Annotated in this window: 43 protein-coding genes, 1 tRNA gene, 3 pseudogenes and 2 riboswitches; of the genes and pseudogenes, 12 read left to right on the top strand and 35 right to left on the bottom strand. The window is 43.9% G+C overall.

What is annotated here, in order from left to right; translation table 11 throughout:
- Positions 1-462: 462 nt before the first annotated feature.
- Positions 463-564, top strand: a riboswitch (TPP riboswitch).
- A 99-nt stretch (positions 565-663) separates the two neighbouring features.
- Positions 664-1,242, top strand: coding sequence for an energy-coupled thiamine transporter ThiT (gene thiT / locus BSI_RS00325; RefSeq protein WP_003242272.1), 579 nt, complete (start codon positions 664-666; stop codon positions 1,240-1,242).
- Between the two features lie 40 nt (positions 1,243-1,282).
- Here thiT and BSI_RS00330 read toward each other — a convergent pair whose 3' ends face one another.
- Genes BSI_RS00330 through BSI_RS00340 form a run of 3 tightly spaced genes read right to left on the bottom strand, consistent with a single transcriptional unit; the run spans position 1,283 to position 3,901 of the window.
- Positions 1,283-1,804 (bottom strand): GNAT family N-acetyltransferase, encoded by a 522-nt coding sequence (locus BSI_RS00330; protein WP_003242270.1) that lies wholly within the window; start codon positions 1,802-1,804, stop codon positions 1,283-1,285.
- 24 nt (positions 1,805-1,828) lie between these two features.
- Complete coding sequence (gene floT, locus BSI_RS00335) at positions 1,829-3,358, bottom strand: flotillin lipid rafts scaffold protein FloT (protein WP_003242269.1); 1,530 nt, start codon at positions 3,356-3,358, stop codon at positions 1,829-1,831.
- Between the two features lie 18 nt (positions 3,359-3,376).
- Complete coding sequence (locus tag BSI_RS00340; RefSeq protein ID WP_032732388.1) at positions 3,377-3,901, bottom strand: NfeD family protein; 525 nt, start codon at positions 3,899-3,901, stop codon at positions 3,377-3,379.
- Positions 3,902-4,068: 167 nt separating this feature from the next.
- Between BSI_RS00340 and BSI_RS00345 the strand changes: the two genes are divergently transcribed.
- Positions 4,069-4,557, top strand: coding sequence for a DinB family protein (locus BSI_RS00345; protein ID WP_032732387.1), 489 nt, complete (start codon positions 4,069-4,071; stop codon positions 4,555-4,557).
- 5 nt (positions 4,558-4,562) lie between these two features.
- Here the strand turns inward: BSI_RS00345 and BSI_RS00350 are convergent, their stop codons facing one another.
- The 3 genes from BSI_RS00350 to betB all read right to left on the bottom strand — a co-directional run bounded on the left by BSI_RS00350 (position 4,563) and on the right by betB (position 7,926).
- Positions 4,563-5,141, bottom strand: a complete 579-nt coding sequence (locus BSI_RS00350) for an MOSC domain-containing protein (protein WP_003242263.1) — start codon at positions 5,139-5,141, stop codon at positions 4,563-4,565.
- 87 nt (positions 5,142-5,228) lie between these two features.
- Positions 5,229-6,437 carry a choline dehydrogenase gene (gbsB, locus tag BSI_RS00355; RefSeq protein WP_032732389.1) on the bottom strand — a complete coding sequence of 403 codons (1,209 nt, stop codon included), beginning with the start codon at positions 6,435-6,437 and terminating at the stop codon, positions 5,229-5,231.
- A gap of 16 nt (positions 6,438-6,453) precedes the next feature.
- Positions 6,454-7,926: a betaine-aldehyde dehydrogenase gene (gene betB, locus BSI_RS00360; protein ID WP_003242259.1), complete on the bottom strand. Its 1,473-nt coding sequence runs from the start codon at positions 7,924-7,926 to the stop codon at positions 6,454-6,456.
- A 198-nt stretch (positions 7,927-8,124) separates the two neighbouring features.
- Between betB and gbsR the strand changes: the two genes are divergently transcribed.
- From gbsR to ktrB, 4 genes are all read left to right on the top strand, one after another.
- Positions 8,125-8,667 (top strand): transcriptional regulator GbsR, encoded by a 543-nt coding sequence (gene gbsR / locus BSI_RS00365; protein ID WP_003242257.1) that lies wholly within the window; start codon positions 8,125-8,127, stop codon positions 8,665-8,667.
- Positions 8,668-8,875: 208 nt separating this feature from the next.
- Complete coding sequence (gene bslA, locus BSI_RS00370; protein ID WP_003242255.1) at positions 8,876-9,421, top strand: biofilm surface layer hydrophobin BslA; 546 nt, start codon at positions 8,876-8,878, stop codon at positions 9,419-9,421.
- A 145-nt stretch (positions 9,422-9,566) separates the two neighbouring features.
- Positions 9,567-9,715, top strand: a riboswitch (cyclic di-AMP (ydaO/yuaA leader).
- A gap of 72 nt (positions 9,716-9,787) precedes the next feature.
- Entirely contained in the window at positions 9,788-10,456 is a 669-nt protein-coding gene (gene ktrA, locus BSI_RS00375) for a potassium uptake protein KtrA (protein WP_003242252.1), read from the top strand.
- Positions 10,457-10,462: 6 nt separating this feature from the next.
- Positions 10,463-11,800 (top strand): Ktr system potassium transporter KtrB, encoded by a 1,338-nt coding sequence (gene ktrB / locus BSI_RS00380; RefSeq protein ID WP_003242250.1) that lies wholly within the window; start codon positions 10,463-10,465, stop codon positions 11,798-11,800.
- Between the two features lie 36 nt (positions 11,801-11,836).
- Here the strand turns inward: ktrB and BSI_RS00385 are convergent, their stop codons facing one another.
- The 3 genes from BSI_RS00385 to BSI_RS00395 all read right to left on the bottom strand — a co-directional run bounded on the left by BSI_RS00385 (position 11,837) and on the right by BSI_RS00395 (position 14,742).
- Positions 11,837-12,100 (bottom strand): YiaA/YiaB family inner membrane protein, encoded by a 264-nt coding sequence (locus BSI_RS00385; RefSeq protein WP_003242249.1) that lies wholly within the window; start codon positions 12,098-12,100, stop codon positions 11,837-11,839.
- Between the two features lie 108 nt (positions 12,101-12,208).
- Positions 12,209-13,057, bottom strand: coding sequence for an exo-glucosaminidase LytG (gene lytG, locus BSI_RS00390; protein ID WP_003242246.1), 849 nt, complete (start codon positions 13,055-13,057; stop codon positions 12,209-12,211).
- Positions 13,058-13,209: 152 nt separating this feature from the next.
- Positions 13,210-14,742, bottom strand: coding sequence for an MFS transporter (locus BSI_RS00395; RefSeq protein WP_003242244.1), 1,533 nt, complete (start codon positions 14,740-14,742; stop codon positions 13,210-13,212).
- A gap of 528 nt (positions 14,743-15,270) precedes the next feature.
- On the opposite strand from BSI_RS00395, the gene cdoA reads away from it, so the two are divergent.
- Positions 15,271-15,756, top strand: coding sequence for a cysteine dioxygenase (cdoA, locus tag BSI_RS0121780; RefSeq protein WP_032732386.1), 486 nt, complete (start codon positions 15,271-15,273; stop codon positions 15,754-15,756).
- Between the two features lie 108 nt (positions 15,757-15,864).
- Here the strand turns inward: cdoA and BSI_RS00400 are convergent.
- The 3 genes from BSI_RS00400 to BSI_RS00410 form a co-directional block, all read right to left on the bottom strand.
- Positions 15,865-15,937: transfer RNA gene (locus BSI_RS00400), tRNA-Ala, on the bottom strand.
- A gap of 106 nt (positions 15,938-16,043) precedes the next feature.
- Positions 16,044-16,874, bottom strand: coding sequence for an undecaprenyl-diphosphate phosphatase (locus BSI_RS00405; RefSeq protein WP_003242240.1), 831 nt, complete (start codon positions 16,872-16,874; stop codon positions 16,044-16,046).
- Positions 16,875-16,966: 92 nt separating this feature from the next.
- Positions 16,967-18,133: an AI-2E family transporter gene (locus tag BSI_RS00410; RefSeq protein WP_003242238.1), complete on the bottom strand. Its 1,167-nt coding sequence runs from the start codon at positions 18,131-18,133 to the stop codon at positions 16,967-16,969.
- A 180-nt stretch (positions 18,134-18,313) separates the two neighbouring features.
- Here BSI_RS00410 and iolU point away from each other — a divergent pair, with 180 nt between their 5' ends.
- Entirely contained in the window at positions 18,314-19,300 is a 987-nt protein-coding gene (gene iolU, locus BSI_RS00415) for a scyllo-inositol 2-dehydrogenase (protein WP_003242236.1), read from the top strand.
- Between the two features lie 39 nt (positions 19,301-19,339).
- On the opposite strand, the gene rhaA is transcribed toward iolU, so the two are convergent.
- The 10 genes and pseudogenes from rhaA to mcpB all read right to left on the bottom strand — a co-directional run bounded on the left by rhaA (position 19,340) and on the right by mcpB (position 32,176).
- Positions 19,340-20,614, bottom strand: a complete 1,275-nt coding sequence (gene rhaA / locus BSI_RS00420) for an L-rhamnose isomerase (protein WP_003242235.1) — start codon at positions 20,612-20,614, stop codon at positions 19,340-19,342.
- A 25-nt stretch (positions 20,615-20,639) separates the two neighbouring features.
- Complete coding sequence (gene rhaM, locus BSI_RS00425; protein WP_003242233.1) at positions 20,640-20,954, bottom strand: L-rhamnose mutarotase; 315 nt, start codon at positions 20,952-20,954, stop codon at positions 20,640-20,642.
- Positions 20,955-20,968: 14 nt separating this feature from the next.
- The gene (gene rhaB / locus BSI_RS00430) at positions 20,969-22,429 is read right to left on the bottom strand and encodes a rhamnulokinase (RefSeq protein WP_003242230.1); all 1,461 of its coding nucleotides are present in this window, start codon (positions 22,427-22,429) and stop codon (positions 20,969-20,971) included.
- 4 nt (positions 22,430-22,433) lie between these two features.
- Entirely contained in the window at positions 22,434-23,210 is a 777-nt protein-coding gene (gene rhaR / locus BSI_RS00435; RefSeq protein WP_003242228.1) for a rhamnose catabolism operon transcriptional regulator RhaR, read from the bottom strand.
- 57 nt (positions 23,211-23,267) lie between these two features.
- Positions 23,268-25,337 carry a bifunctional rhamnulose-1-phosphate aldolase/short-chain dehydrogenase gene (locus BSI_RS00440; RefSeq protein WP_003242226.1) on the bottom strand — a complete coding sequence of 690 codons (2,070 nt, stop codon included), beginning with the start codon at positions 25,335-25,337 and terminating at the stop codon, positions 23,268-23,270.
- 137 nt (positions 25,338-25,474) lie between these two features.
- Positions 25,475-27,463: a methyl-accepting chemotaxis protein gene (locus BSI_RS00445; protein WP_003242224.1), complete on the bottom strand. Its 1,989-nt coding sequence runs from the start codon at positions 27,461-27,463 to the stop codon at positions 25,475-25,477.
- 112 nt (positions 27,464-27,575) lie between these two features.
- A complete protein-coding gene (locus BSI_RS23400; RefSeq protein ID WP_373695041.1) occupies positions 27,576-28,526 on the bottom strand; it encodes a methyl-accepting chemotaxis protein in 951 nt (316 codons plus the stop codon).
- A pseudogene (mcpA, locus tag BSI_RS23395) lies at positions 28,521-29,561 on the bottom strand (methyl-accepting chemotaxis protein); the annotation flags it as partial. The gene BSI_RS23400 and the pseudogene mcpA, both read right to left, overlap by 6 nt.
- A gap of 125 nt (positions 29,562-29,686) precedes the next feature.
- Positions 29,687-30,019, bottom strand: a pseudogene (locus BSI_RS00455) (methyl-accepting chemotaxis protein); the annotation flags it as partial.
- A gap of 168 nt (positions 30,020-30,187) precedes the next feature.
- The gene (mcpB, locus tag BSI_RS00460; protein WP_003242215.1) at positions 30,188-32,176 is read right to left on the bottom strand and encodes a methyl-accepting chemotaxis protein McpB; all 1,989 of its coding nucleotides are present in this window, start codon (positions 32,174-32,176) and stop codon (positions 30,188-30,190) included.
- 160 nt (positions 32,177-32,336) lie between these two features.
- On the opposite strand from mcpB, the gene BSI_RS00465 reads away from it, so the two are divergent.
- Positions 32,337-33,074 carry a protein-glutamine gamma-glutamyltransferase gene (locus tag BSI_RS00465; RefSeq protein WP_003242213.1) on the top strand — a complete coding sequence of 246 codons (738 nt, stop codon included), beginning with the start codon at positions 32,337-32,339 and terminating at the stop codon, positions 33,072-33,074.
- Between the two features lie 12 nt (positions 33,075-33,086).
- Here the strand turns inward: BSI_RS00465 and BSI_RS00470 are convergent, their stop codons facing one another.
- From BSI_RS00470 to BSI_RS00500, 8 genes and pseudogenes are all read right to left on the bottom strand, one after another.
- Positions 33,087-33,341, bottom strand: a complete 255-nt coding sequence (locus tag BSI_RS00470; RefSeq protein ID WP_003242211.1) for a protein YuzH — start codon at positions 33,339-33,341, stop codon at positions 33,087-33,089.
- 24 nt (positions 33,342-33,365) lie between these two features.
- A complete protein-coding gene (locus BSI_RS00475; protein WP_003242209.1) occupies positions 33,366-34,397 on the bottom strand; it encodes a nitronate monooxygenase in 1,032 nt (343 codons plus the stop codon).
- 13 nt (positions 34,398-34,410) lie between these two features.
- Entirely contained in the window at positions 34,411-34,809 is a 399-nt protein-coding gene (locus BSI_RS00480; RefSeq protein WP_003242206.1) for a secondary thiamine-phosphate synthase enzyme YjbQ, read from the bottom strand.
- Positions 34,769-34,883: pseudogene (locus tag BSI_RS23350) on the bottom strand (hypothetical protein). The gene BSI_RS00480 and the pseudogene BSI_RS23350 overlap by 41 nt, the downstream one beginning before the upstream one ends.
- 43 nt (positions 34,884-34,926) lie before the next feature.
- The gene (locus BSI_RS00485; RefSeq protein ID WP_003242202.1) at positions 34,927-36,591 is read right to left on the bottom strand and encodes a glycoside hydrolase family 13 protein; all 1,665 of its coding nucleotides are present in this window, start codon (positions 36,589-36,591) and stop codon (positions 34,927-34,929) included.
- A gap of 124 nt (positions 36,592-36,715) precedes the next feature.
- The gene (locus BSI_RS00490) at positions 36,716-38,008 is read right to left on the bottom strand and encodes a hemolysin family protein (RefSeq protein WP_003242200.1); all 1,293 of its coding nucleotides are present in this window, start codon (positions 38,006-38,008) and stop codon (positions 36,716-36,718) included.
- Positions 38,009-38,051: 43 nt separating this feature from the next.
- Positions 38,052-38,729, bottom strand: coding sequence for a zinc metallopeptidase (locus BSI_RS00495; RefSeq protein WP_003242198.1), 678 nt, complete (start codon positions 38,727-38,729; stop codon positions 38,052-38,054).
- Between the two features lie 40 nt (positions 38,730-38,769).
- Positions 38,770-39,033: a YuzI family membrane protein gene (locus tag BSI_RS00500; protein ID WP_003242196.1), complete on the bottom strand. Its 264-nt coding sequence runs from the start codon at positions 39,031-39,033 to the stop codon at positions 38,770-38,772.
- Between the two features lie 46 nt (positions 39,034-39,079).
- Between BSI_RS00500 and mstX the strand changes: the two genes are divergently transcribed.
- On the top strand, positions 39,080-39,412 hold the full coding sequence (mstX, locus tag BSI_RS00505; RefSeq protein WP_003242195.1) for a biofilm formation protein MstX: 333 nt from the start codon (positions 39,080-39,082) through the stop codon (positions 39,410-39,412).
- Positions 39,409-40,392, top strand: a complete 984-nt coding sequence (gene kbfO / locus BSI_RS00510) for a potassium channel protein KbfO (protein WP_003242193.1) — start codon at positions 39,409-39,411, stop codon at positions 40,390-40,392. Before mstX ends, kbfO begins: the two co-directional genes overlap by 4 nt.
- On the opposite strand, the gene BSI_RS00515 is transcribed toward kbfO, so the two are convergent.
- The 5 genes from BSI_RS00515 to BSI_RS00535 form a co-directional block, all read right to left on the bottom strand.
- On the bottom strand, positions 40,389-40,793 hold the full coding sequence (locus BSI_RS00515) for a YugN-like family protein (protein ID WP_003242191.1): 405 nt from the start codon (positions 40,791-40,793) through the stop codon (positions 40,389-40,391). The two genes, kbfO and BSI_RS00515, sit on opposite strands and share 4 nt — an antisense overlap.
- A 59-nt stretch (positions 40,794-40,852) precedes the next feature.
- Complete coding sequence (locus BSI_RS00520; RefSeq protein ID WP_080030921.1) at positions 40,853-41,224, bottom strand: hypothetical protein; 372 nt, start codon at positions 41,222-41,224, stop codon at positions 40,853-40,855.
- Between the two features lie 58 nt (positions 41,225-41,282).
- Positions 41,283-42,635, bottom strand: a complete 1,353-nt coding sequence (locus BSI_RS00525) for a glucose-6-phosphate isomerase (protein WP_003242188.1) — start codon at positions 42,633-42,635, stop codon at positions 41,283-41,285.
- Between the two features lie 111 nt (positions 42,636-42,746).
- Entirely contained in the window at positions 42,747-43,919 is a 1,173-nt protein-coding gene (locus BSI_RS00530; protein ID WP_003242187.1) for an iron-containing alcohol dehydrogenase, read from the bottom strand.
- A 104-nt stretch (positions 43,920-44,023) separates the two neighbouring features.
- Positions 44,024-45,187, bottom strand: a complete 1,164-nt coding sequence (locus BSI_RS00535; RefSeq protein ID WP_003242185.1) for an iron-containing alcohol dehydrogenase — start codon at positions 45,185-45,187, stop codon at positions 44,024-44,026.
- Between the two features lie 230 nt (positions 45,188-45,417).
- Here BSI_RS00535 and BSI_RS00540 point away from each other — a divergent pair, with 230 nt between their 5' ends.
- Positions 45,418-45,654, top strand: a complete 237-nt coding sequence (locus BSI_RS00540) for a DUF378 domain-containing protein (protein ID WP_003220771.1) — start codon at positions 45,418-45,420, stop codon at positions 45,652-45,654.
- The last annotated feature ends 43 nt before the right edge of the window (positions 45,655-45,697 follow it).

Genomic DNA, 45,697 nt, shown 5'->3' with positions numbered 1-45,697 from the left:
GCATGTTAGGCACGCCGCATCCTGCGTCGTCAGCCTGGGTCACCTGCATCGTGCATGAAGTAGTTTGACTGACTACGCACATTGCTGTGCGATTTATTTAGAATGAATTAACAGGTACGTTTTGTCTTGTTTAGTTTTCAAAGATCATTCTGTTACTCACTTCTCAATGAAGCAGCTTTACTAATATAACATTTGGCTTCTTTTTTGTCAACAACTTTTTTCAAATTGTTTTGAAGCTTCTTGTTTTGTCTGCTGTTCATCAGCGACGTTTAATAATATAACACCTGTATTCATTTATAGCAATAGTTTTTTTAAAAAAATCTATAAAACAAATAAACTATAATCTTTGTCATGGTATCTGTCGCGTATTTATCATATAACTATTTTAAAAGAACATCTATTCAGTAATGCAATCTTGTTGTTTTTTTCTTTTTCTTGTATAGTAGAAACGAACTAAATACTGATGACCACAAGGGGAGCATTAAAGCTGAGAGTGAGCGGTTACGTTCTGACCCTTTGAACCTGTTAGTTAACGCTGGCGTAGGGATGTGGCAAAGTCAAATGAATTGCAGATTGTAAAGCAGTGCGTGGAACTTTTCTCATCCTTCCGCGTGCTGCTTTTTTGTTGTCCTTTTGGTTTGTCTATTGATGGAAGGGGATTTTATGAATCAATCTAAGCAACTGGTTCGCCTTATTGAAATTGCAATTATGACTGCGGCTGCTGTTATTTTAGACATCGTCTCAGGAATGTTTCTCCGTATGCCTCAAGGAGGCTCGGTCTCCATCATGATGATTCCGATCTTTTTGATTTCGTTTCGGTGGGGTGTCAAAGCAGGCCTTACTACCGGTCTGCTGACAGGCCTTGTTCAAATAGCGATCGGAAACTTATTCGCACAACATCCTGTTCAGCTATTGCTAGATTACCTTATCGCGTTTGCAGCTATCGGATTAAGCGGATTTTTCGCTTCTTCTGTCCGTAAAGCCTCTGTATCAAAAACAAAAGGGAAACTGCTTGTTTCAGTAGTCAGCGCAGTTTTTATCGGCAGTTTCCTGCGCTATGCCGCACATGTCATTTCAGGGGCTGTGTTTTTCGGCAGCTTCGCTCCAAAAGGAACGCCTGTATGGATTTATTCTTTAACTTATAATGCTACCTATATGGTTCCTTCATTCATCATCTGTGCAATTGTCCTTTGTTTATTATTTATGACAGCACCGCGTTTGCTCAAAACTGACAGAGCTTAACGAGAAACCCCCAGCGCAATCCGCTGGGGGTTGTTTTTTGCTATCTATTAAGGACTGTTTTCAAAGCAGGAAGATCCGGCCAGCCAAACCCTATTTCTTTCAGCCTTTCTCCTGCAATTTCAAAGCTGTCCTCCGCTTCTCTTTCAGGGGAATAGGACTGATAAAATGTAATTGAGGGGTTCTTCTCCATCACCCAAACAAACATGCTCGAAAAGCCATGATGAAGCAAAAACTCTGCTCCTTTTGCTAAGAGCGCTCTCCCTGCCCCTTGCCGCTGATGTTCTTCTAAAAGGTAAATAGCGTATAGCTCGCCGTCATAGCCTTTTTGTTCAGAGCGGATAGGTCCAAATGAAGCAAAGCCGAATATCGAACCTTTTTCATCCTGAGCGACAAATACACCCTTTAACGAGCGGCTTTTCCATTTATCTTCAAATTCCTTATAATTCAGACTGTTTAAATAATCAGCCGGGACAATTCCGCGATATGTTGTCCCCCAGCTGTCCACATGCACCTTTGCAATGTCCTTTATATCTTCTACCTTTGCTTCTCGTAAGATTACCATCTGCCGCTATCCTTTCCGCAGTCATTATTCTGGTTTTTGGACCGTTTTTGCTTCTTTTATTTCATTTGTTAATTCGTTAATGCTTTGTTTTACGTTTCCTTTTCCTGAAAAGTTCTCAATCATTTCTTTTACGTCAATTCCCGACGATGCTTTCAAGCTTTCTTGCAGGCTTGACATTAAGTTTGTCGCATAGCTGGTTACTTTGTTGGCGCCGCTTGATTCACCGCTTCCACCTGTATCAACAACGGTGATTTTATCAATATTTGAAAGAGGTGCCGCTGCTTGTTTCGCGTATTCCGGAAGCATTTTTACGATCATGTCGAAGATCGCAGCCTGCCCGTACTGCTCGAAGGCAGCCGCAATTTTCTCTTTTGCTTCCGCTTCTGCCAGACCTTTTAGGCGGATAACCTCAGCTTCTGTTTCCCCTTTCGCTTTTTCAGCTTCTGCTTTTGCAAGCCCGTCAATTCTGACTTTTTCCGCCTCAGCCTTCGCCATTGCTTCTATACTGTACTTCTTGGCATCGGCTTCCGCGAGCTGTTTGGCTTTCTCGGCTGCTGCGGACTGCTCGACTGAATAACGGTCTGCATCGGCTTTTTTCTTTACCTCTGAGTCGTATTGGCGTTCACGGCGAAGAATTTCTTTTTCTTCCAGTTCTATTTGTTTTTGGCGTTCGATAATTTTAACCTGCATTTCCTGCTCTGTGACTTGCTGGCGCGCCCTGGCAGTCTCTAAATCATATGCCTGGTCGGCATTCGCTTTTGCCGTATCTTGTTCTCTGCGGTATTCAGCCATTTTGAGCTGATTGATTTTTTCAGCTTCAGCGATTTCTGTCGCCCGTTCAAGTTCTGATTTTTTTGCATCTTTGTCCGCTTCTGCCCGCTTAATCCGGGTTTCTTTATCAGCCTCTGCTGTTGCGATATCAGCATCACGCTTTACCTGGGCAATTCTCGGTTTCCCTAATGATTCAAGATAACCGTTTTTATCACGTACATCTTTAATGGTAAAGGAGACGATCACAAGCCCCATTTTCGCGAGGTCCTGTGAAGCGACACGCTGCACCTCTTGAGAAAATTTCTCCCTGTTTTTATAGATTTCTTCAACTGTCATTGAGCCGAGAATGGAACGAAGATGGCCTTCTAAAACCTCCCGCGCTTCCTGCTCACGGTCTTCTTTTGATTTCCCTAAAAATTGTTCGGCCGCTGTAGCGATTTCTCCTATAGAACCGCCGATTTTAATAATCGCAGTTCCATCGGCCATTACAGGCACTCCTTGTTCTGTATAGACTTCAGGTGTCGAAACATCCAGTTTGCTTGATAAAAGACTTAGCGGCTCTGCCTGCTGGAAGACGGGAAGAACAAAGGTTCCTCCGCCGCGGACGATTTTAATACGGTTGCCGCCTTCATCGACATGAACGTTTTTATTGCCGAGATAGCTCCCCGTTACGATTAACGCTTCATCAGGCCCTGCCGTACGATACTTTGTGATAAACACGGCTATTAGTGCAATTAATAAAAAGAATACAACTCCGATGACAATTATAATCGGCATTGTCATATCACATTCCTCCTTGTTTTATATAGGTTCATGCGGAGTAACCGAAAGAACTCCGTTGTTGACATCTACAACTAAAACCGTTGTTCCGTAACTGATCTGCTGATTCTCAAAGCTGACCGCTGACTTCGAGATGGTGCCGCCTATCCCTTCAATGACCACTTCACCAAACCCGTCAACAGGAACAGCTGTAATCACTTTACCGACTCTTCCTTTTAGATCAGCTTCTTTATAAGCCAATGATTCTTCAGCGGATGATAATGGTACGAGTACAAAGATGTGAAGCAATGTCACCAGAATGATCGAAAGGATGCACGATAAAAACGCGAGCAACAGGCTGGACAGGGGCAATGTGAGCTCGCCTATATATCCGCCTGCTGAAAAACATGTGAAAAATGCGAGCACCAATGTCGGATTAAGAAGCGGAATGCCTTCTGACAGCCCTGCAAATACATCTCCGAAAAATAGAAATAACAGCGTAAGACTGCCCGCAATAATAAGCGTATAAAGATAAATTGTTTGTATAGGAACGCCCAATAACTCCAAATGCCTCATCCTTTCCTCATCAATGCATTGATGAACGGCTGCCGTTACCATTTATACGAGACACAATGGAAAAGGTTTCAAAATTTTTAGATAAATGCTCCCTGTTAAGTGCTTTATAAATGATAATTGCTTATATATATGGTAATGTCATTTTAGGAGGAGATATGATGAGTATCTTTAATGAAGCCAGATTAGAAACGTGGAACGAAGTGAAAGGACTTTCTGACGAAAAGCTGAATCAAAAGCCTTCTGCTGAAGAATGGAGCATACGTGAAGTTCTTGACCATTTGAAAAAAATCGATATGGCCGCACAAAAAATGCTGAAGGAACGTGTAAAGGAAGCTCCTGTTAAAGAAGTTGAAGAAAAACCGCTTGAGACTGCACAGGACAGAAACAATAAACGGAAAGCTCCGAGTCACCTTGAGCCTGAGCATGATTTTATTTCAGGCAGTCAAATGAAACGCGAGCTTGATGTAGTGAGAGAGCAGCTGACAGCTGCAATTGCCTCTCTGAAAGAAGAAGATCTTAAGAGAGTGCTTCCGCATCCTGTCTTTCAAGAGCTGACTGTCAGACAGTGGATCGATTTTATCGGCCACCATGAAAAACGGCACCTCAGCCAGATTAAAGAAATTAAAGAAAAGGTAGAAAGGGTCTGATTTGATCAGACCCTTTCTGCTTTTCGTTTGACTTTCCGCTGATAGGAATGAACTTCTATTTCATCACCTGCATAAACAGCACCGGGTCTCTCAACAATGCAGACAATCCCTCTTATGCCCAGTGCGTGTCGGACGAAAGCAGGCGCCAGCTTCGGCTTGTCCGGATAATAAGATTGAATGACTTCGCCCGGCTGGATACACGGATCATTTTCTCCCTCACACAGCAAAGCGGCTCCGCTTGGGAAAATGAGCCGGCTTCCTTCTTTTAATGATGTGAAATCATGTATGCCGCTGACTGCCACATTCGCCCCAAGCCATTCCGGCAAAATGCTCGGCACTCCCATTTTTAAAGCAATTTGATCACATTCCTCTATTGATACAATAGAAATTTGTCTGCGGTTGAAAATTTCTGTCCCTTTTGAAAACATCGGTTCTCTGGCTCCCGCTTTTTTGGTCAGGCCAAAATGCAAGTCGCCGGGGATGCCGCCATAATCAAAATCAAGCTTGTCCATTTGCTTTGTTACGAAACTTTCTGTATCTGCGATATATAAGCCTTCCGTTCTTGCAGTCATACGCTTCCACATCAGCCGGTACCTTCCTTCTTCTCTAAAATTTCCATCTATGCTTCATTATCCAAAAAAATCCCGCTCTGTAAATGAGCGGGACATCGATTATACTGTTTTAGGTGTAAGGTTAAAGCAGCGCTTGTAGATCCAATTGTATGCTTTTTCATTTAAATCTCTAGGATTTCCGAAGGTTTGCGGATCTTTCATTGCTTCTTTTGACAAGCGTTCGATCATATCGGGTGATACTCCCTGCTCTTCTAAAGTCGGTACTTCTAAATCTTCAACAAGGTCATACATCCAATTAACAGATGCTTTCGCAGCTTCTTCTGTTGTCATATTGCTTGTATCAATACCGAACGCTTTCGCAATACGTGCAAACTTCTCAGGATAGCCCTTCCAGTTGTACTCCATGACAGGGCCCATCATCGCAGCCACACATTGACCGTGAGCGACTGGGATAATACCGCCAAGCGTTTGGCTCATCGCATGAGCCGCGCCCGCTGATTCACTGCCGTAAGAAAGACCTGCAAGCATCGCAGCCTGCGCCATTCCGTATCTTGCTTCCAGATCCTCTCCGTCAGCAAATGCTCTTCTAATGTAATGAGCGGCATATTCAATCGCCATCAAGGCAACTGCATCCGTAATTGGCTGCGCAAATTTCATAGTATAGCACTCAATGGCATGAGCAAGCGCATCAATTCCCGTCATGGCTGTTACATGCGGAGGCATTGAAATATGAAGCTCAGGATCAATGATGGTCAGGTGCGCTGCGATCAGCGGACCGCCCGTGTTGAATTTGAATTCTCTTTCTTCATCTGTGATAACCGCCCACTGGGTTACTTCTGATCCTGTTCCGGCCGTTGTCGGAATTGTCGTCAGCGGAGGAATGCGGTTTTCCAGCGGTTTTTTTCCATCTGCCGCTTCATAATCAAGCACGCTTCCTTCGTGAGTTGCTTCTACTCCGATTGCTTTCGCTGTATCCATGGAGCTTCCGCCTCCAACTGCCACTAAACCATTACAGTTCTCTTTTTTGTATAGCTCAGATCCTTCATTCACCAGACGGACAGGCGGGTTTGGCTCTACTTTATTAAAGAGCACCACTTCAATGCCTGCTTCTTTAAGTGATTCGATAACAGGATCAGCGACGCCGGCTTTATAAATCCCAGGGTCTGTGACAAGAAGTGCTTTTGAAACACCCAGCGCAGCTACTTCTTCACCCGTATGCTTGACGGCTCCGATTCCGTGCTTAATCACAGTCGGAATTTCAAATGTGTGGAATTTTTGCATGCTTTCTACTTTCATATTTAATGTCATCATCAATCTCCCCCTCTTATGAATTGAACCAATTAACCGCTGCTGGTTTTGTATTGCGATACACATGTTTGACTTCTGTGTATTCTTCAAGGCCCATTTTTCCAAGCTCGCGTCCGAACCCGGATTGCTTATAGCCGCCCCATGGCGCCTGCGCAAAATACGGATGGAAATCGTTAATCCAAACGGTTCCCATTCTCAAGCGGGCTGCTACGCGTTCACACTTTTCAATATCTTTTGACCATACCGCTCCGGCCAAGCCATAGATGGTATCATTTGCAAGCGCGATTACCTCTTCTTCCGAGCTGAAGGTTTCGACTGTCAATACAGGACCGAAAACCTCTTCCTGAACGATTCTCATGCCAGACTTGCAGTTAGAGAAAATAGTAGGTTCATAGAAAAACCCGTTTTGCAGCGCAGGATCTTCCGGGCGTTTGCCGCCTGTCTCCAGCTTTGCGCCTTCTTGTATTCCGATCTCTACATATTTTTCTACCTTTGCCCTGTGCTCTGCAGAAATAAGCGGGCCGCTTTCTGTCTCTGCGTGAAAACCGTTTCCGAGTTTTATGCGCTTTGCCCGTTTGACAAGCTCTGCTAAAAACTGATCGTGAATGGCATCTTCAACAAGCAAGCGGGAACCGGCAGAGCACACTTGGCCGGCGTGGAAAAATACAGCGTTTAACGCCTGATCAACCGCAACCTCTAAATCTGCGTCCTTGAAAACGATATTGGGATTTTTCCCGCCCAATTCAAGCGCGATTTTTTTGACATTTCCGCTTGCCGCCTGCATGATTTTTTTGCCTGTTTCGATTCCACCCGTAAACGAAATCAAATCGACGTCTTTGTTTGCGGCAAGCTCGTCGCCCACTGTGGCTCCCGGTCCAAGGACAAGATTCGCGACCCCTTCTGGGACACCGGCTTCTTCCATCAGCTTAAAGACTTTGATTGTGGTCAGCGGCGTGATCTCACTCGGCTTCATGACGATCGTATTTCCTGCAGCCAGTGCAGGCGCGATTTTCCAGCTCGCTTGCAGGAGCGGATAATTCCACGGAGTGATCTGGCCGCAAACCCCGATTGGCTCTCTAATGATTTTGCTTTCCGAATCAGGGATCGGAGATGAAATGATCTCTCCGCCATCTTTGTCCGCCAATCCGGCGTAGTATTGAAAAACATTGGCGATATCGTCCATATCGGCCTTACTTTCTTCGAGTGTTTTTCCCGTATCAAGAGATTCAAGCTCAGCCAGCTCATCAAGATCGCGTCTGATTAATTCCGCAATTTTCAGAACAATATTCCCGCGTTCAAGTCCAGATAGAGATGGCCATTCTCCTTTGTCAAATGCTCTTCGCGCGGCTGCGATTGCCTTGATGGCGTCCTCTCGCCCTCCCTCGCTTACGGTTGCAATTTCTTCTTGATTAAATGGATTGATAATGCTTCGGATCTGCTCTTTTTCGGCACTGATCCATTCTCCGTCAATGTATAATGTTTGACTCATATAAGCCTCCTTGACGTAAATAAAGTTTGTTAAATAAAAATTTAACGTTTTTAACAACCTTAATCTAACACATGGTTTTTAAACTGTCAAAGCCCCATCTTGATTTTTCATTTTGACTTTTCTTTATGTTTCGTTAAGATAAAGAACATAAAGAAATAACTTAACGAATTTAATTTTCTAAAGGAAAAGAGGGTCAGTATGGATGAAAATCCAGAGTTTGCAACTATAGAACAGGCACGGGATCTTGTTATCGACTCCATTGCTGAAACGATGGATCTTTACGGAATTACCCGCAGTGTCGGGATCTTATATGGGACGATGTATATGAGGGATGAGATGACGCTTGACGAAATGCGTGAGGAATTGCAAATGAGCAAGCCAAGCATGAGCACAGGCGTCAAAAAGCTTCAGGACTTAAATGTAGTGAAAAAAACATTTCACCGGGGCATCCGTAAGCATACATTTGTGGCTGAAAAAGATTTCTTTAAATTTTTCACTAATTTCTTTCCGCCTAAATGGGAGCGGGAAGTTCAAGTAAATGTAGCAGCGATTGAGGAAGCTCAGGCTGATTTACAAGAGGTTTTAAGCAAGGAAGGTCTCAGTGAGGACATAAAAAATGAAGCGCTCCAGTTATACGAGCAGTTGGAAAGCTCTAAAGCCTACTATGACTGGCTGAAACGTCTTGCTGAATCGGTGCAGAGCGGGGAAATTTTTAAGTTTATACCGATCGAAACAAAGTAAAACATTAAAAACGCCTGGGAAACCGGGCGTTTTTTTGTTCGTTTATATGTAATTACTACAAATTTGAAAAATACGGGAAAAACACCCCATTTACTTCCAAAATATTTGATGGTAATTTTATGTAGGTAAAATTTGTATTTGGCCATTCAGAGGAGGTGAAAAGCGGGCAGGCCTGTATATTTTATAACTTTTTAGGGGGAATTTTATTATGAAACGCAAATTATTATCTTCTTTGGCAATCAGTGCATTAAGTCTCGGCTTACTCGTTTCTGCACCTACAGCTTCTTTCGCGGCTGAATCTAAATCAACTTCCGCTCATACCGAGTCTACTATGAGAACACAGTCATCAGCTTCATTGTTTGCAACAATCACAGGGGCCAGCAAAACTGAATGGTCTTTCTCTGATATCGAATTGACGTATCGTCCAAACACGCTTCTCAGCCTTGGCGTTATGGAATTTACATTGCCAAGCGGATTTACTGCAAATACGAAAGACACGATGAACGGAAATGCTTTGCGTACAACACAGATCCTCAACAACGGGAAAACAGTAAGAATTCCTCTGGCACTTGATTTGTTAGGAGCTGGCGAATTTAAATTAAAACTGAATAACAAAACACTTCCTGCCGCTGGTACATATACTTTCCGTGCGGAGAATAAATCGTTGAGCATCGGAAATAAATTTTACGCAGAAGCCAGCATTGACGTGGCTAAGCGCAGCACTCCTCCGACTCAGCCATGCGGCTGCAACTAATCTAAAAGACCGGTTCACGCCGGTCTTTTTTGCGTTTTCATCTCCCCTTTTTTCTCTATTTCCAGTTATCTTTTTTCTTGTTTAAAATTTAAATTGACAAACACTAGAAACAGGAGTAAATTCTTGAGTGTTCAATTTCATACAAACTCTTTTACCGCTTAATCAAACACGAACGGGGGAACCAACGATTGGCTGTTTTATTAACAGCCTTGGGGTGAATCTTACTAAGTAAGAGGGGGTACTCTGAATCCCTAATCCGACAGCTAACCTCGTAGGCGTATACAGAGAGGAGGTCTATTTTCGGCCATTCTTTGCAATGGCCTTTTTTGCTTCAAAAACGTTAATTTACTAAGGGAGATATGAACATTGGGAAGAATTAAAAATAAGCAATTTGCCGTGATCGGGCTGGGCCGTTTTGGCGGCAGCATTTGCAAAGAGCTGCATAGAATGGGCCACGAGGTCCTTGCGATTGATATCAACGAAGAAAAGGTAAATGCATACGCTTCTTACGCAACTCATGCAGTGATTGCCAACGCCACCGAAGAGAACGAATTGCTTTCATTGGGAATACGTAATTTTGAATATGTGATTGTTGCCATCGGAGCGAATATTCAAGCGAGTACGCTGACTACCTTATTATTAAAGGAGTTTGACATCCCGAACATTTGGGTAAAGGCGCAAAACTATTATCATCATAAGGTGCTTGAAAAAATCGGCGCTGACCGCATTATTCATCCTGAAAAGGATATGGGCGTCAAAATCGCACAAAGCCTTTCTGATGAAAACGTTTTGAATTACATTGATTTATCTGATGATTACAGTATTGTCGAGCTGCTGGCAACACGCAAGCTTGATTCAAAATCGATTATTGATCTGAATGTAAGAGCGAAGTACGGCTGCACGATCCTGGCTATTAAACATCATGGAGATATTCGTCTTTCTCCCGCACCTGAAGACATCATTCACGAACAGGATTGCCTGGTAATCATGGGGCACAAAAAGGATATTAAACGTTTTGAAAACGAAGGGATGTAGACAAAGGTGACAATTCAAAAGGATAAAGTGATCAAATGGGTTCGGTTTACACCGCCTCAAGTGCTTGCAATCGGTTTTTTCCTTATCATTATCATCGGTTCTGGGCTGTTAATGCTTCCGATTTCTACAACGAAGCCATTGTCATGGATAGACGCCCTTTTTACTGCGGCTTCCGCTACAACCGTTACAGGGCTTGCAGTTGTCGACACCGGCACTCAATTTACACTTTTCGGGCAAACGGTCATCATGGGGCTGATTCAGATCGGCGGGCTTGGATTTATGACATTTGCCGTTTTGATCGTCATGATATTAGGAAAAAAAATCGGATTAAAAGAACGAATGCTTGTCCAGGAAGCCTTAAACCAGCCGACAATCGGCGGCGTCATAGGCCTTGTCAAAGTCCTGTTTCTGTTTTCGATTAGTATTGAATTGATAGCAGCACTCATTTTATCCATCCGGCTTGTGCCTCAGTATGGCTTGGCATCCGGCTTGTTTGCCAGTCTGTTTCACTCGATATCTGCTTTTAACAATGCCGGGTTTTCGTTGTGGCCGGATAATTTGATGAGCTACGTTGGCGATCCTACAGTGAACCTTGTGATTACTTTCTTATTTATTACAGGAGGGATCGGATTTACAGTTCTGTTTGACGTTATGAAACATCGGCGCTTTAAAGCCTTTTCTTTACATACGAAGCTCATGCTGACAGGAACGCTGATTCTGAATGCGATTGCTATGCTTGTGATCTTTATTTTAGAGTACAGCAACCCTGGCACGCTTGGCCACCTGCATGTAGGGGATAAACTGTGGGCTTCCTATTTTCAGGCAGTGACGCCGAGAACCGCAGGCTTCAATTCCCTCGATTTCGGAAGCATGAGAGAAGGAACAATTGTATTTACTTTATTATTGATGTTTATCGGAGCAGGAAGCGCCTCAACGGCGAGCGGCATTAAGCTGACTACGTTCATCGTGATTTTAACGTCTGTTATCGCTTATTTGCGAGGTAAAAAAGAAACGGTTATTTTCAGCCGTTCCATCAAATATCCAATTATCATTAAGGCTTTAGCTGTGAGCGTCACCAGTCTGTTCATCGTGTTTTTAGGAATTTTCGCCCTGACGATCACAGAACAAGCGCCCTTTATTCAAATTGTATTTGAAACCTTTTCCGCATTCGGAACTGTCGGTCTATCAATGGGATTGACTCCTGAACTCACAGTAGCAGGAAAATGTATTATTATTGTCATCATGTTCATCGGAAGAATTGGTCCTTTGACGTTCGTCTTTTCATTCGCGAGAACAGAGAAATCAAATATTCGTTACCCTGACGGCGAGGTATTTACGGGATGATAACAAAAAATCCGGCGATTTAGGCGCCGGATTTTTTTATGATTCGATATGAGATTGATTTTGTCTTTTTTCCTGCTCCGCAATGATTTCGTTATCTTCTGCGTTATCACGGGTCACTTTTTGTGTAAGAATCGCACCGACCGCTACAAGTATCATAACAGCAATGTAGTAGCCTTTTTCATTGAGTTCCAGGTTATCAGCATTATAGAGTCCGACACTAAACAAAAATACTCCCGCAAAAAAAGTGAAATAAGCTAATACTGTAAAAGCAACCGTGTTTCTCCGTCTATATTTCTGCACCTTTGTTCCCTCCTGAAAGCATAGTCAATAAGTGATAACTTCCGTGGAATATTATACCTCAAATTCCCCAGAATGGAACAAAGAATTAAAAATACCAGTAAAAAGGTCTCAGGTTGCTTCCTTTATTTCAACAGCTGAATCATCAATCCAGCCGATGAGTTTATCATTGATTTGAAATTGGTACCATACGGACTGGCCTTTCTGCTTTTTAGATACAACCTTTATGTCCTTGCCGACGTAAGATTGGGCAGATGTCAGTTTAATGGACCGATCATCAGTAGAAGGCTTGGACCATACGTCTTGAACGGCACTGTCTTTGATAGAACCGTATAAATCCACTGATTTCAGGGATGGATTTACCTCATCGTACTCATCTAAATCGTATTTTTCTACAATAGCGCTGATTTTGTCAGCGTAGTCAGGGTCTGTAGCATATCCTGCTGTTTGCAAGGCAGTTGCCGCTTCCTTATAATCCTCAGCCTCAAGCACCGGTTTATACTTCTTTTTATTCCACGATGTGCCGCGGACAAACAATTGGGCGTGGTCATTCATAGATTCAAAAAACGTGCTGTATTTTCGAAACTTCGCGCGAATGGTTTTTCTTTTCCCTTTTTCAAATTCGTCCGTTTCCATCGTGACGTGATGGCCTTTATAATTTCCTTTTACGCCAAAAAGGTTGTTGGCCTGAGCAGCAAGCTCGCTGTTCCCCCAGTCAGATTCGAGAATGGCCTGAGCGATCGTGATGCTGGGGAGGACATGATATTTCTCATACAAAATTTGTGCATGTCCGGACAGGCTGTCAATAAATACTTGCTGTTCATCAATTTCTTCAGGTTCTTTGGATGTTTCAATCGGTTTTGATAAAGTTGTCGCTAATACAAACAGGGCTAGCGGAATCGATACAATGAAAAATAGTGAAATGAAGAGTCTACGTTTTTTCAGTTTTTTACGGGCCATGAAAACCTTCCTTCAAGTTAAAAGATTACGAATGTAAAAGAATCTACCTTTTAGAATTTTACTTGCACTTCTAATATTTTTCAATTCTTTAGGGATAAAGTTGTGAAAGGATTGCAAACAAAAAACCTTTTCCCTCAAGGAAAAGGTTTTGATCATATATCAAATTTCTGTTTAAACTTTCTGAGTGCATTACGATATTCTCTATCATGTATCACTTTATGTGATTTGACAGCAGCCTTTGACAGTCCATGTGCTGAAACGGCCGGTTTCGCTTTATCATGCGGTTTATGAGCCAGCTTGTGCCCCATACCTGTGGCGTTCATACAGAATGATAAGCAAACGAGCAGCACGCTCAGGACAAAAGAAATGAAAAAGAGATCATGATAAGCAGTCATCATAGAATCCTGCATCGAACCGCTTTGTCTGGCAGCATCTTTTTTCGTAAAGATGCCGATGAGGATTGGAACTCCCATATAGACAAACAATCTTAAAAACTGAACAGCTGTCATTCTCTTGACCAAATCAGGCAGCGGGCCGCCCATAGCAGCTCCCATCAGCCCAGCGGCAACTGTCAGCCCTGTTCCAGCCGCAAGCATAATAAACAGCACTGCGAATATAGAGAGTGACGATTGATCCTGCATATGCAGCCATTGAAAATTCACAAACACGAGAATGAGGCCGCCGATAATACCGAGCATCCCTGGCCCGACTCTATCATAAAACAGTGCGCTCAAAATGGCCGCGATCGCCACTCCGATTAAAAGAGTCAAGTTTAAAAGAATGAGATGCTCCTGAGAAATATCATACATTTGACGGAGCAAGCCTTGAAAAGCAGCAAGGCTGACAGCTACCGTTATCGTCCCTGCAGCTATGATAAATAAGCCAAGCACCGGTTTTGGCAGCAGCATCAGTTTAATAGAAATAAAGGGGTTCTTCACTTTATATTCCACAATCAAAAGAGCTAGGAGCAAACATAACGTAATCCCGAAACCAGTCCATACATAACCTGATGAAAGCCCCCATTTTTGCAGAAAAATGAAAGTAACCGCTGAGGCTGCAGCAAGGCAAACAGATAAAAGGATTCCCGCACCATCTAGCGGCTGTTCTTGTTCTGCCGCCCCATGATGCTCATCATGAAGAAAGAAATAGCTCACCGCGACACCGATCAGTGACAGTGCGCCAAAGATGAAAAACAGCCATCTCCAGTGGCCGCAGCTTGTTGCAATTGTTCCTAGGATCGTACCGATGATAACAGAGCCATAAAATCCCCCGATCAGCACCAGCAGTGCATAATTCCTGCGGTCAATCGGAAATGACAGAACAAGCATAGGAATCATAATCATCAGCATGACGCCTGTAGCCGCTCCCTGTAAAAAGCGCCCTGCCGCCATCCATGCAACATCGCTCGAAAATGCGAAGAGCAGTGAGCCAAGTATAAAAACGGGTAATGAAGCCAAATAGATCGGACGGGCACCGAATTTTTTCCTCAGCAGCGGTCCTGCCGGCACTAATAAAGCAAAGGCCATATTGCCGATCAATATTGGATTTACTGAGGTGAAGTCACTTGTTCCAACCGTCTTCTGAACAAGGCCTTGAACTGACGACAACGCCGTGTTAGACATCAATCCCGGCCCGACCGCTAAAACGGCAAGCAAAGAAATCACCCAATAGTGTTTTGTCTTCATGTTGTCATTCCTTCCTATATGAATACATACGAAACACATCTTTTTTTGAAAACAAAAGAAGCTAATAGATTTTGCATGCCATTAGCTTTCATTCTAATTCTCTCCCCATCAGGGGACATGATATTATTTTATGATAATATGTGAATAAATGAGCATATACTCAAACATTATTCCAAACCGATGGTGTTTTGTCAATGGCGCAAATTTCAAGCACAAAACACGAACAGCTTTGCCCGGAGCCATAGGGCTCGAACTCCACTTCGTGAGCTTCCATAAGCGAGTCAATCAAAGTAAGCCATTTTAAAAGTGCATCGGAAAAACTTTCGCCTTCTTCTTAGGTAACGACGGCGCTTTTCCGTTCACTTTTTTATTAAAATTCGAATTAATAAACATGAATAAGTTGTTGGCCGCACATTTTTTTGTGTTCACTAGGCGTTTGCCGCCTCTAAATTGTATATAGGTAAATATCATGAATTAATCTGCGAAATACCTATGCTAGTCAATAAATGACCCGGGAGGCAAAAACGTATGGAACTGTATGAGTGTATCCAAAACATTTTTAGCGGCTTGAAAAATCCATCGGTTAAAGATTTGGAAACTTCTTTAAAACAAATTCCACACGCATCAACATTGAGTCAACCGTATATTAAGGAACCAGACCAGTACGCTTACGGCCGAAATGCAATCTTTAGAAACAACGAATTGGAAGTTATCGTTATTAACATTCCGCCACACAAGGAGACAGCAGTACATGATCATGGTCAATCCATTGGTTGCGCAATGGTGTTAGAAGGAAAACTTCTCAATTCTATTTATCGCTCAACCGGCGATCACGCAGAACTCTCCAATTCATACTTTGTCCACAAAGGAGAATGTCTTATTTCAACCAAAGGTTTAATTCACAAAATGTCCAATCCTGCTTCCGAACGAATGGTGTCTCTTCATGTTTACTCCCCCCCTTTGGAAGACATGACGGTCTTTGAGGAACAAAGTGGTGTATTGGAAAGTTCATGATTTACAGGTGAACCGCTCTACTTTGACTTAGGATCAACAGAAGGGGGCAGCGAATGATCCTTTTATTAAAAACAAAAAAACCCTTATAGAAATAAGGGTTTACAGGTATGGAGCCAAGGGGGCTCGAACCCCTGACCTCTACGCTGCCAGCGTAGCGCTCTCCCAGCTGAGCTATGGCCCCGTATGTAACGTCATGTTTATTATAGATGATTTTTTTTTGAAAAACAAGCTGTTTCCTCTTGAATGAACAGAAAAAATAAGGCTCCAAAAGAGCCTTATTTTTCGGTTTACATCATGATTAAAAGTAATATCACACCGAGGATGATTCGGTAGATTGCAAATGGGACGAGTTTGATTTTGTTGATCAGTTTTAAGAAGAAACGGACGACAAACAGCGCGACAACAAAGGCGCAGATAAAGCCGACGATGAAAAACGGCATCAGGTCCGAGCTTAAGCTGTCCCAATGCTTCACAAGGCTTAAAAAGCTCGCTCCCATCATGATCGGCATCGCCATAATAAACGTAAAGTCGGCTGCCGCGCGGTGGTTTAATCCGAGAATAACGCCCCCGGAGATGGTTGAACCTGAACGCGAGAAACCCGGCCAAAGGGCAAGACATTGGAATAAGCCGACCCCTATTGCCTGCTTATATGAAATGCGGTCGAGAGTGTCTGTCGCTGTTTTCCGTTTATTTACCCAATCAGCAAAAAGCATCAGGACTGCCCCGGCGATTAAACCGATGGCAACAGTTTTAACGGAAAATAAATATTCATCAATGTAATCCTCAAACAAAAAGCCGAGGACAGCTGCAGGCACGAGCCCGACGGCAATTTGCGCAATGCTTAATTTATGTCCCTGCTCCTGGTCGCTTGTAATATTCTTTTTTAAGCCAAGCAAATTCAAAATCCGGTCTTTAAACACGATCGCTACCGCTAAAATGGAGCCTAGCTGAATAACCACTTTGAATGAGTTGGCAGCTTCTTCTGACATCAGATCGCTTGATTTAAGCCAGATATCGTCTACTATGATCATATGTCCTGTCGAAGAAACCGGCGCGTACTCTGTTAATCCTTCTACGATTCCTAAAATGGCAGCTACAAACAATTCCCATAGAGTCATGATTTTGATTCTCCCCATTAGACATTTATTTTTTTACATAACGGGAGCTTTCCATAAATGGAAAGCCCGTCTTACATAACTATAAACGAAAATCACACTTTATGACCCGACGTATTTTCTTTTTTTTCTTCATCGTATAAGTGTGACTGCATTTTAAACCAGTCAAATAAATGTGTTGTAATGACTTTGGCAACTGCATAACCCGGAATTGCCAGAATGATTCCAACAACGCCAAACAGCTTGCCGGCTGTTAATAGCAGAAAAATAATCGTAATCGGGTGGATGTGAAGGTTTTTCCCCATAATTTGCGGAGAGATCAATTTCCCTTCAATCAGCTGAACAATGGTCCATACGATGACCAGCTTAAGCAGCATGAGCGGAGATGTCACTATGGCGATGATAATCGCTGGCGTAATGGCAATCGTCGGTCCTAAATATGGAACGATGCTTGTACAAGCCGCAATGACGGCTAGCAATGAAGCATAATCCAGCCCGATAATCAAATAACCGATAAACAGCAAAAACCCGATACAGAAGCTGACAATGATCTGGCCTCTGATATAAGAGCTTAGCCGATGATTCATTTCGCTTAAGACTGTATATGTCTGTTCTTTCAATCGAGTCGGCACAAACTTCAGTATATAGACCGGCAATTTTCTTCCGTCTTTTAATAAATAGAAAAGAATAAACGGAACCGTGACGATCGAAATGATGATCTCAGTCAGTGCGCCGATAAAATTCCCAACGCCGGTAAAGGTGCTATTCACAATCGTCGCCGCCTGATCTGAAATCTTTGTTGCGAGATCAGATATATTGATGTTCATCGTTTGCTGGGCCTGGTTGACGAAATTGCTGCCGATAAGCTGTTTCGTCTGACTTTCTACGATATCCACATATCTCGGGATGTTGTCAATCAAGCTCATAATTTGTTCTTTTAAAAAGGGGATGATGGACACGATCGTGATCGTGATCAGCCCGATAATCAATAGATATAACAGCAAAATAGAATAGATTCTTCTTATTCTTCTTCTCTCAAGGAAATCGACGACTGGGTTTAACAGATAAAACACAATACCCGTTAAAATAATCGGCAGTGAAATCGTTTTGAGAAGAACAATAATCGGGGTGAAAATGTATGATGTTTTTGTAAAAACAAGAATATTTAAACCAATCAGCAGCAGCACAAGCAAAAATAAAACAAACTTATTGTCCAAGAAGAATCGCTTGAATCTGCCGCTCCATGTTTGCAACGTCTCCACTATCGTTCCTCCGTCATACTTAGTTTAATTAAATTGTACACTATCGTCCCTATAATGAAAAATAATAACGGCTAATTGTTGGAAAAACTTCCTTGCTTTAAAAATGCGATTTGATCTATCATGTGCTTTTCTCCTTTTTAAGCTATAATTTAGCTATATCATACAAAAGGAGCGATAAGAGTGATACGTTTTGCAATAGTAGGAACCAACTGGATTACAGACCGCTTTCTTGAGTCAGCAGCGGAGATAGAAGATTTTCAGCTGACAGCCGTTTATTCAAGATCGGCTGAACGCGCTGCCGAGTTTGCCGCTAAACACGGTGCTGAGCACACCTTCTCAGATCTTCAGGAAATGGCGGCAAGCGATTGCTTTGATGCCGTATACATAGCCAGTCCGAATGCCCTTCACAAGGAACAAGCCGTTCTCTTTATGGACCATGGCAAGCATGTGCTTTGTGAGAAGCCGTTTGCTTCGAATACAAAAGAAACGGAAGAGATGATCTCAGCGGCTAAGGCAAACGGCGTTGTCCTCATGGAAGCGATGAAGACCACTTTCCTGCCGAATTTCAAAGAGCTGAAAAACCACTTACATAAAATCGGCACTGTCCGCAGATTTACCGCAAGCTACTGCCAGTACTCCTCACGGTATGACGCGTTCAGAAACGGAACCGTCTTGAATGCGTTTCAGCCTGAGCTTTCCAACGGATCATTAATGGATATCGGTGTCTATTGTATTTATCCTGCAGTCGTGCTGTTTGGTGAGCCGCAGAATGTGAAGGCGAACGGATATGCTTTGTCTTCCGGAGTGGATGGAGAAGGAACCGTCATTCTGTCTTACGACGGGTTCGAAGCCGTTTTGATGCATTCTAAAATCTCTACTTCTTATGCCCCGGCGGAAATCCAGGGTGAAGACGGAACGATTGTGATCGATACGATTCACCGGCCTGAACGAGTGGAAATCCGCTATCGCGACGGCCGCCTGGAAAACATCTCGATTCCTGATCCTAAACCGGCGATGTTCTACGAAGCAGAAGAATTTGTCACGCTCATAAAAGAGAAAAAGCAGGAATCGGAAGAAAATACATTTGAACGGTCTTTGATCACCGCCAAAATCATGGAAGAAGCAAGAAAGCAAATGGGGATTGTGTACCCTGCCGATCAAGCCTAAAAAATCCGCCCGCGTGCAAAGGCCGCGGCGGATTTTTTATTAGACAATCGGAGTAGATGCATTCCTTTTTAAAAGCACCTTTTGTTCATACTCTTTTATGTCATGGAGCCATGCCTCTTTTACCGGCACGCCCATTTGCTCACAGTAGGAATCCCAGATGGCCCCGAAAGGATATGTTTTGAATTCCTCCATCAGCGCCAGCCTTTCTGTAAAGCGGCCCTCTTCCTGCAATTGTTTTAAATAGCCGTTCGGGAGAAGTAAGGCATACAATATAGCTTTGACCATATTTCTCGTTCCGATGGTCCAGGCGGCAACACGGTTAATGCTGGCATCGAAAAAATCGAGGCCGATAGCGACCTTCTCAAGTGCCTGATTGCGTACAATTTCAAGCGCGATTTCTCTCAATTCATCATCTAAAACCACAACATGGTCGCTATCCCAGCGAACGGGACGGGACACGTGCAAGGCGAGTTTATCTGTGTAAAGCAGCATGGACGAGATCTTATTTGATACCGTTTCAGTCGGGTGGTAATGGCCTGTATCAAGTAAACAAAGCTTATGATTCGTCAAAGCATAAGCTAAATAAAACTCATGAGATCCGACAACATATGATTCGGAACCAAGTCCGAACAGCTTGCTCTCTAGTGAATCAAGATTGTGTTGTTCACTGATCTCCTCTGCGAAGATCCGATCCAGTGATTCTTTTAATCTTTTACGCGGTGTCAGCCTGTCACTCGGGATATCTTTATAGCCGTCGGGAATCCAAATATTCGTCAAGCAGGGTGTGCCTAATTCTTTCCCGAAGTATTCCCCGATACGGCGGCACGCGATGCAATGCCTGATCCAATATTCCCTGATGGTCGGATCGGGGTGTGAAAGGGTGAGTCCGTCTGCCGCTTTCTCATGCGAAAACAAGGTAGGATTAAAATCTAAACCAAGACCGAGATCTTTTGCCCATTTCACCCAGTTTTCAAAATGCTGCGGCTTCAATTCGTCCCGTTCAGTCGCTTCCCCGTTTGTTTCTGCATATATCGCATGCAGGTTCACGCGGTGCTTTCCAGGAATGAGAGAAAGAGCCTTCTCCAAATCTCTTCTTAATTCTTCAGGGGTTTGCGCTTTTCCGGGATAATTGCCTGTCACATCAATTCCGCCTGAAAGCTCTCCCTTATTTACTTCAAAGCCTTCAATGTCGTCACCCTGCCAGCAGTGGATTGAAATGGACACTTGCTCTAATTGCCGAAGCGCCTCTTCAACATCGATTCCCCATTTTTCATACGCCTGTTTTGCACTGTCATAATTGGCTTTTATGGTCATGCGTCTCTCTCCCTTTTTCAGTTTCTTAATCCAAATAAAAAACTTCCTTAAGATCTATCGAAACAGGACTGAAATCCGGATTGGTTTTCATTAATGGCGACATCGATTTCCACCATCTCTGGCAAACTTCAGTGTCCGCCATCTTTCTCCACTTCTCTTCATCCTCTATTTCTAAATAAGCAAAAAGCCTGCCTGTTTCTTCGTCTAAAAAAATGGAATAATGGTGGGCTCCATGAGCTTTGAGTGCTTCTGCCATTTCAGGCCAAATGTCAGCATGCCGCTGTTTGTATTCCTCGTACTTGTCTTGATGGACAAACATGATACTGGCTTTTCTTTTCACACCTAATCACCTCTTCACCCTTTAGATAGCGCTTTCAAAACAGTTTGCCGAAATGACTGAATGATCGTGCTTCTGTCAATGTCTTTAGGTGTAAACACTTTGATCGGAAAGGAATTTCTGACGGCTTGCCGGGCTTCTTTTATGTCTTTGACTTCTTTGGCAGCAATCATTTGCATTAGTATATTTCCGATGGCGGTTGCCTCTATGGGCCCTGCGTATACCGCTTTTCCGCTCATGTCTGCCGTTAATTGATTTAAGAAGTCATTCCGGGCTCCGCCGCCAATGATATGAAGCTGCTGAATCGAATTTCCTGTGATCGTTTCCAGCTCTTTGATGGCTATCGCATAGATGATGGCTAAATTGCTGTAGATGCAGCAGGCAAGTTCGCCTGCAGTGCGGGGAATCTTCTGGCGGGTTTCTCTGCAATAATGTTGTATTTCCTCTATCATGCTGTCTGGATTCAGGAAACGTTCATCATTTAAGTTTATAAACTGCAGGAATGGTTTTGTTTTTCGGGCTTCTTCTGCAAGCTGCTGGAAAGAGTAATCTGCTTGTAATTGCTGTCTTACTTCTTGTATCACCCACATGCCGATGATGTTTTTGAGAAAGCGAATGGTGTTGTTTGCGCCCCGTTCATTCGTATAGTTGTTTTTTAAAGCCAGATCAGTTAATATCGGCGTTTTGTTTTCAACCCCGATTAACGACCATGTTCCGCTGCTGATATACGCCCAGCTATCGTTTACACCTGGAGCCGCGATGACGGCCGAGGCAGTATCATGCGTTGCGACGGTTATCACCTTGCAAGCCGGCAGATCATAATCCGGGAACCAATCATTTCTCAGCATGCCGAGCTCACACCCCGGTTCAGTCAGCGGCGCAAATTGATGTTCCTGAACAGACACGGCTTCAAGCAATTCAGGGTCAAGCTTTCCAGTTGAGACGTTTAAAAGCTGTGTTGTGGATGCGTTTGTGATTTCCGTTACGGCTTTTCCGGTTAAACAATAGCCTAAATAATCAGGAACCATAATAATTTTGTCTGTTGTTTTCAGCAGCTCACGGTCTTCTTCATACAATTGATAAATCGTGTTAAAAGGCTGAAATTGTATTCCTGTTTTTTGATAGATTGTGTCTTTTGACAGGGTGTGTTCCAGTTTATCTATTGTGTGTTCTGTTCTTTTATCCCGGTAGGACATCACTTCCTGCAAACGATTGCCTTTGTCGTCCAGTAAGACATAATCAACTGCCCATGTATCAATACCGACGGTGCAGCGTTCATACCCAAGCGCTTTCACCTTTTGCAGTCCTTGCAGGATTTGTTTTAGCAAATGATCGATATCCCAAAAACAATGTCCGTCTCTTTGAATGAAGCCGTTAGCGAATCTGTGAATCTCTTGTACTTCAAGCTTTCCTTCCTTCAGTTCACCTACCATGACTCTCCCGCTTGATGCGCCTATATCAATGGCAGTATATATCATTCTTTCACCCTCTCTTCGGAAGGGGAACAGCTGTCACGTTCACCTTTTTGTCTTCAAGAGCTTTTACCGATACCGGATCAAGTCCGGAATCAGTTATAAGGAGGCTGATATCTTGCAGCGAGGCGATATGTGAAAACTCGCGGTTCCCCCATTTGCTTGAATCGGCCATCAAAATGGTCTGATCAGACCTTTCGATCATCCGTTTTTTGAGCAGTGCCTGCCACTCGTTTGAGTCGCTCATCCCGTTGTTTAAGTCAAATCCTTTACATGACAGAAAGGTTTTGTTGACATGGTAGGTATCAAGTGAACGCTCTGCTAACGGGCCGGCAAACGATAATGATTTTGCCAGCAAAATGCCGCCTGTTGAAATGACTGATATGTTTTCTTTATTGCTGAGTTCAATGGCTGCCTTCATTGAGTTTGTAATGACAGTGAGCTCAATATTAGGGAGTATTTTCGCCATGTACCAGGCGGTGGTGCTTGCATCGAGAATGATTCGGTCTCCGCTCTTTACATATTTGGCTGCTTCGTGAGCGATGGCTTTTTTTTCTATGACATTTGTGATTTCCCGTTCAGAAAAATGAACTTCTGATTCCTGCTGCTGAATACTGACCGCTCCTCCGTGGCTTCGGCTCAGTTTATGTTCTTTCTCAAGCTTCTCAAGATCGCGCCGAATGGTTTCTTCTGTGACAGAAAATATGTCACTTAATTCGGATACGCGGATGCTTGAACGCATATTCACTATTTCGACTATTTTTTGCTGCCGTTCTGCTACTAGCATCGGTAACGCCCTTCCTCATATCGTAATCCGTCTTGTTATTTTTATCATAGCATACTTCTAACGCGTGAAAGCAGCAGGGACGCCGCCGTCTACCGTGATCATGCAGCCCGTTGTTTTTTCGGCTTTAGAAGAAGCGAAAAATGCGATGGCTTCGGCAATATCCTGCGGGTAAATATTGACGAGCAACGCCGTGCGTTTCCGGTAATGTTCCTCAAGCTGATCTGGTTCAATCCCGTATGCTGCGGCCCGTTCCTCCCGCCAGCTTGATCCCCAGATAGCCGATCCTTGAAGAACCGCATCCGGCAAAACGGAGTTTACCCGAATGCCATATTCTCCTCCTTCAGCTGCGATGCACCTTGCCAAATGGGTTTCAAGCGCTTTTACAGAGCTGTAGGCAGATGCGTTTTTACCTGCATAAACTGAATTTTTTGATCCGACAAATACCATGCTTCCGCCTCTGTTTTGCTGTTTCATTTGTTTAAACGCTTCACGGGCCACAAGGAAATAGCCTGTTCCTAATACATTCATATTAAGATTCCATTCTTTTAGACTTGTTTCGTCAAATGGGCTTGATGTGGCCAGCCCGGCATTATTGACGACGATATCAATGCCGCCGTAAGCAAGCGCCGCTTGTTCAAAGGCTGACTGTACTTCTTCTTCCTTTGTCACATCCATTTTGACAGCCATTGCCCGTCCTTCTCCGTATGCATCGTTTATTTCCCCGGCAATTTTCTGTGCACCTTCTATATTTAGATCAGCTGCGATCACGTGCCCTCCTTCAGCTGCAAAGCGGCGGCATGCTGCACTGCCTATTCCGCCGGCTCCTCCTGTTATCAACGCTACTTTACGGGAAAATTCTGCTTCCGGCGGGGCCAGCGTGAGCTTGTATAATTCTAGCGGCCAATATTCGACATGGTAGGATTCATTTTCATTTAAAGAAACAAAGTGCCCAAGAGCTGTTGACCCTTTCATAACAGCGATGGCCCTCCGATATAAAGCGCCGCTTACTTTAGACATGGCGTAACTTTTTCCCGTATTCACCATTCCGATGCCAGGAATCAATATTACCCGCGGAGCTGATTCAAAGATTTGGTCCCCCTCCTGCTGATTGCGTGTAAAGTAAGCCTGATATTCTGATGTAAAACGTTCGACTCCTGACTTGATCAGATCCGCCAGCTTATGCACATCTTGAGTTTTCGGATTCCACTCAATGTACAGCGGAACCCGCTTTGTGTGAACAAGATGATCCGGACATGCCGCACCGATTTGCGAAAGCGCTGGCGCTTGGACACTGTTGACAAATTCTAAGACGTCATCATGATCATCATAGGAAAGGATCATTTTCTTTTCTTCACTGACAGCTCCTCTGATCACAGGCATGATGGCTGCTAAGATTTGTTTTCTTTGATCTTCCGGCAGCGGCTGATATCTTTTGCCTCCGAATATCTCATGTTGATTGATACGATCGTTAATATACTGCTCAGCTTCTTGAATGATGGATATCGTTTTTTCATAACATGTTTCAGACGTCTCACCCCAAGTGACTAATCCGTGTTTCTCCATTAACACAAGCTCTGCGTTGGGATTGTTCGCTACGCCTTCAGCGATCATTTTAGATAAAGTAAATCCAGGGCGTACGTATGGCACCCATACAAACCGGTTTCCGTAAATGTCTTCAGCGATTTGTTTTCCATTATCAGCGCAGCAAATGCTGATAATCGCATCGGGGTGGGTATGGTCAACGTGATTGTATGGCAGAAAAGCGTGGAGCAGCGTTTCAATTGAAGGGCGAGGATGCTTGCTGTCAATCATACAATGAGACAAGTAGTCTACCATTTCTTCATCTGACATGTGGTCCCTTTCGATCAACGGGCGGATGTCATCTAATCTCAAACCGGTAAAGTTATGCGCTCTCATTGTTGCCAGATCAGAACCGCTTCCTTTCACCCACATGACTTCTGTTTCACGGCCTCTGAAATCCTTTTCCGTTGTTTTCATAGACGTATTCCCGCCGCCCCAGTTGCAGACAGTGCGATCTGACCCGATCAGATTGGACCTGTACACCAATTCCTCTACGCCTTTTTGCAGCTGTGCAGCATGATCTGAATCCCATACATGTTTCACCATATTTGATATTCCTCCGTCCCCTTTTTATTTGTATCCGTTTTCATTATATATGATCTTTGTTTGTTTTTGAATTCTTTTTGTTTATTTTTGTTTTAATAAAAAAAGAAAGCGGCAGGATATGCCGCTTTCTCTTTCCATTATGATTCAATTTTAAATTTCTTCGTGATGTCCTGAAGTTCTTCCGCCATGTTTGCCAACGTTTCAGCTGAAGAGCTGATTTCTTCCATAGACGCAAGCTGTTCTTCCGCCGAAGCTGCGATGTCTTGAATGCCTGCAGAGCTTTCTTTCGCCACTGCAGAAATGTCTTCAACCGCACTTGACACTTCTTGTGATCCGTCTGACAGCTGTTCCACCGTCGCGTTCAGGTTTTGCAATTCGCCGGAAATTTGAGTTGTCATCTCATAGATTTGTTTAAAGCTTTCCGCTGTTTGGTCAGTAATCTGCAAGCCTTCCTTCACTTCATGATTCACGGATTGGAACATCGCAAGTGAAGTGCTGATTTCTCTGACAATCTCTTGAATTAACCCTTCAATTTCCTTAGCTGAGTCTGCTGATTGTACGGCAAGTTTTCGAACCTCTTCCGCTACTACTGAGAAGCCTCTTCCGTATTCTCCCGCTCTTGCCGCCTCAATCGCAGCATTTAATGCCAGCAGGTTGGTTTGATCAGCAATACCGTTAATCACATTTAAGATGCTTGTGATGTCTTGCGATTTTGTTTCTAGACCTTTCACAACCGCTTCCGCTTTTTGAACGGATTGGTCGATTGTTTTCATTTGGCCGACTGTGTGTTCAACCAGTTTTTCTCCGCTACCCGCTGCCTCAGAGGACTGGATCGATGATTTCGTAATTGTTGAAGAGGCTTGAGCCACTTTTGAAATCCCGTGGTTCATTTGAGAAAGATGGTTTGAGCTTGTTTCCAGTTTCTCGCTTTGCGCCTCATTGCCATCTGAGAACTGTTCGATGGCGAGTGTAATGTGTTCAGTTGCTTTGCTCGTTTGGGCTGCGCTTGCCGTCAGCTCTTCAGAAGATGATGCCACGTTTTCTACAGACGTTTGAATGACACCAATAACAGAACGCAATGACTCAGACATTTCGTTAAAGCTTTCGCCAAGCTGGCCGAACTCGTTTTTCGAGTGAATGTCAATGACTTCTGTGAGATCCCCGCTGCTGATTTTCGCGGATGTAGAAACCAGTTTTCTTAACGGCTTGGTGATGGCCCGGATAATAAAGAGAATGAGTATGCCGCCGATCACAATTGACACGCATAGAATGATAACCGCTGTGTTCAGTACCGGACTTGAAGCATCTTGCAATTCACTGACAAAGTATGTGCCCGCGATTTTCCAGCCTGTCAGTTTATTAGTCGTGAAGGCCATTTTCTTTTCTTTGCCTTCGAAGATATATTCAAATGAGCCGTCTTCTTTGGAATATACTTGGTTTGTCCAGTTGCCTGATCCTGTTGTCCCAGGCTTAATCGTCGGATGGGCGATATATTTTTTGTTGCCTGTTGTAATAAATGCAAAGCCATTTTTGCCGATTTTGATTCTCTGTGAAGCAGTAAGCACTTCATCCAGATTTAAATCAAGTGCTATGACTCCTGAGCCGTCTTTTATTTGTTTTGAAATTGTGACAACCATATCCCCTGTTGCTTCATCAGTATACGGTTCTGAGAAAACAGCCTGTCCTTTTTTCGCAACGGCTTGTTTGTACCAGTCACGTCCTGTCGGATCGAAGCCTTTAGGGACACCGCTATCCGGATATTTGTAAAGCTTCTTACTTTCGGAAGCCGCATAGATTGCTCCTACATCGTCGTTTAGTGTCGTGTACTGCTTAAGTTTCTCTTTCAGTAAGGTTTTGTTTTTGCCTTGTAATATGTCTTTATCGATTGTCTCACTATAATAATCTATTGCTTTCACTTTATCTTCCAGTTTATTTTGCAGCGTACTGTTGAGCTCTTCAACATTTCCCTTCGCACTGTTTATCAGCTCTCTGTCTAACGCGTTCCAAGCTGATTGATAACTGAAATATGCTAAAACCCCAACCGGCAAAATAAGCACTGCCAGAAATGCAGCGATAAGCGGTTTGCTGATCGATGGCTGTTTGATCCATTTTATGAATTTTCCCATTCTTGCTGACTCCTCCTTTAAGCTAAATCTAATATCGTCAAACTAGGATAAAAGGTTTAATAAAAAAACTAAAAAAAACACCCAAGCGTACAGGCTTGGGTGTTTGGGCTCATTATTCGATTTTAAATCGTTTGGTCATGTCGCGAAGCTCTTCCGCCATAGACGAAAGGGTTTCTGCTGACGAGCTGATTTCTTCCATGGAAGCAAGCTGCTCTTCAGCTGATGCGGCGATATCTTGGATATGAGCTGAGCTTTCTTTTGAAATCGATGCTATGTGCTCGGATGCTCCCGAAACTTCCTCAGAGCTCGCAGAAAGCTGCTGAACCGTCGCACTCATATTTTGCAGTTCGCCGGCGATTTGGTTCGTCATTTCAGAAATGCGTTTAAAGCTCATTTCTGTTTTATCTGTGATGTCAAGGCCTGTCTGCACCTCTTGATTGACAGACTGGAACATGCCGAGAGATGTATTGATTTCCTTCACAATTTCGATGATTAATCCTTCAATCTCTTTTGCTGAATCTGCTGATTGAACTGCCAGCTTTCTCACTTCTTCCGCTACAACGGAGAAGCCGCGGCCGTACTCGCCTGCGCGCGCCGCTTCAATCGCTGCGTTTAGGGCAAGCAGGTTTGTCTGATCTGCGATACCGTTAATTACACGCAAAATATTGGTGATATCTTTCGATTTCGTTTCCAATCCGCGTACGACTTGTTCTGCTTCTTTAACGGACCTGTCAATGACGTTCATTTGGCCGACGGTTTGATGAACAAGCTTGCCGCCTTCACTTGCAATTTCTGTCGATTGAACAGATGAATCTGTAATTACTTCAGAAGCTTGAGCCATATTCGTCAATCCGTCATTCATTTGATAAATGTGCTCTGCTGCGGTTTCAATGTTTTCGTTTTGTTTTTCATTGCCGTTAGAAAATTGTTCAATCGCCAATGTAATGTGCTCTGTTGCCTTGCTCGTTTGCGCGGCTGATGCGGTCAGCTCCTCAGAGGAAGCCGCAACATTGTCTACCGAATCCTGGATGGCGTGTATGAGAGAACGAAGTGACGACGCCATATTGTTGAAGCTTTTGCCGAGTTCGCCCAATTCATCTTTTGAACGGATATCAATGGTTTCCGTCAAGTCTCCCTCGCTGATCCGCTTAGAGGAACCGACGAGCTGTTTCAGCGGCGTTGTAATCGACCGAATGATCAATGTCATAACGATAATCCCTATAATAATAGCTGCTGCCAAGACAATCAAAGCAATGTGAAGGACAGGCTGGGCTGCCTCATGAATTTCATCTAAATACATGGTCCCGCCGATTTTCCATCCCGTTAACTTATTTGTGTCAAAGGCCATTTTTTTCTTATCGCCGTCCATCGTGTATTGAAAATCGCCTTTATCCGCATTTAGCACCTTGTCGAGCCAGTCGCCCTTCAATTCAGTTCCTGAGGTTTCATTAGGATGGGCGACAACCTTTTTGTCCTTCGTCATGATAAATGCGTAGCCTTGTTTACCGATATTGACTTTTTTAGTTGTTTTCAGCAGATTTTCAATCGTCATGTTGATTGCGATAACGCCTGAACCATCTTTTGTCTGTTGGGCGATTGTCACAACCATTGTATTTGTAGAAGCGGTTTTATAAGGGTCAGTCACAACAACTTTTCCTTTATTCGCAACCGCTTTTTTGTACCAGTCGCGTTCAACCGGATTATAGCCGCTCGGCATCGGAAGATCCGGGTAACGGGTGAAGCGCCCGTTTTTGTCACTTGTATAAATGGATTCTACATCTTTATTAATGCTGATATATTGTGAGAATTTCTCTTTAATGCTTGCATTGCTTTTTGCTTTATATCTCTCTTTTGTCAGCCATTCGCTGAAGTAAGCGGCGCTGTTTTCTTTTTCACCGATGCTGGTGTTAATAATTTCGTTTAATTGCTGTACATTTTCCAATGCGCTCCCCATCATCTGTCTGTCGAGTGAGCTGCTTGCCGATTGATAAGCAATGGCTGCCAATATGACAACCGGTATGATGAGGATCGACAGAAAGGAAACGAGAAGTTTCCGTGTAATTGATCTTTGTTTTATGAGTTGGAGTATTTTTTTCATCATTCATTTCTCCTTTTTTATGCTACCCTTCATATCGGCAGGAAATGGGTAAATATATACAGTAAAAAAGAAGAAATTTAACAAAAGTAACTAATTCCCCATAAATAGATAGTTATTTAGTCCTATTATCTATCCACCTTAAATCGTTTTGTCAGATCACGGAGCTCTTCAGACATTCTTTCAAGCGTATGTGCAGATGAACTGATCTCCTCCATGGATGCCAGCTGTTCCTCAGCAGAAGCGGCGATATCTTGGATGCCGTCCGAGCTTTCTTTAGAAATGGCCGTGATATCATTTGAAGCAGCGGAAATTTCTTGAGCTCCCGCTGACAGTTCCTCAACCGTCGCATTCATGTTTTGCAGTTCGGAAGCAATTTGATTGGTCATGTGCGATATATGTTTGAAGCTTTGTTTTGTTTCATCCGTCATGACAAGCCCTGTTTCAACTTCTTTGTTTACGAACCTTCTTTCAATCATTCACAAATTATATCAGCGGACCTTCCTTTATATTACATTGAAAATGAAAGTGAAAATGAAAAACAGTTCTAAAATCACCGAATGCACTAGGTCTTTGTTATGAATTCCTTATAAAAAAACAGCGCCTTGATAAGCGCTGTTTTTCTGCTTTTATTCAATTTTAAATTGCTTTGTCAGATCACGAAGCTCTTCTGCCATCTGTGCAAGGGTGGTCGCTGATGAACTGATTTCTTCCATTGAGGCAAGCTGCTCCTCGGCTGAGGCAGCAATGTCTTGAATGCTTGCCGAGCTTTCTTTCGACACATCGGCAATGCCGCTGACTGCTGCTGAAACATGCTGTGAACGGTCTGACAGCTGTTCGACTGTTGAATTCATCGTTTGCAATTTGCCTGCGATTTCGTTTGTCATGCTGAAAATGCTCTGGAAGCTTTCTTTTGTATTGTCTGTGACAACAAGTCCAGACTGTACTTCCTGATTCACTGCTTTAAACATATGAAGAGAGGTTTCGATTTCTGCTACGATTTCTTGGATCAGCTTTTCGATTTCTTTTGCTGAATCAGCAGATTGAACAGCCAGTTTGCGCACTTCCTCCGCTACGACAGAGAAGCCGCGGCCTGATTCTCCGGCACGCGCCGCTTCAATGGCTGCGTTTAATGCCAGCAGATTTGTTTGGTCAGCGATGCCGTTAATGACTCTCAAAATGCTTGTGATGTCTTTTGATTTTCCTTCTAAGCCTTTGACTACAGCTTCAGCCTGCTGAACTGATTGATTAATTGAGTTCATCTGTCCGACTGTCTGCTGGACAAACTTTTCACCCGTTTCGGCGATTTCTGTTGATTGGATAGACGCCTTTGTAATATCTGATGATGTTTGTGAGACTTGCTGGAGCCCTTCATTCATTAAATTCAGCTGATGAGAGCTGGAATCAACCTTTTCGCTTTGCTCCTCGTTTCCGTTTGAGAACTGCTCAATCGCCATCGTGATATGCTCGGTGGCTTTACTTGTCTGTCCGGCAGATGCGGTAAGCTGTTCGGACGATGCGGCCACATTGTTCACCGAGTCCTGGATAGTGCCGATCAGTGAGCGCAGAGATTGTGCCATTCCATTGAAGCTTTCCCCTAGCTCTCCAAGCTCATCCTTCGAACGGATTTCGATCGTTTCTGTCAGATCTCCGCTGCTGATTGTTTTCGATGATTGAACGAGACGTTTTAACGGTTTTGTAATCGAACGAACGATAAACAGAATTAAAAGCCCGCCTGCCGCGATGGAGGCGATCAGCACGATCATGCCTGTTATCAAAACAGACTTTGAGGCATCCTTGATTTCACTCATATACATTGTGCCGGCAATTTTCCACCCAGTCAGTTCATTTGTTGTATAGGTCATTTTTTTATCTTCGTTACCCAGAGTGTACTGAAGGTCACCGCTGTCATTGGCATACATTTTGGCAACCCATTCTCCTGACAGCTTTTCTCCAGCCTTATGGTCCTGGTGGGCAACATAGGTTTTGTTTTTCGTTGCAATGAAAACATAGCCTTCTTTTCCGACCTTGATTTGTTTCATCTGTTCTAACAATTTATCAATGGTAATATCCATGGCGACAACGCCAGATCCATCCTTCAGCTGCTGGGCAATAGTAATGACCATGCTTCCGTCATTCGCTGCCACGTAAGGATCTGTCACTACAATTTCACCGCCGGCCTTCATCGCATCTTGATACCAAGGGCGCTGTCTCGGATCGTATCCATCCGGCAATTGTTCTTTCGGTGCTTGTACATAATTGCCGTTTTCTGCGCCTCCATAAATTCTGGCTACTCCTTGATTAATCGAGACATATTGTGAAAACTTAGCCTTGAGCTCTTCTTGATTAGACTTTCCTTTGAACGCGGAGTTTTTAAGAGATTCACTGAAAAAGGTAACTGCTTTCGCTTTTGCTCCCAGATCATTTGTAACGGTTGTATTAAATGTATCTACACTGTTTTTCGCATTTCCCATAATTTCCTGATCCAGCTTTCCGCTGGCGCTTCGGTAAGAACTAAATTCCAATATAAGAATAGGGATAATGAGAATTGCAATAAATGAGACGATTAATTTCCTTGAAATAGACGGTTTCTTCAGCCAGTTGATAAAAGTCTTCATGTCCAGTTTCTCCTTCGAGTTTGATACAGTATATATCGGCTGCTTAAAAAAGTTTTAAAATAAAAAATGGAAGAAGTTCTTTTTCGCCTGCCTTCTGTTTTTTTAAACTTTCATTGCCCAAGCCCTTTGCATATCTTATAAAAAACAAGGGGGGCTAAAGATGATTATTGTATCCGGACAATTGCTCCGTCCCCAAGATATTGAAAACTGGAAGATTGATAAGAATTTGAATCCGCTGTTAAAAGAGATGATTGAGACGCCCGTTCAGTTTGATTATCATTCAATTGCTGAACTGATGTTTGAGCTGAACCTGCGGATGAATATCGTTGCAGCAGCAAAAACGCTGCACAAAAGCGGAGCCAAGTTTGCCACTTTTTTGAAAACATATGGGAATACAAAGTATTGGAGGGTTTCACCGGAAGGCGCGTTGGAACTGAAATATAGAATGCCGCCTTCAAAAGCCATTCGGGATATTGCAGAAAACGGCCCGTTTTATGCGTTTGAATGTGCGACCGCAATTGTTGTTATTTATTATCTGGCCTTGATTGATACAATCGGGGAAAAAAAATTTGATGCCAACTTTGACAGAATTATTTTATATGACTGGCATTATGAGAAATTGCCGATATATACGGAAACAGGACATCACTTTTTCCTCGGAGATTGTTTGTATTTTAAGAATCCTGAATTCGATCCGCAAAAAGCGCAGTGGAGAGGCGAAAATGTGATTTTACTGGGAGAAGATAAATATTTTGCACATGGCCTTGGAATCTTAAGCGGACAGCAAATTATCGATAAGCTGAATTCTTTTAGAAGAAAGGGAGCCGTACAACCAGCCTACCTTATGTCTCAGGCGACCAGATTGGATGTTCCGTCTCTTTACCGCATCGTCCGCTAAAAGCCCCATCGCCTATTTCCGGGACGATGGGGTTTCAAATGCTTTTCGTTTTCGATAAAAAGGGGCTGTGCCAAAATACTGGTTCGCAGCCCATTCCATTTTTTCGAGGTCATTTCTTGTCACGATTGGATCTAAGCTGCTCCATTTAATAAAACGGACAAAATAGTACCCTTTGATAGGAGCCATTGTAACTTTTGAGTGAGGCCAGCCTTCAAATACAAACTCAATTTTCCCTCTTTTTTTATAAGAATATTGAAGAATGTTCATCATCTGTCACCTCTGTTTATCAAGTTACGTTCGGCAAAGCTCGGCTAACAGCGTTTTCACATCAGCGGGCCCGTTAAGCATTCCGACAGATTGCCCGGCCCACAGAGACATGTACCCGGAATCTTTTTCACTGGCTGCGTGCTTTCTCATCGGCTTTGTTAACGTGTTTTGCAATGGATAAGGAAGCGCGTTTGCCTCCTCAGTTTGCTGCTCTTTCATCCATTGATTGACTATACCCCTTGCAGGCTTACCTGAAAACAATGAGGTGAGGCGCGTGTCTGTCCCCCGCGCTTTTTTTAATTCGCGGCTGTACGTTTCAGATACTTCGCATTCCTCACACATGAGAAACGGCGTCCCAACCTGTACGCCTTGGGCTCCGAGACAATGAGCGGCTTGGACGCCGCGCCGGTCGGCAATTCCGCCTGCAGCGATTACTGGAACGGAAACGGCGTCTGCCGCCTGGGGAATCAGCGACATGAGGCCCAGAGCGGATTCCCCGCTGACAGGCAGAAAGGAACCGCGGTGGCCTCCTGCTTCGCTTCCTTGCAGTACGATGATGTCCATTCCGCGTTCTTCAAGCAGGACAGCTTCCTGCGGAGTCGTAGCTGTCCCGATGAGAGAGCAGCCATTTTTCTTTAACGCTTGAATGCTTTCGTCCGGCGGAATGCCAAACGTAAATGAACAGGCTTTTACATTGTGTTTGAGAATGATGTTTATTTTTTCATGGAAGTCCTTCCATTCTTCTTCCTCTGAAGAGAATGGAGAAGCCTGTTCGGCAAACGGAATTCTGTTTTTCCAAGTTTTAATCATGTCCTCATCCGGTTCTTTTCTGCTTTCCGGAACAAACACATTCACCTGAAATACTCGATCAGTCAGCTGCTGCATTTCAATGATTTGCTTTTCGAGCATGTCGGGACTGAGATATCCTGACGCCAAGCTGCCGAGCGCGCCTTCATTCGACACAGCGGCTGCCAGTCCGGGCGTGACAAGCCCGCCGGCCATTGGCGCTTGGATGACAGGTTTTGTCAGCGATAATGCTTTCATCCATTCTGTCATGAAACCCCTCCTGTTACCCTATGATTTTGATATAACATGTCCGTGTACGCGGCCCGTCAAATTCGCAGAAATAAATGCCCTGCCACGTTCCAAGAATGAGTCGGCCGTTGTCAATAATGACATGCTGTGAAGCTCCGACCGTACTCGACTTCATGTGTGCAGCTGTATTGCCCTCCATATGGCGATCCAGCTCGTGTTCCCATGGATAGACCTCATCAAACCTTCTGAGCATATCTTTTTTGACATCGGGATCGGCATTTTCATTAATTGTAATGCCGGCAGTCGTATGAGGACAATAAATCAGCGCCGCGCCGCTCGTTACACCTGTTTCTTGAAGAAACGCCTCCACCTCGCGGGTGATCTCAATCATTTCATCTCGTTTGGTCGTTTTGATTTGCAATGTTTTCAGCATTTGTTTCTCCTTTCATTTGTCCGCTCTATTTGCTAATTCGTTCCGTGTTCTTTTTTTCCTGTTAAACCGCTCACATAAACTTGATAAAAACAAAAAACTCCAGTCTTTGGCTGGAGTTTAGCGCCATACATATATTCTTGCTTCATACGGCTTTAACAGTACTGATGTTATGTGCTTGTGCGGCTCTGTTTCCACATTTGACAATATGAGTGCGTCTGATGACAATGGCAATCCGGGGCGCTTGAAAAAAGCCGGCGTTCCTGTCAGATTGGCTGCAATCAGTGCAGTATGGCTCTCGTTTTTCCGAAGATATGCAAAGATTTGCTGATCTTCCGGTAAAATGAGCTCGTATGTTCCATTGATAAAAACATCGTATGTTTGACGCAGTTTGATCAAGCTTTTGTAAAAGTGGTATACGGATGATTTGTCGTTTTTTTGCGTCTCGGCATTCAGCCATTTGTAATTCTCATTGATTCCGATCCACGGTTTTGCATCAGAAAATCCGGCGTATGGATCAGCAGTCCATTGCATCGGCGTTCGTGAATTGTCCCTTCCCTTTTTCCAGACAATTTTCATCACGTCCTCGTGTGAAGCGCCTTTCGCTGTCTCTATATCATACAGGCGTTTCATGGCGACATCATCATAGTCCTCAATAGATGGAAATGCCACGTTTGTCATGCCGAGTTCCTGCCCCTGATAAATAAACGGTGTGCCTTTCATGAGAAAATAGACAGAAGCAAGCGCTTTTGCACTTTCTTTCAGGTACACTCCGTCGTCTCCCCACACAGAAACTGAACGGGGCTGGTCGTGATTTTCCATAAACAGAGCATTCCAGCCGATCCCTTCAAGACTGTCCTGCCACTCTGTTAGAATTCGTTTGAAGGAAACGATATCAATGCTTTCATTGATCTCTACATCCCACAGGCCGAGATGCTCAAATTGAAAAATCATGCTGAAGATGCCGTTTTTTTCACCAGCCCATTCAGCCGCTTCCTTTGCAGCGACACCGTTTGCCTCTCCGACTGTCATAATCGGATAGCGGGAAAATGTATTTACCTTTAGCTCTGTTAGCAAATCCATAATGCCGTCAGCATTCATATGATAAGGAAAGGAAGGAACGCAGTCCAGCCCTTTGGGATTCGGCATATCTGGAAGCCCCTCTTTTTTCTTAATATGCGTAATGGCATCCACCCGAAATCCGTCAATTCCTTTTTCAAGCCACCAATTGATCATGTCGTAAACGGCATTTCTCACTTTTTCATTTTCCCAATTCAAATCAGGCTGTTTTTTATCAAAAAGGTGAAGATAATACTGGCTTGTCTTTTGATCATACTGCCATGCCGGCCCGCCGAAAATACTTTCCCAATTGTTTGGCGCTTTTCCGTTTTTGCCGTCCTTCCAAATATACCAGTCGCGCTTTTCCGAGTGTATGGATGAACGGGATTCAATGAACCACGGGTGTTCGTCGCTTGTATGGTTCACGACAAGATCCATAATCAGCTTCATGCCCAGCTCATGAATGTCACCAAGCAGCTGGTCGAAATCAGCCATGGTGCCGAAATCGCTTAATATGTTTTTGTAATCCCTGATATCATAGCCGTTATCCGCATTGGGCGAATCGTACAAAGGGCAAATCCAGATGACGTCAGCGCCTAGCTCTTTTATGTAGTGAAGCTTGGATCTGATTCCTTGAATATCCCCGATCCCGTCGCCATTTGAATCTTTAAAACTGCGGGGGTAAATTTGGTAGACAACCGCTTCCTTCCACCAAGCCTTTTTCATACAGCCACTCCCTCCTAAGTGTCCCGGTCTATATATCTTATGTAGAAAAAAGGCTTTACAGCATTGCTTTTTCCGAAAACCGCCGATGTCATAAAAAAACAGCCGCTCAATCTTCGGCTGCTTTTTATAAAAAGTCAGTTTTTTTAATTTCTATAAAACGGATGTGATGATCTTCGGCGTCGAGGATTTTAAACTCACAACCCTCCGCGTGTATCACATCTCCTGCTTTCAGCTCCATTTTTTGCGTCAGAAGCCAGCCTGCAATCGTATCAATTTCTTCATTATCAATGGCAATGTCGAGCAGATCGTTTACTTCGTCTATTAGCGCTTTTCCATCCATTACATAATGATGCTCGCCTTTTTTCAAAATGTGCGGCGTTTCATCCTGATCATATTCATCGCGAATTTCCCCGACGATTTCCTCGATAATATCCTCGACAGTGACAAGACCCGCCGTTCCCCCGTATTCATCTACGAGAATCGCCATGTGAATCCGCTCCTTCTGCATGCGGATCAAAAGCTGCTGAACAGGGATGCTTTCAATGACTCTGATGACGGGCCTCATAATCTGCTTCAGCTTGATCGGCTGTCCGAGAAAATAAGCTTTAAACATATCTTTGCTGTTGATGATCCCTAAAATATGATCCTTGTCTTCTTTAATGACAGGGTAACGTGTATACCGTTCATTAATGATGTGATGGATCGCTTCTTCAAGCGACTGCTCTAGAGAGATAACCGCAATTTCTGTCCGCGGAATCATAATCTCTCTCGCTACCCGGTTGTCGAATTCAAAAATCTTATTCACATAGCGGAATTCAGACTGATTGATTTCTCCCTTTTCATAGCTTTCTGAAAGGATCAGCCTCAGTTCCTCCTCGCTGATGACAACCTCATGCTCCTTCACTGAATGAAAGCCAAACAATTTCACAAGAAAACTTGCAGAGCCGTTCAACGCTTTAATAAATGGATACGTGATTTTATAAAACCAGATTAGCGGCTTTGCAATCCATAAACTGACAGCTTCAGCCTTTTGAATGGAAACCGTTTTCGGGGCAAGCTCACCCATCACCACATGCAAAAAAGTGACGATGATAAATGCAACGATAAATGTGACAATGTGGTTAAACGGTTCCGGCATGCCTGTCATTGTAAATAAGGGATGAAGAATGCGTTCAAATGTCGGTTCACCAAGCCATCCAAGGCCGAGGGCAGTAATCGTAATCCCGAGCTGGCAGGCTGATAAATACTCGTCAAGGTTGGAGATGATTTTATGTGCGGCAAGCGCCCGGCTGTCACCGCTTTCGATGAGCTGGTTAATTTTTGAACCTCTGATTTTGACGATCGCAAATTCCGCTGCAACGAAAAGAGCCGTAATGCCAATCAAAACAAAAATGGCGATCAGTTGTAAAATAAGCAAAAAAAGCCCTTACCATAAATGGTAAGGGGCCACCTCCTTAACGTTAATTCTCATTACGACCGTTTAAGAAGATCATCACAAAGCGAAGAAGCTCAAACAGGGAAACCAGGGCGGCGGCCACATACGTTAAGGCGGCGGCGCTCAGCACTTTATTTACCCCATTCTCTTCATTGTTCCGGATGAATCCTTCTGACACAATAATTTGCTTCGCGCGTGAACTTGCATTGAATTCGACAGGCAATGTAATCAGCTGGAAAAAGACAGCGGCTGAAAACAAAATGATGCCAAGCCCGATCAGATTCAGGCTGCCGAGAAGCATGCCTCCTAAGAAAAGCAAAGGAGCTACACCGGATGCAAAATTCACGACTGGGAAGATTTTATGTCTCAACACAAGCGCACCATATGACTCCTGATGCTGCAAGGCATGTCCGACTTCATGGGAAGCTACGGATATGGCGGAAATTGAGCGGCCGTAATAGACCGGCTCAGATAAACGCACCACCCGTCTTGTCGGGTCGTAATGGTCTGTTAAAGTGCCTCTTACCGGTTCGACCGGCACGTCGTAAAGACCGTTTATATCTAAAATCCGTCTTGCCGTTTCTGCCCCTGTACGTCCGCTTGAGGCTTCCACTTTTGAATATTTTTCAAAGTTGCTCTTTACTTTAAATTGTGCCCAAAACGACAATCCCAATGCGGCTATTGTTAAAAATATAAACAGCATTTTTCATCATCCTTTTTCCATGATCATTTCTCTATTACGATTATTTTAATGAGTTTTCTTTTCCGTGTACAGAAATGCGCTTCTTCCTCCGGCTCGGAGCACACAATCCGATCAGCAGAAAGAACAGACCTGCTGAAAACAAATAAAAGGAAAAGCCGCCGACCAGCTCTTTCAGAAAATGAAGCCAGGAGAAGCTGCCAGAAAAGTGATTATATGAATTCAAATCGAAAATAAACAAAATCACCGCGGATGCCGCCAGCTGCGTACCGATCAAAACCACGATCGTTCTTTGCAAGATCGTCATCTTTTTCATCCTTTTTGTTTTAGTTTATGGAGAAATCCATTTTTATATGTTTTGTTCATTTTTTGAAAAACATCATCGGAAGTGGGACATACTGTTAGAAAAAAGCACGGGTGTGATGGAAGCCATGAAAGTGACGAGTGAGGAAAAGGAACAGCTGAGCACAGCAATCGACCGAATGAATGAAGGGCTGGATGCATTTATCCAGCTTTATAATGAATCGGAAATCGATGAGCCGCTTATTCAGCTTGAAGATGATACAGCCGATTTAATGAAGCAGGCACGAGATATGTACGGCCAGGAAAAGCTAAACGAGAAATTAAATACAATTATTAAACAGATTTTATCCATCTCATTATCTGAAGAAGGAGAAAAAGAATGAAATCAAATCGGATATTTATTTCATGGCTCAGGTGGCCGTTATTTATCCGAATCGGGGTTATTATTTTATTTCTGATTCTTTTATTCGGCCAAATCATTTATGTACTTGAGCCGAAGCAGTTCACTTCGGTATTTGAAGGCATTTGGTGGGCTGTCGTTACCGTTTCGACAGTCGGCTATGGAGACTATGTGCCGCACACGCCGCTTGGACAGGCAGCCGGAATACTGCTGATTTTGAGCGGAGCAAGCTTTGTCACCGCATATTTCGCCACGTTATCTGCAGCCGCAATCAGCAGACAGCACCGCTACATCGAAGGAAAAGTCGCTTACAAAGGGCGGGGCCACATCATTATGATCGGGTGGAATGAAAAATCAAACCGGCTGCTGAAGGAGCTGCAGCTTACGGCCCCTTCCAAGACGGTTGTGCTGATCGATGAATCTTTAAAAGAAGGCCCGCTTATCGAAAACGTTCATTTCATACGCGGGCACGCTGCCGATGATGAGACACTGAAAAGGGCCAATGTTGCTGAAGCGGAGTCAGTGATGGTGACAGCTGATCAGTATAAAAGTGAAGCTGAAGCAGATATGCTGTCAGTGCTGATTCTTTTATCTGTTAAAGGGCTTAACCCCCTTGCATACTGTATCGTCGAGATTTTGACTGACCGGTTTGTCACCAATGCGGAGCGGGCAGGCGCTAATCAAATCATCGGAACTTCAGAATTTATCAGCCGGGCAATGCTGCAGCATTATCAAGTCAAATTACGGCCGTCTAAGCAGAACGGAATTAAGCTGACACTTGATCAACATGTGAAGCTTCTTTCTGTTCCTGACGATCTAAAGGGAGCTGCTTACAAAACGTGCGTCCTCCATTTCCTTGATCACAACACGACAATTATCGGCATACAAAAAGAGGAAGGGCCGATGATTTCCCCTCCTCTTACATATAAAGTGCTCGAAACAGACCAATTTCTTGCGATCTAATGCAGCAGAACATCCTCCAATTCTTTCACAAGGGAAGCGCCGATATCCAAATACGCCGGATCAATTTCCGCGTCGCGCCTTTCCGGCTCGGAAAATTGATTAAACAGTGATTGGAATGGCCCTCCCTCGGCATAATCGTCAAGATCCGCCTGAAACACCTGCCTCAGCATAAATGGCGTTCCGATCCGAACAGCCGCCCCGCGTTCATCGAGACTGCCCTGTACCGCATTGACGGGAATCCTTAAAAACAAATAGCCGTCTCTATCATCAATTTTATAATCAAAGTAGCCGTGATCGTATTCCCAGCCGCCGTTTATCACATAACCGAGCGGCTTCATTACTTGTTCCAGTTCTTGAAGCAGAAAAGACTGCCCATCTATCGCGGAAGGTATTGGTATCATCAAAATGCCCCTTTTTCACTTATCCTGTCCCGCAGAACAAGACTTCATTCAGAGGCGGACTACATGGAAATCGTTGTTTCTTTCGTGCGGCCAACAAAAAAGAAAGCGCATTCAATTAAAAAGTAAACAGCCATTGCCGCTGCAAGCCCTGCAGCAGATTCCCATGAAACATAAACAACTGCGGCATAGAGTCCTAATTTAGTGAAAAGAGTATGAGATCGTTTTAAATGCATCATCCGGTGTACCGCATCGGTAAAAAGCGCAAGCGGCAAACCAATGAGAAGAAAGGCGTGGATGAAAAAGTGTGATAGCGTGCCGCCGAAGCTTGAAGAAAACTCTGTATACACGGCATCAAAGGAGATTAGAATGCTTAGAACAGCTGCAGAAAAAACGGCAATGATGAGATGTTTAACCATTTGTTTCATGAACATCAGCACCTTTCTGATTTTATAAAAAGCCGACCGGCAAATGCCAGTCAGCTTTCTCACATTAATCTTCCAGACGTTTTTCAAGCTCTGCTTTTTTCTCTTCAAAGCCAGGTTTGCCGAGCAACGCAAACATATTGACTTTATACGCCTCTACTCCAGGCTGGTCAAATGGATTGACGCCAAGGAGATAACCGCTCATCGCGCAGGCTTTTTCGAAGAAATATACAAGGTATCCAAAAGTATATGCATTCAGCTCAGGAATGTTGACGATTAAGTTCGGAACATTTCCGTCTGTATGGGCAAGCATCGTGCCTTGGAACGCTTTCTTGTTAACGAAATCAATCGTTTTTCCGGCTAAATAGTTTAAGCCGTCAAGATCGTTATCCGCTTCTTCGATTGTCAGTTCATGTTTCGGTTTCTCTACGTTCAGCACCGTTTCGAATAAATCTCTGCGGCCTTCTTGTACATACTGGCCTAATGAATGAAGGTCTGTTGAATAGTTAGCTGAAGAAGGATAAATGCCCTTCTCATCTTTCCCTTCACTTTCTCCGAACAGCTGCTTCCACCATTCCGCAAAGTATTGAAGCGCCGGTTCGTAGTTGATGAGCATTTCGATTGTTTTGCCTTTATTATAAAGCACATTGCGAACAACCGCATATTGGTATGCAGGGTTTTCTTCCAATTCAGAAGTCGCAAAATCTTTGCTCGCATCCAGTGCGCCTTTCATCATGTCGTCAATGTTGACGCCGCTGACAGCAATCGGCAAGAGGCCTACAGCTGTTAATACAGAATAACGGCCGCCGACGTCATCAGGAATGACAAATGATTCAAAGCCTTCTTCGTTAGAAAGCGTTTTTAATGCGCCGCGCTCTTTATCAGTTGTCGCGTAAATCCGGGCTTTCGCTTCTTCTTTGCCGTATTTCTCCTCAAGAAGCTTACGGAAAATACGGAAAGCGATTGCAGGTTCAGTTGTTGTGCCTGATTTAGAAATCACATTAATAGAGAAGTCAACATCTTCAAGAAGATCCATGACATCTCTCATATAAGATGAACTGATGTTGTTTCCGATGAAAATAACTTGCGGATTGCCGCGTTTTGCCTTTGGCAATGTATTATAAAACGCGTGATTAAGCGCTTCGATCGCAGCCCGCGCACCGAGATAAGAACCGCCGATGCCGACAACAAGCAATACATCAGAGTCAGATTTGATTTTTTCGGCGCTTTTTTTGATGCGCGCGAATTCTTCTTTATCATAATGTTCAGGGAGGTCCACCCAGCCTAGAAAATCGCTGCCAGCGCCTGTTTTTTCATGAATATTATGGTGTGCTGTTTTTACAAAGTCCCGCAGGTATGTAAGTTCATGTTCGTTGAAGAAAGTCAACGCTTTTGAGTAGTCAAAGCGTACATGCGTCATTGCTTGTCCCTCCATAACGGTATAATGTTTTCATCTTTCACTTTATATGAACTTATCTGTGAAATCAAGTCAAGAAGAAAGGGCGGAATGACTGGATTCCGCCCTTTGGGATTATAGAGACGCGCGAAGGATGGCAAGTACGTCATCTTTGTTCAGTTTTTGGAAGTTGCCGAAGCCGCCGTGTTCCATTTCTTTGGCTGCGATATCAGCAATCAGCTCAAGCTTATCTTCTCCGATATTGTAATCGGCAAGTCGGGAAGGCGCGCCGAGGCTTGTCCAGAATGCAGACAGCTTGTCGATTCCTTCAAGTGCGATTTCTTTATCTGTTTTGCCTTCAGTATCAATGTCAAACATGTTGAGCATGAGGTTTTTGAAGCGGCCGACATTTGTATCAAGCGTGTATCTCATCCAGTTCGGGAACAGAATCGCGAGTCCGCCGGCATGCGGAATATCATACACAGCTGAAACAGCGTGTTCCATTGTATGAGAAGCCCAGTCGCCGAAGTAGCCCATTTGGAGCGTGCCGTTTAAAGCGATAGTGCCTGCATACAGGATTGTTTCACGAAGCTCGTAATTTTCCAGATCTTCAAGAAGCTTAGGAGCTGTTTCGATAACCGTCTGCAGAACCGCAAAGCACATTCTGTCTTGAAGCGGCGTGTTTTCGACATTATGGAAGTATTGCTCAAATACGTGGCTCATCATGTCAACCATGCCGTATACTGTTTGATTTTCTGGGACAGTGAACGTATTTACAGGATCTAAAATGGAGAAACGCGGATGAGTCACATTGCTGCCCCATACATATTTCTCGTTTGTTTCCCAGTTTGTAATCACGGAATCAGGGTTCATTTCAGAGCCTGTCGCAGCAAGGGTTAAAACAGTGCCGAACGGGAGCGCATCCTCTGCTGTTACTTTTTTGCTGAAAATATCCCAAGCGTCGCCGTCGTATTTGACGCCGGCAGCAATCGCTTTTGTGCAGTCAATGACACTGCCTCCGCCGACCGCAAGCAGAAAATCAATGTGATGCTCTCTGCATAGGTCTATGCCTTTTTCCACTGTCGCAAGACGCGGGTTCGGTTCTACACCTGACAGCTCATGAACCACAGCGCCTTCTTCTTTTAAAATGCCTGTGACTTGATCATAGAGGCCGTTGCGTTTAATGCTTCCGCCGCCGTAAACAAGCAGCACATTCTTGCCGTATTGCTTTAATTCTTTTCTTAATTGTTCAATCTGGCCTTTTCCGAAGATCAGCTTCGTCGGATTATAATAAGTGAAATTTTCCATTGTAAAACCTCCAAATAATGCTGGTAAAAAAAACAGATTTTCCATTGTAACACAAGTTAACAAAAAGAAAAAGGGAAGCAGCCGAACGGCTGTTTCCCCTTTTTTTATAGAGATGCTTTCAAAATGGCAAGCACATCTTCTTTGTTGAGTGATTTAAACTGGCCGAATGTACCGTTAGCCATAGCCTTGTCTGCAATTGTGTCAAGCTGCTCATCATTAATATCGTAATCAGCAAGACGGTTCGGTGCGCCAAGGCTTGTCCAGAATGCAGACAGCTTATCGATACCTTCAAGTGCAATTTCTTCATCTGTTTTACCTGCTTCTTCAACATCAAACACGCGAACTGCAAGCTGTTTCATGCGGGCAGGGTTTTCAGATAATGTGTGTCTCATCCAGTTCGGGAACAGAATCGCCAGTCCGCCGGCATGCGGAATGTCATAAACGGCTGATACTGCATGTTCAATATTATGAGTTGCCCAATCCCCTCTTGCACCCATAGAAAGCATGCCGTTTAATGCGATTGTTCCTGTATATAGGATCGTCTCACGCAATTCGTAATTTTCGAGATCATTGATCAGCTTAGGCGCTGTTTCAATGACTGTACGCAGAAGTGATTCACACATACGGTCCTGATACGGCGTATTTGATACATGATGGAAGTATTGTTCAAATACGTGGCTCATCATGTCAACCATACCGTAGATCGTGTGATTTTTAGGAACGGTGAATGTATTCACCGGATCAAGAATCGAGAATTTAGGGAATACGAGCGGGCTGCCCCAGCCGTATTTTTCTTTTGTTTCCCAGTTTGTAATCACCGAGCCTGAGTTCATTTCAGAACCAGTCGCAGCGAGAGTCAATACGGTTCCGAATGGCAGAGCATCCTTCGGCTGATGTTTTTTTGTGACGATATCCCACGCATCACCATCATACTTCGCTCCTGCGGCAATCGCTTTTGTACAGTCGATTACACTTCCGCCGCCGACAGCCAGCAAGAAATCAATGTTGTGTTCTTTACAGATGGCAACACCTTTATTAACAGTCGACACACGCGGATTCGGTTCAACGCCTGCTAATTCCTGCACGGTCACTCCGGCTTTATCCAGCTGTTCAATCACTTGATCATACAGGCCGCTGCGTTTAATGCTTCCGCCTCCGTAGACAAGCAATACGTTTTTCCCGTAAGGTTTGAGTTCCTCCGGTAGTCTTTCCACTTCCCCACGCCCGAAAATTAATTTGGTCGGATTCCAGTATGTAAAGTTTTGCATGACATCTCCTCCTTAGATTTTTTATTATGCAGAATGTCCTTACTACATGTAAAGCAATCAGCTCTCACCGGGTTGCATATCGCTTGGTTTTATATGGCAGGATGCTGGGAAAGAAACTGATATAGGTAAGGGAAGGCTGAATTCCCTCAATATGGAGAATGCATGTATAGATTCTCCAATATGTCACAATCTATAACTGTTTTAATAATTCATGGAGGAGGTTGCAGAACATGAGTACCATTCAGAGAATTTGTCTTGTTTTAACCATCATTGGCGCTATTAACTGGGGACTGATCGGATTTTTCCAATTTGACTTAGTAGCGGCCATCTTCGGCGGCCAAGGTTCAGCCCTTTCCCGCATCATTTACGGACTTGTCGGAATCGCCGGTTTAATCAACCTCGGTCTGCTGTTTAAGCCAAACGAGGAAAGATCACGTGAAGAGGCAGCAAATCCTGAAATGCGATAGGATAAAAAAGCACCGAACATTCCTGGGGACTGACCCCATAAGA

It is taken from the genome of Bacillus inaquosorum KCTC 13429 (assembly GCF_000332645.1).
GTDB lineage: Bacteria > Bacillota > Bacilli > Bacillales > Bacillaceae > Bacillus > Bacillus inaquosorum.
Note: the sequence above shows the minus strand (reverse complement) of the source record. Positions and strands in the feature narration are given on the sequence as shown.

Excerpts from the sequence above, each read along its gene's own strand:
- BSI_RS00485 (WP_003242202.1), bottom strand. The coding sequence starts at position 36,591 with ATGAAAAAGGCTTGGTGGAAGGAAGCGGTTGTCTACCAAATTTACCCC.
- bslA (WP_003242255.1), top strand. The coding sequence starts at position 8,876 with ATGAAACGCAAATTATTATCTTCTTTGGCAATCAGTGCATTAAGTCTC.
- BSI_RS23400 (WP_373695041.1), bottom strand. The coding sequence starts at position 28,526 with ATGGCGTCGTCACTTCGTTCTCTCATACACGCCATCCAGGATTCGGTA.
- BSI_RS00540 (WP_003220771.1), top strand. The coding sequence starts at position 45,418 with ATGAGTACCATTCAGAGAATTTGTCTTGTTTTAACCATCATTGGCGCT.
- BSI_RS00530 (WP_003242187.1), bottom strand. The coding sequence starts at position 43,919 with ATGGAAAATTTCACTTATTATAATCCGACGAAGCTGATCTTCGGAAAA.
- betB (WP_003242259.1), bottom strand. The coding sequence starts at position 7,926 with ATGAGTCAAACATTATACATTGACGGAGAATGGATCAGTGCCGAAAAA.
- kbfO (WP_003242193.1), top strand. The coding sequence starts at position 39,409 with ATGAAATCAAATCGGATATTTATTTCATGGCTCAGGTGGCCGTTATTT.
- BSI_RS00515 (WP_003242191.1), bottom strand. The coding sequence starts at position 40,793 with ATGATACCAATACCTTCCGCGATAGATGGGCAGTCTTTTCTGCTTCAA.
- mstX (WP_003242195.1), top strand. The coding sequence starts at position 39,080 with ATGTTTTGTTCATTTTTTGAAAAACATCATCGGAAGTGGGACATACTG.
- BSI_RS00525 (WP_003242188.1), bottom strand. The coding sequence starts at position 42,635 with ATGACGCATGTACGCTTTGACTACTCAAAAGCGTTGACTTTCTTCAAC.
- thiT (WP_003242272.1), top strand. The coding sequence starts at position 664 with ATGAATCAATCTAAGCAACTGGTTCGCCTTATTGAAATTGCAATTATG.
- BSI_RS00535 (WP_003242185.1), bottom strand. The coding sequence starts at position 45,187 with ATGCAAAACTTTACATACTGGAATCCGACCAAATTAATTTTCGGGCGT.
- BSI_RS00475 (WP_003242209.1), bottom strand. The coding sequence starts at position 34,397 with ATGACAGAATGGATGAAAGCATTATCGCTGACAAAACCTGTCATCCAA.
- BSI_RS00405 (WP_003242240.1), bottom strand. The coding sequence starts at position 16,874 with ATGACTCTATGGGAATTGTTTGTAGCTGCCATTTTAGGAATCGTAGAA.
- BSI_RS00470 (WP_003242211.1), bottom strand. The coding sequence starts at position 33,341 with ATGAACATTCTTCAATATTCTTATAAAAAAAGAGGGAAAATTGAGTTT.
- rhaA (WP_003242235.1), bottom strand. The coding sequence starts at position 20,614 with ATGACCATAAAAGCCAATTATGACAGTGCAAAACAGGCGTATGAAAAA.
- floT (WP_003242269.1), bottom strand. The coding sequence starts at position 3,358 with ATGACAATGCCGATTATAATTGTCATCGGAGTTGTATTCTTTTTATTA.
- BSI_RS00465 (WP_003242213.1), top strand. The coding sequence starts at position 32,337 with ATGATTATTGTATCCGGACAATTGCTCCGTCCCCAAGATATTGAAAAC.
- BSI_RS00445 (WP_003242224.1), bottom strand. The coding sequence starts at position 27,463 with ATGGGAAAATTCATAAAATGGATCAAACAGCCATCGATCAGCAAACCG.
- BSI_RS00500 (WP_003242196.1), bottom strand. The coding sequence starts at position 39,033 with ATGACGATCTTGCAAAGAACGATCGTGGTTTTGATCGGTACGCAGCTG.
- mcpB (WP_003242215.1), bottom strand. The coding sequence starts at position 32,176 with ATGAAGACTTTTATCAACTGGCTGAAGAAACCGTCTATTTCAAGGAAA.
- gbsR (WP_003242257.1), top strand. The coding sequence starts at position 8,125 with ATGGATGAAAATCCAGAGTTTGCAACTATAGAACAGGCACGGGATCTT.
- BSI_RS00480 (WP_003242206.1), bottom strand. The coding sequence starts at position 34,809 with ATGCTGAAAACATTGCAAATCAAAACGACCAAACGAGATGAAATGATT.
- BSI_RS00440 (WP_003242226.1), bottom strand. The coding sequence starts at position 25,337 with ATGGTGAAACATGTATGGGATTCAGATCATGCTGCACAGCTGCAAAAA.
- BSI_RS00395 (WP_003242244.1), bottom strand. The coding sequence starts at position 14,742 with ATGAAGACAAAACACTATTGGGTGATTTCTTTGCTTGCCGTTTTAGCG.
- BSI_RS00345 (WP_032732387.1), top strand. The coding sequence starts at position 4,069 with ATGAGTATCTTTAATGAAGCCAGATTAGAAACGTGGAACGAAGTGAAA.
- BSI_RS00330 (WP_003242270.1), bottom strand. The coding sequence starts at position 1,804 with ATGGTAATCTTACGAGAAGCAAAGGTAGAAGATATAAAGGACATTGCA.
- BSI_RS00350 (WP_003242263.1), bottom strand. The coding sequence starts at position 5,141 with ATGTGGAAGCGTATGACTGCAAGAACGGAAGGCTTATATATCGCAGAT.
- BSI_RS00495 (WP_003242198.1), bottom strand. The coding sequence starts at position 38,729 with ATGCTGTTTATATTTTTAACAATAGCCGCATTGGGATTGTCGTTTTGG.
- BSI_RS00520 (WP_080030921.1), bottom strand. The coding sequence starts at position 41,224 with ATGTTCATGAAACAAATGGTTAAACATCTCATCATTGCCGTTTTTTCT.
- gbsB (WP_032732389.1), bottom strand. The coding sequence starts at position 6,437 with ATGACATTAAATATGAAAGTAGAAAGCATGCAAAAATTCCACACATTT.
- lytG (WP_003242246.1), bottom strand. The coding sequence starts at position 13,057 with ATGGCCCGTAAAAAACTGAAAAAACGTAGACTCTTCATTTCACTATTT.
- cdoA (WP_032732386.1), top strand. The coding sequence starts at position 15,271 with ATGGAACTGTATGAGTGTATCCAAAACATTTTTAGCGGCTTGAAAAAT.
- rhaR (WP_003242228.1), bottom strand. The coding sequence starts at position 23,210 with ATGCTAGTAGCAGAACGGCAGCAAAAAATAGTCGAAATAGTGAATATG.
- rhaB (WP_003242230.1), bottom strand. The coding sequence starts at position 22,429 with ATGATATATACTGCCATTGATATAGGCGCATCAAGCGGGAGAGTCATG.